This is a genomic window from Pseudolactococcus plantarum, from assembly GCF_002441715.1.
In the GTDB taxonomy this organism is placed as follows: domain Bacteria; phylum Bacillota; class Bacilli; order Lactobacillales; family Streptococcaceae; genus Pseudolactococcus; species Pseudolactococcus plantarum.
The window spans coordinates 1-57,671 of record NZ_JXJX01000008.1; the positions used below are offsets into that span (position 1 = coordinate 1).

The 57,671-nt window shown below is 37.6% G+C and carries 58 protein-coding genes, 1 tRNA gene and 1 pseudogene (1 of these 60 running past the window's edge); 15 read left to right on the forward strand and 45 right to left on the reverse strand.

The features are described 5' to 3' along the window. A partial coding sequence (locus RU87_RS06010) for a DDE-type integrase/transposase/recombinase (protein ID WP_143471382.1) occupies positions 1-419 on the forward strand: 419 nt, incomplete at its 5' end. Positions 420-474: 55 nt separating this feature from the next. Here RU87_RS06010 and RU87_RS06015 read toward each other — a convergent pair. The 15 genes and pseudogenes from RU87_RS06015 to RU87_RS06085 all read right to left on the reverse strand — a co-directional run. Continuing rightward, positions 475-2,778: pseudogene (locus RU87_RS06015) on the reverse strand (HsdR family type I site-specific deoxyribonuclease); the annotation flags it as partial. A gap of 133 nt (positions 2,779-2,911) precedes the next feature. Beyond that, on the reverse strand, positions 2,912-3,367 hold the full coding sequence (locus RU87_RS06020) for a hypothetical protein (RefSeq protein WP_068163160.1): 456 nt from the start codon (positions 3,365-3,367) through the stop codon (positions 2,912-2,914). 505 nt (positions 3,368-3,872) lie between these two features. Further along, positions 3,873-4,022: a 50S ribosomal protein L33 gene (gene rpmG, locus RU87_RS06025; protein WP_068163157.1), complete on the reverse strand. Its 150-nt coding sequence runs from the start codon at positions 4,020-4,022 to the stop codon at positions 3,873-3,875. 18 nt (positions 4,023-4,040) lie between these two features. Then, positions 4,041-4,208 (reverse strand): 50S ribosomal protein L32, encoded by a 168-nt coding sequence (gene rpmF, locus RU87_RS06030; RefSeq protein ID WP_068163154.1) that lies wholly within the window; start codon positions 4,206-4,208, stop codon positions 4,041-4,043. A gap of 143 nt (positions 4,209-4,351) precedes the next feature. Continuing rightward, positions 4,352-7,018 (reverse strand): valine--tRNA ligase, encoded by a 2,667-nt coding sequence (locus RU87_RS06035; protein WP_068163151.1) that lies wholly within the window; start codon positions 7,016-7,018, stop codon positions 4,352-4,354. Positions 7,019-7,087: 69 nt separating this feature from the next. Further along, positions 7,088-8,299: a YdcF family protein gene (locus tag RU87_RS06040; protein ID WP_068163148.1), complete on the reverse strand. Its 1,212-nt coding sequence runs from the start codon at positions 8,297-8,299 to the stop codon at positions 7,088-7,090. 354 nt (positions 8,300-8,653) lie between these two features. Then, entirely contained in the window at positions 8,654-8,953 is a 300-nt protein-coding gene (locus tag RU87_RS06045) for a YbaB/EbfC family nucleoid-associated protein (protein ID WP_068163145.1), read from the reverse strand. Between the two features lie 325 nt (positions 8,954-9,278). Next, a complete protein-coding gene (locus RU87_RS06050; protein ID WP_068163142.1) occupies positions 9,279-9,818 on the reverse strand; it encodes an Asp23/Gls24 family envelope stress response protein in 540 nt (179 codons plus the stop codon). Positions 9,819-9,907: 89 nt separating this feature from the next. After that, positions 9,908-10,099, reverse strand: a complete 192-nt coding sequence (locus RU87_RS06055; RefSeq protein ID WP_068163140.1) for a DUF2273 domain-containing protein — start codon at positions 10,097-10,099, stop codon at positions 9,908-9,910. A gap of 10 nt (positions 10,100-10,109) precedes the next feature. Then, positions 10,110-10,661, reverse strand: coding sequence for an alkaline shock response membrane anchor protein AmaP (gene amaP, locus RU87_RS06060; protein WP_068163137.1), 552 nt, complete (start codon positions 10,659-10,661; stop codon positions 10,110-10,112). Between the two features lie 799 nt (positions 10,662-11,460). After that, entirely contained in the window at positions 11,461-12,219 is a 759-nt protein-coding gene (locus RU87_RS06065; protein ID WP_068163134.1) for an SDR family NAD(P)-dependent oxidoreductase, read from the reverse strand. Beyond that, positions 12,216-12,509, reverse strand: coding sequence for a MaoC family dehydratase (locus RU87_RS06070; RefSeq protein ID WP_068163131.1), 294 nt, complete (start codon positions 12,507-12,509; stop codon positions 12,216-12,218). Before RU87_RS06070 ends, RU87_RS06065 begins: the two co-directional genes overlap by 4 nt. Continuing rightward, the gene (locus tag RU87_RS06075; RefSeq protein WP_068163128.1) at positions 12,502-12,858 is read right to left on the reverse strand and encodes a hypothetical protein; all 357 of its coding nucleotides are present in this window, start codon (positions 12,856-12,858) and stop codon (positions 12,502-12,504) included. Before RU87_RS06075 ends, RU87_RS06070 begins: the two co-directional genes overlap by 8 nt. After that, positions 12,855-14,006, reverse strand: a complete 1,152-nt coding sequence (locus RU87_RS06080; RefSeq protein ID WP_068163125.1) for a thiolase family protein — start codon at positions 14,004-14,006, stop codon at positions 12,855-12,857. The genes RU87_RS06075 and RU87_RS06080 overlap by 4 nt, the downstream gene beginning before the upstream one ends. After that, positions 13,996-15,270: an AMP-binding protein gene (locus tag RU87_RS06085; protein WP_068163121.1), complete on the reverse strand. Its 1,275-nt coding sequence runs from the start codon at positions 15,268-15,270 to the stop codon at positions 13,996-13,998. Before RU87_RS06085 ends, RU87_RS06080 begins: the two co-directional genes overlap by 11 nt. A gap of 116 nt (positions 15,271-15,386) precedes the next feature. On the opposite strand from RU87_RS06085, the gene RU87_RS06090 reads away from it, so the two are divergent. From RU87_RS06090 to mmuM, 3 genes are all read left to right on the forward strand, one after another. After that, positions 15,387-15,953, forward strand: a complete 567-nt coding sequence (locus RU87_RS06090) for a biotin transporter BioY (protein ID WP_068163119.1) — start codon at positions 15,387-15,389, stop codon at positions 15,951-15,953. Between the two features lie 222 nt (positions 15,954-16,175). Then, positions 16,176-17,564, forward strand: a complete 1,389-nt coding sequence (locus tag RU87_RS06095; RefSeq protein ID WP_068163117.1) for an amino acid permease — start codon at positions 16,176-16,178, stop codon at positions 17,562-17,564. Continuing rightward, positions 17,539-18,450 (forward strand): homocysteine S-methyltransferase, encoded by a 912-nt coding sequence (mmuM, locus tag RU87_RS06100; RefSeq protein WP_068163112.1) that lies wholly within the window; start codon positions 17,539-17,541, stop codon positions 18,448-18,450. The genes RU87_RS06095 and mmuM overlap by 26 nt, the downstream gene beginning before the upstream one ends. Positions 18,451-18,488: 38 nt before the next feature. Here the strand turns inward: mmuM and RU87_RS06105 are convergent, their stop codons facing one another. After that, the gene (locus tag RU87_RS06105) at positions 18,489-19,313 is read right to left on the reverse strand and encodes a LysR family transcriptional regulator (protein WP_068163107.1); all 825 of its coding nucleotides are present in this window, start codon (positions 19,311-19,313) and stop codon (positions 18,489-18,491) included. 117 nt (positions 19,314-19,430) lie between these two features. Here RU87_RS06105 and RU87_RS06110 point away from each other — a divergent pair, with 117 nt between their 5' ends. Then, entirely contained in the window at positions 19,431-20,435 is a 1,005-nt protein-coding gene (locus tag RU87_RS06110; RefSeq protein WP_068163104.1) for a YeiH family protein, read from the forward strand. Between the two features lie 149 nt (positions 20,436-20,584). Here the strand turns inward: RU87_RS06110 and RU87_RS06115 are convergent. The 5 genes from RU87_RS06115 to RU87_RS06135 form a co-directional block, all read right to left on the reverse strand. Then, a tRNA-Leu gene (locus RU87_RS06115) sits at positions 20,585-20,670 on the reverse strand. Positions 20,671-20,744: 74 nt separating this feature from the next. Further along, a complete protein-coding gene (locus RU87_RS06120) occupies positions 20,745-20,999 on the reverse strand; it encodes a DUF1912 family protein (protein WP_068163100.1) in 255 nt (84 codons plus the stop codon). Positions 21,000-21,028: 29 nt separating this feature from the next. Further along, entirely contained in the window at positions 21,029-21,547 is a 519-nt protein-coding gene (locus RU87_RS06125; protein WP_068163099.1) for a GNAT family N-acetyltransferase, read from the reverse strand. Then, positions 21,544-22,881 carry a 23S rRNA (uracil(1939)-C(5))-methyltransferase RlmD gene (rlmD, locus tag RU87_RS06130; protein ID WP_068163097.1) on the reverse strand — a complete coding sequence of 446 codons (1,338 nt, stop codon included), beginning with the start codon at positions 22,879-22,881 and terminating at the stop codon, positions 21,544-21,546. The genes RU87_RS06125 and rlmD overlap by 4 nt, the downstream gene beginning before the upstream one ends. 130 nt (positions 22,882-23,011) lie before the next feature. After that, a complete protein-coding gene (locus tag RU87_RS06135) occupies positions 23,012-24,907 on the reverse strand; it encodes a heavy metal translocating P-type ATPase (protein WP_068163095.1) in 1,896 nt (631 codons plus the stop codon). Between the two features lie 78 nt (positions 24,908-24,985). Here RU87_RS06135 and RU87_RS06140 point away from each other — a divergent pair, with 78 nt between their 5' ends. Together RU87_RS06140 and recX are read left to right on the forward strand one after the other, a co-directional pair. After that, positions 24,986-25,768: a MerR family DNA-binding transcriptional regulator gene (locus RU87_RS06140; protein ID WP_068163092.1), complete on the forward strand. Its 783-nt coding sequence runs from the start codon at positions 24,986-24,988 to the stop codon at positions 25,766-25,768. 70 nt (positions 25,769-25,838) lie between these two features. Beyond that, a complete protein-coding gene (gene recX, locus RU87_RS06145) occupies positions 25,839-26,633 on the forward strand; it encodes a recombination regulator RecX (protein WP_068163089.1) in 795 nt (264 codons plus the stop codon). Here recX and RU87_RS06150 read toward each other — a convergent pair. Next, positions 26,630-27,337: a pseudouridine synthase gene (locus RU87_RS06150; protein ID WP_068163086.1), complete on the reverse strand. Its 708-nt coding sequence runs from the start codon at positions 27,335-27,337 to the stop codon at positions 26,630-26,632. The two genes, recX and RU87_RS06150, sit on opposite strands and share 4 nt — an antisense overlap. Positions 27,338-27,421: 84 nt before the next feature. Here RU87_RS06150 and RU87_RS06155 point away from each other — a divergent pair, with 84 nt between their 5' ends. Beyond that, positions 27,422-27,733, forward strand: a complete 312-nt coding sequence (locus RU87_RS06155; RefSeq protein ID WP_068163083.1) for a DUF960 domain-containing protein — start codon at positions 27,422-27,424, stop codon at positions 27,731-27,733. Positions 27,734-27,835: 102 nt separating this feature from the next. On the opposite strand, the gene rpsR is transcribed toward RU87_RS06155, so the two are convergent. The 4 genes from rpsR to RU87_RS06175 all read right to left on the reverse strand — a co-directional run bounded on the left by rpsR (position 27,836) and on the right by RU87_RS06175 (position 30,109). Then, complete coding sequence (rpsR, locus tag RU87_RS06160; RefSeq protein ID WP_068163081.1) at positions 27,836-28,081, reverse strand: 30S ribosomal protein S18; 246 nt, start codon at positions 28,079-28,081, stop codon at positions 27,836-27,838. A 57-nt stretch (positions 28,082-28,138) separates the two neighbouring features. Then, complete coding sequence (locus RU87_RS06165; protein WP_068163078.1) at positions 28,139-28,645, reverse strand: single-stranded DNA-binding protein; 507 nt, start codon at positions 28,643-28,645, stop codon at positions 28,139-28,141. Between the two features lie 36 nt (positions 28,646-28,681). Next, positions 28,682-28,981: a 30S ribosomal protein S6 gene (gene rpsF, locus RU87_RS06170; protein ID WP_068163073.1), complete on the reverse strand. Its 300-nt coding sequence runs from the start codon at positions 28,979-28,981 to the stop codon at positions 28,682-28,684. Between the two features lie 228 nt (positions 28,982-29,209). Next, complete coding sequence (locus tag RU87_RS06175; RefSeq protein WP_068163070.1) at positions 29,210-30,109, reverse strand: LysR family transcriptional regulator; 900 nt, start codon at positions 30,107-30,109, stop codon at positions 29,210-29,212. A gap of 260 nt (positions 30,110-30,369) precedes the next feature. Between RU87_RS06175 and RU87_RS06180 the strand changes: the two genes are divergently transcribed. Together RU87_RS06180 and RU87_RS06185 are read left to right on the forward strand one after the other, a co-directional pair. Then, complete coding sequence (locus tag RU87_RS06180; RefSeq protein ID WP_197456624.1) at positions 30,370-30,678, forward strand: hypothetical protein; 309 nt, start codon at positions 30,370-30,372, stop codon at positions 30,676-30,678. A 46-nt stretch (positions 30,679-30,724) separates the two neighbouring features. After that, positions 30,725-31,921, forward strand: a complete 1,197-nt coding sequence (locus RU87_RS06185; RefSeq protein WP_068163067.1) for an MFS transporter — start codon at positions 30,725-30,727, stop codon at positions 31,919-31,921. A gap of 183 nt (positions 31,922-32,104) precedes the next feature. On the opposite strand, the gene RU87_RS06190 is transcribed toward RU87_RS06185, so the two are convergent. Further along, a complete protein-coding gene (locus tag RU87_RS06190) occupies positions 32,105-32,938 on the reverse strand; it encodes an undecaprenyl-diphosphate phosphatase (RefSeq protein ID WP_068163063.1) in 834 nt (277 codons plus the stop codon). A gap of 193 nt (positions 32,939-33,131) precedes the next feature. On the opposite strand from RU87_RS06190, the gene RU87_RS06195 reads away from it, so the two are divergent. Together RU87_RS06195 and RU87_RS06200 are read left to right on the forward strand one after the other, a co-directional pair. Beyond that, the gene (locus tag RU87_RS06195; RefSeq protein ID WP_068163061.1) at positions 33,132-34,727 is read left to right on the forward strand and encodes an ABC transporter permease subunit; all 1,596 of its coding nucleotides are present in this window, start codon (positions 33,132-33,134) and stop codon (positions 34,725-34,727) included. Further along, positions 34,724-35,464 (forward strand): amino acid ABC transporter ATP-binding protein, encoded by a 741-nt coding sequence (locus tag RU87_RS06200; protein ID WP_068163058.1) that lies wholly within the window; start codon positions 34,724-34,726, stop codon positions 35,462-35,464. The genes RU87_RS06195 and RU87_RS06200 overlap by 4 nt, the downstream gene beginning before the upstream one ends. Positions 35,465-35,483: 19 nt before the next feature. On the opposite strand, the gene RU87_RS06205 is transcribed toward RU87_RS06200, so the two are convergent. From RU87_RS06205 to RU87_RS06215, 3 genes are all read right to left on the reverse strand, one after another. Beyond that, positions 35,484-36,212 carry an epoxyqueuosine reductase QueH gene (locus RU87_RS06205; protein WP_068163054.1) on the reverse strand — a complete coding sequence of 243 codons (729 nt, stop codon included), beginning with the start codon at positions 36,210-36,212 and terminating at the stop codon, positions 35,484-35,486. 64 nt (positions 36,213-36,276) lie between these two features. Then, positions 36,277-37,917, reverse strand: coding sequence for a DNA polymerase III subunit gamma/tau (gene dnaX / locus RU87_RS06210; RefSeq protein ID WP_068163052.1), 1,641 nt, complete (start codon positions 37,915-37,917; stop codon positions 36,277-36,279). After that, complete coding sequence (locus RU87_RS06215) at positions 37,914-38,414, reverse strand: GAF domain-containing protein (RefSeq protein WP_068163050.1); 501 nt, start codon at positions 38,412-38,414, stop codon at positions 37,914-37,916. Before RU87_RS06215 ends, dnaX begins: the two co-directional genes overlap by 4 nt. Before the next feature lie 122 nt (positions 38,415-38,536). On the opposite strand from RU87_RS06215, the gene RU87_RS06220 reads away from it, so the two are divergent. Beyond that, the gene (locus RU87_RS06220; protein WP_068163046.1) at positions 38,537-38,806 is read left to right on the forward strand and encodes a chorismate mutase; all 270 of its coding nucleotides are present in this window, start codon (positions 38,537-38,539) and stop codon (positions 38,804-38,806) included. 16 nt (positions 38,807-38,822) lie between these two features. Continuing rightward, positions 38,823-40,025 carry a chloride channel protein gene (locus RU87_RS06225; protein ID WP_068163044.1) on the forward strand — a complete coding sequence of 401 codons (1,203 nt, stop codon included), beginning with the start codon at positions 38,823-38,825 and terminating at the stop codon, positions 40,023-40,025. A gap of 285 nt (positions 40,026-40,310) precedes the next feature. On the opposite strand, the gene RU87_RS06230 is transcribed toward RU87_RS06225, so the two are convergent. The 8 genes from RU87_RS06230 to RU87_RS06265 all read right to left on the reverse strand — a co-directional run bounded on the left by RU87_RS06230 (position 40,311) and on the right by RU87_RS06265 (position 50,031). After that, the gene (locus RU87_RS06230; RefSeq protein ID WP_096835827.1) at positions 40,311-41,255 is read right to left on the reverse strand and encodes a bacterial Ig-like domain-containing protein; all 945 of its coding nucleotides are present in this window, start codon (positions 41,253-41,255) and stop codon (positions 40,311-40,313) included. A 66-nt stretch (positions 41,256-41,321) separates the two neighbouring features. Next, the gene (locus tag RU87_RS06235) at positions 41,322-43,010 is read right to left on the reverse strand and encodes a lectin-like domain-containing protein (protein ID WP_068163041.1); all 1,689 of its coding nucleotides are present in this window, start codon (positions 43,008-43,010) and stop codon (positions 41,322-41,324) included. Between the two features lie 657 nt (positions 43,011-43,667). After that, entirely contained in the window at positions 43,668-45,779 is a 2,112-nt protein-coding gene (locus RU87_RS06240; protein WP_068163038.1) for a glutamine synthetase III family protein, read from the reverse strand. Positions 45,780-45,973: 194 nt separating this feature from the next. Beyond that, positions 45,974-47,314: a type I glutamate--ammonia ligase gene (glnA, locus tag RU87_RS06245; protein WP_068163037.1), complete on the reverse strand. Its 1,341-nt coding sequence runs from the start codon at positions 47,312-47,314 to the stop codon at positions 45,974-45,976. Between the two features lie 97 nt (positions 47,315-47,411). Beyond that, the gene (locus RU87_RS06250) at positions 47,412-47,774 is read right to left on the reverse strand and encodes a MerR family transcriptional regulator (RefSeq protein ID WP_068163034.1); all 363 of its coding nucleotides are present in this window, start codon (positions 47,772-47,774) and stop codon (positions 47,412-47,414) included. Between the two features lie 100 nt (positions 47,775-47,874). After that, entirely contained in the window at positions 47,875-48,894 is a 1,020-nt protein-coding gene (ruvB, locus tag RU87_RS06255; protein ID WP_068163030.1) for a Holliday junction branch migration DNA helicase RuvB, read from the reverse strand. Positions 48,895-49,065: 171 nt separating this feature from the next. Beyond that, entirely contained in the window at positions 49,066-49,659 is a 594-nt protein-coding gene (locus tag RU87_RS06260; RefSeq protein ID WP_068163028.1) for a hypothetical protein, read from the reverse strand. Between the two features lie 27 nt (positions 49,660-49,686). Next, positions 49,687-50,031: a PadR family transcriptional regulator gene (locus RU87_RS06265; protein WP_068163025.1), complete on the reverse strand. Its 345-nt coding sequence runs from the start codon at positions 50,029-50,031 to the stop codon at positions 49,687-49,689. Positions 50,032-50,239: 208 nt separating this feature from the next. Here RU87_RS06265 and RU87_RS06270 point away from each other — a divergent pair, with 208 nt between their 5' ends. Next, positions 50,240-50,971 carry a pseudouridine synthase gene (locus RU87_RS06270; RefSeq protein ID WP_068163023.1) on the forward strand — a complete coding sequence of 244 codons (732 nt, stop codon included), beginning with the start codon at positions 50,240-50,242 and terminating at the stop codon, positions 50,969-50,971. Between the two features lie 138 nt (positions 50,972-51,109). On the opposite strand, the gene ruvA is transcribed toward RU87_RS06270, so the two are convergent. From ruvA to argR, 7 genes are all read right to left on the reverse strand, one after another. Continuing rightward, positions 51,110-51,691, reverse strand: a complete 582-nt coding sequence (gene ruvA / locus RU87_RS06275; protein WP_068163020.1) for a Holliday junction branch migration protein RuvA — start codon at positions 51,689-51,691, stop codon at positions 51,110-51,112. 71 nt (positions 51,692-51,762) lie between these two features. Next, on the reverse strand, positions 51,763-53,703 hold the full coding sequence (gene mutL, locus RU87_RS06280; RefSeq protein WP_068163190.1) for a DNA mismatch repair endonuclease MutL: 1,941 nt from the start codon (positions 53,701-53,703) through the stop codon (positions 51,763-51,765). Between the two features lie 245 nt (positions 53,704-53,948). Beyond that, a complete protein-coding gene (locus RU87_RS09650; protein ID WP_156470818.1) occupies positions 53,949-54,104 on the reverse strand; it encodes a hypothetical protein in 156 nt (51 codons plus the stop codon). Positions 54,105-54,114: 10 nt separating this feature from the next. Further along, entirely contained in the window at positions 54,115-54,423 is a 309-nt protein-coding gene (locus RU87_RS06290) for a hypothetical protein (protein WP_068163016.1), read from the reverse strand. Between the two features lie 40 nt (positions 54,424-54,463). Further along, positions 54,464-56,983, reverse strand: coding sequence for a DNA mismatch repair protein MutS (gene mutS, locus RU87_RS06295; protein ID WP_068163187.1), 2,520 nt, complete (start codon positions 56,981-56,983; stop codon positions 54,464-54,466). 40 nt (positions 56,984-57,023) lie between these two features. Next, complete coding sequence (locus RU87_RS06300) at positions 57,024-57,404, reverse strand: YlbF family regulator (RefSeq protein WP_068163010.1); 381 nt, start codon at positions 57,402-57,404, stop codon at positions 57,024-57,026. Further along, positions 57,376-57,671: the 3' portion of an arginine repressor gene (gene argR / locus RU87_RS06305; RefSeq protein WP_068163008.1), read on the reverse strand. It continues 187 nt past the right edge of the window; 296 of the gene's 483 nt are visible here — the last part of the coding sequence; the start codon falls outside the window, past its right edge; it ends in the stop codon at positions 57,376-57,378. The genes RU87_RS06300 and argR overlap by 29 nt, the downstream gene beginning before the upstream one ends.

Below are 57,671 nucleotides of genomic sequence, written 5' to 3' on the forward strand. Positions count from 1 at the left end.
ATCTTTATCGTGCAATTGATGCGGACGGCTTAACCTTAGATATCTGGTTACGAAAGAAACGGGATACGCAAGCAGCCTATGCTTTCTTAAAACGACTCCATAAACAGTTTGGTGAGCCGAAAGCAATTGTGACCGATAAAGCACCTTCTCTTGGCTCCGCCTTTAGAAAGTTACAGAGTGTGGGTTTATATACTAAGACAGAGCACCGAACTGTGAAGTATCTTAACAATTTAATAGAACAAGACCATCGACCTATTAAACGACGGAATAAATTTTATCAAAGTCTCCGTACAGCCTCTTCCACGATTAAGGGCATGGAGACCATTCGAGGAATATATAAAAAGAACCGAAGAAATGGAACGCTCTTCGGCTTTTCGGTGTCTACTGAAATCAAGGTATTAATGGGAATACCAGCCTAAGATATTCTGAGTTCAGAGAGGGCTCGTTTGATTTTCAAACTTCGCAACAGAACCCAAATTCCTTTAGATCACTCTCACCACGAGGAATTTGGCTAAAATCATCGCCTGTAAGCTCCTTCAGTCTTGAGACAGCCTCTTCCAAATCTTTTATTTGCTGACTTTGTGGCTTAGCTAAAATATCATCATTTTCTAAGTCTTTGGGCAGTTGATTATCATTCTCCTCTTTTGCTTCCTGAAAAGTATCATTTCCTCCTCTTGTATAAATACGCAAGGCGTTTTCAACAAATTCTTGCATAGCATCTCCTTGTCGATAAAAACGCACTTTCCCATGAGGTTTACTGTTAAAATCAAGCGTTCGATTAGTTCGTGACATTGCCTGAATAAGCATGCCTTCCTTGAGCATTTTGTCCATGTAAATCATATTAATATATTTTGAATCAAAACCCGTTAATAGTTGATCTGAAACAATCACTAGATTGAGCCGATCCTCGTCTTTATCTTGATTGTAGGGTTTCTTTCGTGCCAATCGCTTCGTAATATCTAACATGTAAGCACGAGCTGGATCATTGGCCTCCAAAATACTAGGAACATTAAATTTCTCAGTATAATCTTTAATCGCTTTTTTCAATGCTTCATTTTGTTCTTTTGTTCCAGACTCATTAGATTCATCACGAGAAAAAGTCATGGCAATATTTAGATGAGGTGCATTTTCTTTAAAAATATTGTAATAATGTACGACTGCTTGCTTACCAGAAACAGCTAGCATTGCTTGGAATGTATTTTCTTGACGCCTTCCTGCAATTAACGCCCCACTAGATGTTTTCTTCCAGTTTGTCAGGATATCTTGTACAACCTCTTCACGATAAATATCGCTTTGATAGACTTCCTTTTCATAGGCTTTTTCAGAAAAATTATTTTCTGGATGTTCAACAACCCAATGTGGTCGGAAGTATGTTACATCAAAACCTAAAACATTTCCATCGCCAATTGCATCCTTAATAGTGTAGGTATGCAGTCGCTTACCGAAAATATCGTGTGTTGAGATATCACGAGATGTCTTGACATCATTTATTGCATCACTATAAAAATTCGGAGTCCCTGTGAAACCAAACCATGTTGTTTTTTTGAAAGCTGTCTTAATTAGTTGTACAGACTCACCGCTTGCACTTCGATGGGCTTCATCCATAATAATAACGTTCCAGTCATCATTTTTTAAGCCATTTTTCACAGCCTTAGTTAAACCCTGAACAGAAATGAGCAAGATTTGTGACCCACCTTTGTGTTTTAATTCTCGCTTCAATTCTCTGCCATTCACCTTCTTAATACGATTCTTAAAGTGAACATAAGCAAAATCCTTAAAATTCTCAAGTGTTTGATCAATCAAATCAACGCGATCTACGATAAACAGCACATTTCTAACTCTAGGAGATGAAGCCAATAGTTGAGCGACCTTGAACGACGTTACAGTTTTTCCAGATCCAGTTGTATGCCAAATATAACCGCCTTCTTTTTGAATCAGGCCACTGTTCTCCATTTCTTTCATGCGCTGTAGGATTTCTCGTGTCGCTTGAATTTGGTAGCTACGCATAACCATTAAATTATCATTTGACGCATCTGGAATCATATTAACTGTTACCAAACGATGTAAGGCAGGAATCCCCATTACTTGATGAACAAATTCAAAGGCATCTGTGATATCTTCATTCTTTTCATCACGCCAGCCAAACACAAAGGTTTTATTATAATTATCAAATGCATTTGGTCGTGCAAAATAATGAGCTGAATGTTGACTCATAATGAATTGCACTTGAACAAAAGCAAACAGACCTTTGTATAATCCGTCTCCTTCATACCCTTTAAGTTGTTCAAAAGCACTCCATTGGTTTTGTAGATGCTCGTCCTTCTCCTCAATATGCACAACTGGAATTCCGTTGATAAGTAAGGCCACATCGATAATCCGCTTCGTTGTCAAACCTTCTGGTAAATCATCAAATATTACTTGACTAACAATTTCATAACGAGAACGTCCCCCGGCCACATCATCTTCATAAAAAATTTCAATTTCCAGACTAGAACCATCATCACGAGTAATAGGAATTGATCCTACTCCACCTGCACCTACTAATAAAAGCTGCGCATCATAAGGCGTTCGGATACGTTGTAACTCTTGAAGAACCAACCCAAACTCAATATCGGATAATAGTGTTCCATTTAATTTATGGGCATTTATTTCATTCAAAATATCACGCCAGTGCTGTTCAAGCCTATTTATACTAATATTAGAAAAATCTTTACGATAGTTCCAGCCTTCAGATTCTAGCTTTTTAATTAATGCTTCTTCAAATTTTGCTTCTGCCAATTCAATACTTCCCTCCCAAAATTTATACGATTTTCTTAAATAATAATTATTCATATTTTTTAACAAATTAAACTTACACTGTGATAAAACGTAAGTATAAAAAGGATCCCAATTACAATAGTTTTTAAGTATTTTATTCTAGTTTATCGATTTCTATCAAATCTTCTCTTGATAGCGCTTTGATACCTCCAGTAGGAATGGCTAGATGTAAATTACCAGGTAGTTTATCAGAATTCATTAAATCGCAATCATTATCCGCACAAACGACTGTGTCTTTAGGATGCTCCTCTGCAAATCGTATAATAGCAGCCTGTTTTTTCCAAACTCCTTTTGGAGGTTTGCTAAACATTAATTTACCTTCTACCTTAAGAGGTAACTGTTTTTCAATTTGAGTAGTCTCATTCGATCTATCTGTACACCACCAAATACTCTGATTTTCCTTTTTTGAAAATAGCTTTACCCAGTCTACAATATACTTAGGAATTGCGAGATGCCCACGTCCCCACGTTTCAATTTCTACGGCGTCGGATCCTCTGTACAGATATGGTGCAATAGTATCATCTATATCCAATAATAAATATTTTGTCATGAGTATTTCCCTTCTTTTTTATAACTATAACATAAATTTGTATAAATATAATGGGTAGTTATCAAACTAATCAGATACTTTGGTATTTCTATCAAATTATTACAGATAAGTACAATATTATATAGCATAATAATAGTCCAAGAAGTATAATGAAAAATCAGTCCATTGACACATTGGACTGATTTTCTTTGCCTGTTTCGCTAACAATTGTGATTTTTATGAAAAAAATTCAAAGAAGCAGTAGTCTTAAAGGCTCAATCCCATATAATACTACTTCTGCCAGATAATGATAAACTACAGAAATATCATACATTTAAAGCTTAATTTACAACAAAAGACACTCAAAATGAGTGTCTTTTTCTTTTTACCCGATAATTATATTTTCAAGAAATGTAGTCAAAAATGTAGTCATCAGGTTGATTTTTAATGCGATATACTGAAATTCAAAAAATCAAGAATCGCTCTAAATCAAGGTTTTATACACCTACTGATGTGTATTGAACCCTTATTTTACTTCTTTAAAAATAACGTGTTTACGTAATTTTGGAGAGTATTTTTTAAGTTCAAGACGGTCAGGTGTGTTACGTTTGCTTTTTTGAGTCAGGTACAAACGTTCGCCAGATTCTTTGTGTTCAAGAGTAATATTTACGCGCATCTTAGTTTGTCCTTTCTATTATTTTGTAACTTTTTTGCCTTTGTAGTATCCTTTAAGAGATACACGGTGGCCACGGCTGTAATCACCAGTTGCTTCATCAAATGAAACTGTTGGTGCTGTCATTTTATAGTGTGTACGACGTTTGTTTTTCTTAGATTTCGATGTGTGACGTGCTGGAACTGCCATTGTCTTAAATCTCCTTTTATTGTTTATATATGTTGCCTTGATTTCTCAATACTTATCTATTCTAACAAAGTTCAATAGAGAAATCAAGCATTTTTGTCAAGTATTTTTACTTGACAAAAATGGATAGCAAACAAGGCATCTGATTAAGCTAGTGCTGCTAATTCTGTGATTCTTGCTTGTGTTGTGTCATATTTTGCTTGATAGTCAGCTTGCTTAGCTTTTTCTTTATCTACGACTTCAGCTTTCGCATTGGCGACAAACTTCTCATTAGAGAGTTTACGACCTACCATATCTAGCTCTTTTTGCCATTTGGCTAATTCTTTAGTCAAACGTGCAATTTCATCAGAGACATTAATCAATCCTGCTAGTGGCAAGTAAACCTCAACATCTGAAAGAACCGCTGTCATCGCTTGTGCTGGTGCTGTAAGCTCTGATGAAATTTCTAACGTTTCAGGATTAGTGAAACGTGTCAGATAATTTGTATTTTCGATCAAGAATTGCTCGATTTCTGGTGTTTTCGTCTTGATCAACATCGGGATAGCCTTACTTGGTGCTGTATTTACTTCTGCTCTAATATTACGAACTGATTTAATGATATCTTTCAATACCTCAACACCTGTCACTGCTTTATCATCTGTAAATTCTGTGCGAACTTGTGGATAAGCAGCCACGACAAGAGACCCGTCGATTAAGCCTAGATTTTCTGAGATTTCTTCTGTCACAAATGGCATGATAGGGTGTAAGAGACGAAGAATTTGGTCTAAGACATAGACTAATACACTACGTGTCACGTCTTTTTCTGCATCATCTTCACCGTAAAGGACTTCTTTTGTTAACTCCACATACCAGTTGGCAAAGTCTTCCCAAATAAAGTTATAAAGTGCACGACCTGCTTCACCAAATTCAAACTTATCGAAGTTTTTAGTCACATGATCAATCGTTTCATTCAACTTAGTTAAGATCCAGCGATCGGTTACATTACCAGCTGTTTTCGCTGCGACTTTGTCGATATTTGCATACGTCTCAGAGACTGTCAGTGTCTCTTTATTCATGATGATGTAGCGTGAGATATTCCAGATTTTGTTGATGAAATTCCAAGCTGCATCCATCTTCTCATACGAGAAGCGTACATCTTGACCAGGTGCAGAACCATTTGATAAGAACCAACGTAGTGCATCTGCGCCATATTTTTCGATAACATCCATCGGATCAATTCCGTTACCAAGAGACTTAGACATCTTACGACCTTCTTCATCTCGAATCAAGCCATGGATTAAGACATTTTCAAATGGACGTTCCTCTGTAAACTCTAAACTTTGGAAGATCATCCGACTCACCCAGAAGAAAATGATGTCATAACCTGTAACTAAGGTTGAAGTTGGGAAGTAGCGTTTGAAATCAGCTGCATCCTCATCCGGCCAACCCATGGTTGAAAATGGCCATAAAGCTGATGAGAACCACGTATCCAGTACATCAGCATCTTGCGTCCAGCCTTCACCTTCAGGTGCCGTTTCACCTACATACATCTCACCTTCAGCGTTATACCAAGCTGGAATTTGGTGTCCCCACCAAAGTTGGCGCGAAATCACCCAGTCATGTACATTTTCCATCCATTGTGTGAAGGTATCTCCAAAACGAGGTGGGAAAAATGCAACAGCGTTATCTGTCGCTTGATTGGCAATCGCATTTTTTGCAAGTTCGTCCATCTTAACAAACCACTGAGTCGATAGACGTGGTTCAACTACTGCACCAGAACGTTCAGAATGTCCAACGCTATGTACCATCTTCTCGATTTTAACGAGTTGCCCCATAGCGTCTAGTTTTTCGATGATCTGTTTACGTGCCTCAAAACGATCAAGACCTGCAAATTCAGAAGCAAGCTCATTCATCGTACCGTCATCATTCATGACATTAATCATCGGTAACTCATGACCTTGTGCATTGAGACGTTCGACAACATCAAAGTCATTAGGATCATGAGCTGGTGTAATCTTAACGACACCTGTCCCTTTTTCCATATCCGCATGCTCATCTGTTAATACTGGAATTTCACGGTTAACAAACGGTACGATAACTGTTTTACCGATGATATCTTGGTAGCGTTCGTCTTTTGCATTGACAATCACTGCCACATCACCTAATAGTGTTTCTGGACGAGTCGTTGCGATCTCTACACTGCCAGATCCGTCAGTAAGTGGATAAGTAATGTGGTAAAAAGCACCTTCGACATCTTTGTGAATCACCTCGATATCACTGAGCGCAGTGCGAGCAGCTGGATCCCAGTTAATGATAAACTCGCCACGATAGATGAAGCCTTTTTCATATAACTTAACGAAGACTTTTTTAACTGCCTTAGAGAGCCCATCATCTAAAGTGAAACGCTCACGAGAATAGTCAAGAGACAAGCCCATTTTAGCCCATTGATCTTTGATCGTTGCGGCGTATTCATCTTTCCACTCCCAGACTTTTTCTAAGAATTTTTCGCGTCCTAAATCATAACGCGAAATTCCCTGCTCGCGCAAGCGCTCTTCTACTTTGGCTTGTGTCGCTATCCCTGCATGGTCCATACCAGGTAACCAAAGTGTATCATAGCCCTGCATACGTTTTGCACGGATGATAATATCTTGTAAGGTCGTATCCCAAGCATGACCAAGATGTAGTTTTCCTGTCACATTTGGTGGTGGAATCACGATACTATAGGGTTGCGCCGTCGCATCCCCAGATGGCTTAAATACATCCGCAGCCAACCATTTCTCATAACGGCCATGTTCAACCTCAGTCGGATCAAATTTTGTTGAAAGTTCTGTCATTATCTATACTCCAATTCATTTTAAACGTATTTTATTTGTGCTTGGTGGGTAATTCAAAGATAAGCTGAGCTATCTTATGACGTAGTTTAGGTCGACGATAATAAACAAAATAGCTATGATAATCACCCCTAAACATGCGGCTATATGCCGTTTTTTATACATTAGTACCATGGCGATGTATTCTCGAATAAAGGCATTAGGTAAAAAATATCTAGCTGTTCGACTACCAATCCCATCACTATTTAAGCCAACTAATCTAGCAAAAACACCTGCTCTAAAGATATGATAATCGTTACTGACAAATGCACTTTGATACCTAACACCGTTACTTCTGCTATCTAATATTTTTTTAGAAAATTTGAGATTTTCAAGTGTTGTGCTACTCTGGTCTTCTAGCAATATATCCGAATCTGCTACGCCTTTTGACAAAGCATAATTGCGCATAGCAATAGACTCCGGTATCTTCTCATCACTACCTTGTCCACCACTCATAACCAGCATGGCACGCTTACCTGTCTTTAGAAATTGCTTATGATAAAAAGCTATCCCAGCATCTACCCGACCCGCAAGGAGTGGTGTCACACGTTCCCCATCTAGCAACCCTGCACCTAAAATGATCAAGTAATCTTTATCAAATTTTGGCTTAATCACATTAAATAAAATACTGCTGGTCAACATGGTGAGAAAGGTGAAGAAGAAATAAACTAATATGGCGATAAACATCGAATAGAGATAAGCGAGTACCTTATGATCTTGATTGATAAAGCGCTGCATCAAAATCAAACAAATACCAGCTATTCCCAACAATAGTGTCAGCATATTACCCAAAGTCCGACTCTCTTTTTTAAGGACGATACGTGCATTCCAAAAAAAGAAAATGATCAAGGCATAGCCGCCAAATATCAGAAACAATAGGCCTGTTAAAATGATAACGATAGAAAATATGAGAGGCATTAAAGTCTCTAAAGTAGCTGTTAATAGCCCAATATATGCCACTGTCATCACTAAACTCACATTACAGACGTATCCAGCCAATAAGCGACGCTTGTCCTTGCGAATAATCAGATAGGACAGCAGCCAACACCCTAGCAACACTGTAAAACTTGTGATAATTATTTCTCTAGGCTGATACTTAATGATCGAAATACCTGTGTCCAAAAGCAATGATAGGCCTAGCCATATGACTAAAACTTTTAGGTCAACAGGTTGCTTTTGCTTCACCCTGACGACTAAGTAAATGACTAAACTCAAGAGTAGTAGCAAATCTGGTATGATACTCATCGGATTACCTTTCCTTTAAAACAGCTGGTTGATGCACACTAAGTATACAAAAAAGCGCACTAATCATTCGATTAGGACGCTTGCACGTGGTACCACCTAAATTCTCAGAAACCTAGTTCTGAGCACTTCATTCGTTTATTTAATTGTGAAAAAAAGCAACACTTATCAGCTCGTTTATAGGACTCTCAGCACTCGCCTATTCTCTGTGAAACGATATATGACAAACCTCTTCTTGTTTGATTCTCATTTTAGCAAATTATCTCTTACCCGTCAACCTAACAAGGCATAACTACCCGTCAACTAGCTTATTTTTATCAAAAAATAAACCAATAGATGAGTAAGGTCTAAGTATGCTTAAAATGGTAACCCTTTTGTGAATTTACCAAGTTTTTGTTCAGTCGTTTTATCAATTTCTGCTAAAGCACTATTTACAGCTTGAGCGATCATATCTGAGAGTGTTTCAGGATCTTCAGGATCGATTAAATCAGTAGCAATATCAATATTTGTCAGCTTACGATCACCAGTAAAAGCTACTTTAACTAAGTCTTGTGCTGACACACCGTAAAATGTTGTCGCATCGATTTCAGCCTGAGTTCTCTTCATATTTTTTTGTAAATCTTGTGCTTGTTTCATCATTTTTTGCATATTCATCATAGTTGTGTACCTCTTTCTTTATATAACAGGCTTTATAACCTTCTTTTATTTTATATACTGACCACGCTTTATTGATATAGATCTGATCAAAAGCATGAGACATCTTAAAAATACTACGCTTTTAATTTTACCATTTTTATAAATACTTGTCAGCTGATATCATGATGTAGCTCCTTATCTTTAATAACCAGAGAACTATTTTAATAAAAAAGTCTCTCGCATAGTTTAACATACACGAGAGACTTTTTAATTCTTTATGATTGATACTACAAAACGGTTTATACATCGCTTAATAGCTTCTGTGAACACCGCAGAAATATATTAACTAATTAACTCTAGATTCATTTTCTTCGCTAATTTTTTTTGCTGTACTTTTAAAACTAGAAGATGCTTTAGAAGCTGATTCTGAAATTTTATCAGCTGCTACGTTTGTACCCTCTACAACACGATCTTGTAGGCTGATAGAGTCTTGTTCATACTGCTCTGCTGTTTTGATATCTACCACCGTAACGTTTACTTCAATGACATCTAAATGTGTCATTTCTTTTACGCTGGCTGAAATAGCATCTTTAATTTCATCATAAATTTTTGAAATATCTTTACCATATTCAGCTACAATGTCTAGATCAACAGCGACTTGCTCTTTACCAACTTCAACACCAACTCCGGCAGTTTGGTTATCGTTGTTAACGATTTTTTCTGCGATATTGGAGAAGAATCCTCCATCAACAGTCAATAAGCCATCGATGTCTTCAAGCGTATAGCCAATAATTTTTTGAATTACCTTATCTTTATAAGTTAATTCACCAGTAATTGCATTTTCTGTTTTATTAATTTGGTTCGAATTGATAGTTTTTGTTTCCATAGCATTCTCCCTCTTAGTTATAAAATTCAAAATAAATTACAAGCTTATTGTACAACATAGCATGGTAAAGTTCAAAAATATTGATTGATTTATTTTTTTCTAAAATAATTATCAAGCAGACCAGTATTTTTGATATAAAAACCGATAACTATACCCAAACCAGTTACTACTACTAATACCAACGTTTTCAGAAAGCCAATTGTGATTAATAAAATTGCCAAAATTAAAGCAATCAGTCCAAATATGATTGGATATTTGTAGTCATTTATTATTTTTCCCATAGTCCACCCCCTAAATTACTTTACTACTTTTTTCACCAACGACACTATTTACGTTAACATTAATATTTATATTTTCTTGTGGTGCATTAGTCATTTTTTTTAAATCATGTTCAATATTTGACTGTAGATCAGCAACCGCTTCTGTTAAGATCACATTAGTTGAAGACGTCCCTGATACTTCAACATCTATCTTATGTTTCATGACTTTAAGACTTACCTTTGAATCTTTTAAGATATTAGCATTTGAAATATTCGCGTTTACAATCCCTACAATCGCTTTATGACTAATGTTTAAAACTCCTTTATCCTTCTTGAGAATAATATTGTTAACTGTACTTGGATACAGTATAATAGCTAAAATTAAAGAAAGGTTCACTAGAATGATGATGATACTAATCACAGTGATTGATGATAATAATTGAAAGTCACTACTAATGATGTCTGTAAATTCTTGAAACGAATTAATTTGGTTATCTCTAATGAAATTGACCAGAATAAATACACTTGGTAATGCTGCTAATAAGAGATATATGCCGATAGTTGCTTTTTTCAGTCTTCCCATCCTACTTCTCCTTTTTTAAAAAAATTATATGTTTTCATATAGTATAAGCTTAAACTAGTATAATTACCAATGATTTGTCTAATCATTAGCTGAAAAGCGGTTAAATCTCCACGGTTAAAGGACTTATGCTAAGAGCATTTGTGATAACACAAAAAAGCAGAAACACTTAGTGTGCGTCTACTTTTTAACTAGGGTTCATCAAGCCGACCCTATCAATTAGCTGAGTGTTTCTATTTTTTATCTGGTCTAATCAAACTCATAGACAATAAAACAATCACAACGCCTACTTACATTTGATCAAGGTTTGCTTTTGTTTTTTTCACCTGTATTGGGTAATTAGTTAGCAGTTGTTTCTTTAATCAAAGTAATGTGTGTGGACTGGGAAAGTTATGCCAAATTACATGTCAAACACCTTAAAACAATTTATACTTTAAATCCCAAAGATGATTTTGTAAAAGACATATTAACTGATCTATTAACAGAAACACGCTTTTGTGAATGGTGGGAAATTCTAATATCGAGGGGAACCCTGAAGGACAAAAAGTCTTGAAATTTCCCAAATTAGATAATTTATTCTTTAATCATTTGACATTACAGACCACAGATTATCGAAATATATTTATCGTCACCTTGCTACCTACTGATAATCATAAAAAAGAAAAAATAAACATCTTCACTCATACTTTATAATTCCTATATCAAGATAATACTTAACACCTCCTCAAAAAAACTGATCATATTCAGTCTTTTTTGATTTAGCTATAAATATGCATGAGCTTTATTTTGTAATATGGTAATTCTAGCTCTTAATGCGTAAGGTATGATAAGTCGGCTCTTCCCAATACCCAAACTCATCTCCATTCACTGCGTAGACTTGGCCAGTGTTAGTTGTATTGATCAAGTGATTGATGACAAACTCAGCAATTTGCTTACTGGAGCCTATTTGCCATTCCTCAGGAAGTTTGCCGTCATATCGTTTTTTTACTTTTTCCATAGCAGGGACTGTCATATCTGTCAGTGCAGCAGGTGATAGACAGTTCACACGAATATCTCGTCTTTTTAGTTCTTGTGCCAAAGTTTTTGTTAGGGCGATTAATCCTGCCTTGGACGCAGCATAATTTGCTTGTCCCATATTACCCAACATAGCAGATCGTGAGGTCATCATCACAATCTGACCTCCATTTTTTATGTTGCCAGTCAGGAAATGTGTGACATTAAACACACCCGTAAGATTGGTTGCGATGACATCATCCCAATCTTTTGGAGACATCTTTACCCACCAGCTATCTAAAGCGATCCCAGCATTATTGACTAATATATCGATAGGGCCGACAGATAAAGCTACTTGTGCTACAGCTGCTCTATCAGTTACATCAAATACGACCCCTTCTATTTGTGCATCAGGATACCTAGTTCGAAGCGTCGCCACGCACAAGTCTAGCTGTTCTTGATTTCTACCATTTAGAATGACATGATACTGCGCTTGTGCCGCTAATGTTGCGATATCCCACCCTATCCCACGCGTTGCTCCGGTGATGAGGATTGTTTTGTTTGTCATGCGTTAAGTTCTCCTTTTGCAATCAGTACTAAATTTTTTGTCGTAATACTAAACCGTGTCGGCGATAGATCAAATACTAAAGTATCTCCTAAAAAAGTCGGGTGAACAAACGTAATAGAGATGCTTTTTAAAGGGCATTCAAAATACCCTTGGTACCTTTGCTCAACAAGCAAAGTCAATAAGTTGCCAGGCACCACAGGCTGTTCTTGGTGATGTAGCGGATTTTGATCCATCATGACTGTTAAAAACTGTGAGAGCATCTGCTCATCTATTGTGATTGTCTCACGCACACCAAGTTACCTCCGATAGTAGCATCAAGTTGACCCTAGCAATTTCTTGCGTGTCATCTAAAATTTTTAACACGAGTTCGACCACATATTTCTGTTTTGACGTTTCTTTTTCGCTGATGAAATAAAGCGCGATTGCCGACATGTTGCTGATGTTAGGCGTCAGCAACTCGATTTTTTCACTGAGTAACCAACTTGCACCATTTTTTTGCCCCTCATTCACGTTTGGTAGTGCCTGCCAAAGTTGGGTTAAACACGTGAGGTAGTGCGTTTCTCCATAATATTTTTGAGATCTCTTCATCATGTTTTCAACATAATCAGGCGCTAATTTACTAGCAACAATTAGCTTCATTTACCCCACCAGCGATTACCTATCAAGATACTACAGCCCATACCACCAGCAATACATAATGTCGCAATGCCTAGCGCGGGCTTTTTGAGTTGATTCAAACGATTTAAGAGACGTGCGATCAAAATCCCACCTGTCGCACCAAAAGGATGACCGTATGCTAATGCGCCACCATAACCATTTAACTGCTCAGTTGAGAGTTGAAACTGTTTTTGAAAAAGTAGTGCTTGCACGGCAAATGCTTCATTTAGTTCAACAGCATCGATATCATCTATTGTCAAGTCAAACTGCGCCAATAATTGCTCAGTTGACTTTATCGGACCCACCAGAAAGTCTTCTGGCGCTACACCTACTGTCGCTTGTCCCAAATAATACCCTTCAAACGCATATGGCAAGTCTAAATCACCTAAGATGATTGACGACACACCATCACTGATTGGACAACTATTACCTGCTGTACTAGTCCCAGATGCAGAAAATGCCGGGGTTAATTTTGCTAAAGCCGCTAATGAACTCTCGAATCGAACTGATTGATCTTGCGTGATTAGCTGATTTTGATCAAAAGGATATACCTCATCAGAGAGTTTTCCTGCCACGATGGCACTAACTGCTTTACTATGGCTGTTTAAGGCGTAAACATCTTGATCATGACGAGAGATATCGAGCTTTTTAGCAGTTAAATCGGCCACGACTCCCATATCCAAGTCTTTAAATCCATCGGGCGCCATCTTAAAGCGTTTGATCACTTGTTGACTGTCATGATCCAAGATTGTATGTGCTGTCGACGGACTTTCTAGCCCACCGCTACAAACAACACGCGCATCTTTTGAAAGAATTTGATTCGCAGCTATCACAACTGCTGAAAGACCAGATCCACATTGGCAATCTAGCGTTAACGCAGGCACTGAGTTTGAAAATCCTGCTTGAAGGGCAGCCCGCCTAGCTAAATTTCCACCTTGATTGGTCACATTTCCTAAAATAACTTGATCGACATCTGTTTGCTTCAGCTCATCAATCTGACTAAACTGCTGTTCGATCAACTGTTGATATAACACTTCTGGCAAGATATCACGATAATAGCCACCAAATTTACCGATAGGCAAACGGTGTGCTGCGATAATCCCTACTTTTGATTTTATGTTAAAACGCATCAAATTCTCCTTTTTCATAAGCTGTTGCGAGTTGTGTTCTAGATAGTTTCATCTCTTTCGTTAAGGGGATATGTTCAGTCCTTAAATAAATTTGAGGCCATTTATACTTAGGCAAAGCCTGTGCAAGATGTTTTTGAAGGACAGATTTATGGGATGGGTCAACCATCAGTAACGCGATAGCTTGACCATAAAGTGGATCTGCTACCCCGAACGCAACACACGCTTGACAATATGCTTTAGCAATATCCTCGATATCATGGGGCGATACTTTGTTACCAGCATGATCAATCATATCGGATTGTCTCCCCAATAAATAAAGTCGACCTGATTCATAAGCCACTAAATCATCTACTACCCACTGCTTAGGCTGACTAGACTTGGTTGAGCTGAGATACCCACCAAACAGATAAGGACTCTTAACAGTTAAGGTATGATGGTTATCTATGGCAATTTTTACTTCTGGAAACAAATGGCCAACTGATAAATCAGTTTTGCCATGTTTTAGCGACTGAAAGCTAATAAAACTGGTCTCAGAACTACCGTAAAACTCGATCAATTCAACAGTTTTAAGCTTTGGTCTAAGTTGCGCTAACATGTGTACACTTAATTGTCCACCACCAAAAATAACGCTTTTCAGATGAGGAGAAACTGTTAACATATCGATTTGTTTTAACAAGAAAGTCGGCACAGTAAATAATGTCGTAGGGACATCAACCATTTTCAAAATAGCTACATCATCTATTTTCATAAATGTTTTCCCAAGATATAAGGCAAGACACAGGGTATGCAGCCCCAAAGAAGTCGTCAAGGGACTTGATGTCATAATCATCTCGAGTTGCTCAAAATTAAAAAGCTGATGGATATGTTTAAAGCCGGTCTCCCACGATTTCCAATCTCTATAATAAACTTTAGCACCACCAGTCGTGCCTGACGTCAGACCGATAAAAAAAGGGGTACGCGTGATTTGTAGTGATTGCAACTCAATCTCCTGATCATTCCCACCTATCATCGGAAAATTGCCACTTAATTGAACAGCTAAAAAGCTAATCGTAAACGCTAAGGGATCCTCAGTCTCTATCCAGATGATTTCTGAAGTCGACTCAAACGCCTTAGCTTGCTCAGCAGCTAGTGTCATCAACTCTTGATAGCAATAACTTTTTGTGCCTATTTGAAGTGCAACACGAGACCCATAGTTCGTTAGCCTATCTATAAACCGATTATTTTTTATCATTTGCAACTCATTTTGCCACTTATCTTTCGTCATCAACTCTTTTTCAAAATAATAGTAAACCTTTTGTTGATTTACGGTTTACTATTAGCTATACTATATAGTATAATAAAAAAAACTTGCATTGTAAAACTAATTTATAGGAGATAATCATGACTTATCAATCGCAGAGAACTAAAATATTGGCTTACGTAGCCATGATGACAACGTTTATCATCATACTAGGATTATTCCCGGGTATTCCTATCGGCTTTATTCCGGTCCCAATCGTTTTACAGAATATGGGAATCATGATGGCTGGGGAGTTACTTGGACCTAGATACGGGTTTTTGTCTGTTACGACTTTCTTATTACTAGTCCTTGCAGGACTACCACTTCTAAGCGGAGGTCGTGGTGGTGCCAGTGTATTTGTCAGCCCTTCAGCAGGTTATATCATCTCTTGGCTCTTTGTACCATTAATCATCGGCTACTTACTTAAGTCCTTTCAAGCACATCAATCATGGTGGGTTGAATGTCTCATCGTGATCATAGGTGGCGTTATCTTTGTCGATATTTTAGGTGTTTTATGGTTGTCTTGGCAAACGGGTATGCCACTTGGCTTAGCCCTAAAATCAAGTCTCGTGTTTATCCCAGGAGATTTGATCAAGGTAATCTTATCGGTAACCATCATTAGACAAATCAGAATACGCAATGCCGTAGTACAACATCTCAACAACTAAGCACCAGCTTAAAGTCTATCTTATAAAAATAAGATAGACTTTTTAAATACTTGAGCATCCATTTTCAAACACCTGTTAGCCAGCAATACTGCTACCTAGTTTCTCACAGTTATATTGATTTTTTAAGTCTAGGCATAGTTTTTTTCTAAGACAAACCCCATACAAGAAGTGGTATACTAAATAAATGTTATAAAGGAATAAATTCACTAACAAAGGAGTCTTATGTCGGATAATCAAAACAATTTCATGAGAAAAATGAGTAGCAAACACTTAGTAACGCTGTCTTTAGGTGGTGTAATCGGGACGGGTATCTTTTTGAGCTCGGGTTACTTAATTCAGCAAGCTGGTGCCATAGGCACGATCATCGCTTATCTAGTCGGTGCCTTACTTGCCACTTTAGTGATGATGTGCTTAGGAGAACTATCTGTTTACCATCCTAATACCGCATCATTACATCTCTATGCCTCGAAATATATCCATCCCAGTATGGGATTTACTGTCGCTTGGCTTTATTGGCTAACATGGACTGTCGCACTAGGCTCACAGTTCATCACTATGGGCGTCTGTTTACAAAAATGGTTCCCACAAACACCAATCTGGCTTTGGTGCGCAATTTTTTCTATTTTAATTTTATTACTCAACGTCTTGGATATTAAAATATTTTCTGTCAGTGAATTTTGGATGTCTCTAGTTAAAATCGTAGCCCTTGGGATCTTTATTATTTTAGGTGCTACTGCGATCACCGGTATTCTACCAGCACATGCAACTAGCGCACCCTTATTTAAAAATTTAGTGTCTAATGGTATTTTTCCTAACGGATTTGGTGCAGTCTTTATCGTATTACTTTCAGCAAACTTTGCCTTTAGTGGGACTGAATTGATTGGTGTTGCTGCTGGAGAAACTAGCCATCCTGAAAAGAATATCCCTAAAGCAATCAAAAGTACCCTATTTTTATTAATCACACTTTTTATCGGAACAATTGTTGTGATTGGCGCACTCATTCCTGGGTCTTCTAAAGTTTTGACAGAAAGTCCATTTGTCAGTATTTTACAAAATATCGGGATTCCCTATGCCAGTGACATTATGAACTTCACCATTTTCATTGCGATTTTATCTGGTGCAAATTCTGGTCTATACGCCGCTAGCCGTATGCTTTGGTCACTCGCAGAAGACGGTACACTACCCAAAGTATTTTCTAGACTATCTAAAAATGGCTTGCCTATATATGGATTGCTATTGACTTTAGCAGGCGGTCTACTCTCTTTATTTTCAAGTATTTATGCTGAAAGTACGGTTTATTTAGCTTTAGTATCCATCTCTGGTTTCGCTGTCGTGGCAGTATGGCTATCTATCGGGATTAGTCAGTTGAGATTTAGGAAAGTTTTTCTAGCTACACATGATATCTCTGAATTATCTTATCGCACACCTGGCTATCCAGTTGTCCCTTGGTTGGTGATTATTTTCTGTATCATCTCAATCGTAGGTATCTATTTTGATCCTAACCAACGTATCGCGCTATACTTTGGTATTCCGTTTACAATCATCTCAGCACTTATCTATCAACTATTTTACAGCAGGAGAACGCATGACATTTCAAAACTGGCTGACTAAACAAGACGTTGTCATCATAGATGGCTCTATGTCTAGACTATTAGAAGCACAACACATTCAAACCAACCATAAATTATGGACGGCACTCGCATTGATTGAGGCACCAGAAGCTGTTTATCAAGTACATAAACGTTATTTTGATGCTGGCGCAAACATAGCAATTACTGATAGCTATCAAGCAACAGTCAAAAGCTTTGCGGGCCTTGGCTACTCTGAGGCAGACGCGATTAATTTGATCAAAAAAAGTGTGCAGTTAGCTCAACAAGCAAGAGAAGACTCAAAAACGCCACAAACCAAGTGGATTGCGGGGTCAATCGGTCCTTATGGTGCTTATCTATCAGATGGATCTGAGTATACTGGTAATTATCAAATAGACGATAAGACAATGTATGCCTTCCATGAAACGAGAATCAAAGCACTCGTAGAGGCCGGTGTTGATTTACTTGCGATCGAGACGATTCCTAGACTAGATGAACTACGTGTTATCTTATCAATCATCGCGCATTTTGATGTCCCTGCTTTAGCGAGTATCTCTTTAAAAGATACGACACATATGGCAAATGGTGATAGCCTTGATACGTTCCAAGATCTAGTTGAAGCAGATCCTAATGTTGTTGCTTATGGTATCAATTGTACAGCACCACAAGCCGTAGCGAAAACGATCGCTATCTTGGCAAAACAGGCTAAAAAACCACTCCTAGCTTATCCTAATTCAGGCGCTATCTTTGATCCTATTTCTAAAACGTGGTCAGAAGACATTAGTACAAAAGACATCTTTTCTATCGAGGCCAAGGACTGGCATGACAAAGGCGCTAAACTAATCGGTGGCTGTTGTTGCGCTACGGATGATGATATCGCTATCTTAGCCGAAACATTTCACAACTAATCTCAGCAGTTACGGTACAACTTTACTCCGTGTTAAGATTATTGATGGCTAGTGCTAGCAGCTGTTTTCTCTAACCATGCGATGACAGGCAGCAGCTCAACTCTAGGCTCTTGAACACGTGTGATGAGATAAAAATAGCGTTGATATTTGCTGGAAAGTTTTTGGTAGGGTAAGTCTTTTGCAGCTCTCTCAGAAATAATCGAGCAGCCATATCCTTTTTTGAGTAGGGCAACAATCATATCATTATTATGAATGGCTAATTGTTCTTGTTTGATATCATACTCTGCGATATAGCGTTGTGTATAATAAGAGACACCTGACGTCTCTTCTCTCACCAACCACGGCCCAATTTCTGGATCACCTACAAGAACAAGCTGATCTTTTACTAATGGGATACGGTGCATCTGTTTCATGGATAAGGGTTTTTCTATAAAACCAAAATCAATCTCATGGCGATTAAGTGCATCAACTACTGATAAAGAATTCATCATTTTAACTGTAATCGCTAGATGTGGAAAAGCTGCTTTAAGTGCTATGATTAAATCAGGTAGTAAATAAATCGCATAAGTATGAGACGTTCCGATGACACATTGTGTCATCGTTTTTTTGTCCTGCTGTAAGGCTAATTTGAGCTCTCGCCACTCATCCAACATATTTACCGACTGTTCATAGAGTAGATCTCCCTCTGGTGTTGTCTCAATCTCTTGGCGACCATTTCTAATAAATAGCATCACGCCTAGATCATCTTCTAATTGTTTGATTTGAGCAGAGACTGTCGACTGCGCGATAAACAGTAACTCCGCTGCTTTAGAAAAATGCTTTGTTTCGTAAACAACTTTAAAGGTTTCCAGATTTTTAAACATGATTTTCTCCCATCTGTTTTTTCGATTAAACCTATTATATCAATTGATTATAGTAATGGGTATTTTTTACTATAATAGAGTTAAGGAAAAAGAGATAAAGAAAAGAGAGGTTATCATATGCATCACATCATAAAAAGACATCAAGCGATATTACCAGGGCTAGGATTGTCGTTAATCGTTGCCATGATTGCTAAAGTTATTGCACTTGCTTTACCTGATTTAGGTGGCGCAACACTGGCTATTTTACTCGGTATCGTTTTAGGTAATACATTTTTTAAACAAGACTATTTAGCTAGTGGAACTAAGTTTTCAGAAAGTAAACTTCTTGAGTGTTCTGTTGTCTTATTAGGCTTTACTGTTACCTTCCAAACAATTAGTCGTTTAGGTATGAATGGTTTGATTTTTATTATCGCGATGATGGCAATCGTCATCATTGCTGTCATCTTTATTGGTAAGCGACTAGGGTTTTCTGAAAACATGGGCATCTTGATGGCGAGCGGTAATGCAGTGTGTGGGTCTTCAGCGATTGGCGCAGTAGCCCCAGCGATAGAAGCTGATGAAGATGAAAAAGGACAAATTATCACACTCGTTAACCTATTAGGGACAGTGATGATGCTCACACTCCCTATTATCGCGACATCACTATTTGGAAAAAGTTTACTGGCACACAGTGCGCTATTAGGTGGGACACTTCAGTCAGTCGGGCAAGTCGTTGCAGGAGCAAGTCTAATTAACCAACAAACCGTTCAATTTGCTATGCTATTTAAAATTACTCGGATCATATTTTTAGTCGTCGTTGTCTTTATTTTCCAAAAGAGACATCAAAAACATCAAAAAATAGCGACAACGACTAAACGTGCCTTTCCCATACCTTGGTATGTACTCGCATTTTTAATCATCTGTGTTGTCAATAGTTTGGTTGCCCTACCTAAACCCTTTAGTGATAGTGCGCATTTTATCAGTACCTGGTTTGAAACAATCGCACTTGCTGCGATCGGCTTACGACTTGATCTAAAAAAATTCATCAAAGAAGGGCCAAAATTCTTAATATATGGCTTATCTGTTGGCAGTGTCCAAACAATCGCGGCTATCGTGTTAATCGTCTTACTTAAAATCAGATAACCCAATACGTCTGGCTTCTGATAGACTGCAAGTCACTCAAGTAAGTACAGTTTATCAACAAAAAAAGAGTGCCACATCAATGTGCTACTCTTTTTAAGTATCTTTAATTTTCACTAACAAAAAAGCTAAGCTTGTTCGCTTAGCTAGTATGCGGAGAAAGGGACTTGAACCCTCACGACCAAAGTAGGTCACAGGATCCTTAATCCTGCGCGTCTGCCAATTCCGCCATCTCCGCGAAACAGTACCTTATTAGTATATCAAAGTACTGATCGTTCGTCAAGGATTTTTAGCAATCTATCACTTTGACTATTAATACTTAATCTGACCTAACAAATCATCTGGGAGGTCATGAAAGCCTTTGCCTGCTTTAAAGTTTTCAAATTTACCTAATAAAAATTGATACGCATCTAAGCGACTTTCGTAACGGATGACCGCGTCTTTTGCGCGTTCGTCTCCATCTTCTGTCACGACCTTTTGACTGGCAGTCATGGCTAATTCATTAATTGACACTTGTGTTTTTACCCAAGCCTCAAACTCTGCTATAAATTTTTGTTCATCCGTCATAAACTTCTACCCTCTTTACTTCATTTTTCTTATCCATTTTTTAGTTGTGAATCATCACGTGTTACTTTTTGAAATGCGATTCTTTCACTTTCATATATCACAATGCCACAAGCTTGAAACCCTAATGTAGTCAAAATATGCTGCATAATTTGATTATCTGGGTGTGTATCCACACGAAAATCCCCGTAATCTGCAAACATATCAAAAACAGCAGTAAAAAATTGTTGTCCTAATGCTTTGCCACGATATTTGTCTGAGATAGCCAGACGATGTACCGTCACATAGGCATCATTTTGCGTTAACCACTGTCCTTGTATCTGTTCATAGGCAGGTTCGACGCCAGTAATCACTGCACCATATCCGACAATTTCCCCATCTTGTTTCAAGACATAGCCGACACCATTTTTGATATCAGCTAAAATATCTGTTGACGCAGGATATGCGCTTGTTTGCCACTGATCAAGGCCTTGCTGTTTCAAAAATGCACGGGCATTTTCAATCACAGCTATAATCTCTGATAATTCGGCTTGTTTTGCTTTTTCAATCATTTTCGTACCAATTTAACCACCGCTTCTGTTCTTGCCGTATGCGGGAACATATCCACTGATTGGATATACTTAACAGCGTAAACTTCAGACAGTCTAACCAAATCACGCGCTAAAGTCGAGACGTTACAAGATACATAGACCATCTTTTCAGGTTTTGCTGCGACAATTGTCTCCAGTAACTTCGCATCTAATCCTGTTCGTGGTGGATCAACAATCAAAGCTGTCGGTTGATATCCATCAGCAAGCCACTTGGGAATGACAGTTTCTGCTGTCCCCACCTCATAGATCCCATCAGGCACATTCACTTTCGCATCTGCTATGGCTTCTGCAATGACATCCATACCGCGAATACTGCGAACTTTTCCTAAGAATGCACGACCAATCGTACCAGTACCAGAATACGCATCAATCAAATCATCCTCTAGAGTTGCACCCATCGCCTTAACAGCTTCTCGATACAAGATTTCTGTTTGTTCAGGATTGAGTTGATAAAACGCACGTGGACTAAGCTCAAAACTATAATCTAACACACCTTCTAAAATGGCTCGATCTCCCCAAAGTATCTCAGTTGTTTCGCCATAAATTTCTGATGTTTTTTTCGAATGAATATTGATTGCGACTGTTTTGATTTCTGGGAATTTTTCAGTCAAACTTTTGATTAAGTGCGTCAATTCAACTGATATTGATGAAATAAAAATCAATTGCACATCACCAGTTTTACGTGACCTGCGCACCATGACTGTACGAATACCATCAAACTGTCGTTCGTTGTAAATCGGGATACGATGCATGGTCAACAGCTCTGTAATCTCATTAATCACAGCCTGTGTCGTTTCATCTTGCACATAACACTGCTTGATTTCAACTAACCTGTGAGAGTTTTCTGCAAATAAGCCTGCTCTCACTTTCTCGCCCAATAGTCTTGTTTGAAACTGTAGTTTAGCACGATAGTGTTCTGGTTTTTTCATCCCTATCGTTTGACGGACTTCATAGCTTTCATACCCATCTGGTTTAAATTTTTGTAGTGCTTGTTTAAGCAAATCTTGCTTAAATTTTAGCTGTTGTGGATAAGCCAAATGCATAATTTGACAACCGCCACACTGTTTATAGATATCACAGACCGGTATCACACGATGTGGGGATTTTTTATTTATTTTAAGGACTTTTGCTGTTGCATAATTAGGTTCAACGTTAATAATTTCAGCATAAACCGATTCTCCCTTAAGGGCTCCGGGGACAAAAACTGTCATGCCTTTAAAATTACCAACACCTTCCCCATTAATGCCTATTTTTTTTATATTTAATGGAATTTTCTGCTTAATTTTGAGAGTCATGTACCTATTTTACCATTTTTTAGACAGTTTGACCTCACAACCACACAATAGGCAGGCGCTTATATTCCTATTTTTTACTTTAAAGCGTACGTGTCAGATATCCCTTTCAAAACAGCAGTTATCCCCACACTTAAATACTATTAGGTGAAGCCATCAGTAGTCTTAATGAGTTTAACAATACAATAACCGTACTTCCTTCATGTGCCATCACACCAGCTACCACTGATAACCGACCAGATAGACTAAGGGCAATCAGTAATAGGACAATCAGCAGTGAAAACCCAACATTTTGCACCACGACCCATTTCAAGCGTTTTGACGCTTGATGCGCTTTAACAATGTTAGTTAGGTTATTTTTCATCACCACAACATCTGCCGTTTCGATCGCAACATCTGTCCCATCGCCCATCGCAATCCCGATATCAGCTTTTGCAAGTCCAGGTGCATCATTGACACCATCACCAACCATGCCGACCATACCATATTTGGCTTTATTCTCCATGACAATGGCTGCTTTCTGATCTGGTAATACATCGGCTACCACTGTATCAATCCCAATCATTTGGCCTACTGCATCACCGGTTAATTTAGCATCTCCAGTTAACATAATTGAGTGAATATTTTCTTTTCGCAAGTAATCCATCACTAAAACAGACGCTTCCTGTGGGACATCCTGTACAGCGATTAAGCCAATAACTGTTTTATCCACAGCAATAAACATGACTGTTTTTCCTTGTTTTTCATAACTTTCCTGTGTGATGAGCCAGTTTGAGCCTACACGCTCAAAAACACTTGGTTTTGCGATTTGAATCAGCTTATCATCGTATACAGTTTGCAACCCTTGACCTATCAGCTGCGTGGCTGAGACAGCTATCCCAGTATCTGCTTGAGCAAATTTAGTTATGATAGCACTAGCAAGTGGATGATTACTTTGTTTTTCCATAGCTACAATAATAGGTAAAACATCGTCATACTGAGGATCAATGCGATAGGCAACCACTTCTGGTTGTCCTTTGGTTAAGGTACCGGTTTTATCAAAGGCTACCGCTTTTAGATTAGCAAAGTTTGACAAAAATGCCCCACCTTTAAAGAGTACGCCCTGACGTGCTAGATGAGACATACTTGCCAGTGTTGCAGGAATAGCAGAAACTGCTATCGCACAAGGTGATGCAGAAACGAGAAAAACTAAACTTCTTGATAGGGTTTCTGACCACGTCCAACCAAATATAATTGGCGACCCTACTAATAGCAGCAAAAAGATAGCAAGGACGATATTCACATAAATAGGTTCATATTTTTTGATACCTGCAGCAGCTGGTGATAAATTATCTTGCGCGGTAGCGACCATGTTGAGTATCTTAGCAAAAACACTCTCGTCACTACGTTTGGTGACTGACATGGTAAAGGTGCTATTGCCATTTATCGTCGCTGCGAAAACTCTATCCCCTACAGACTTTTCTTGGGGGATACTCTCGCCATTAATCGTTGCTTCATTAATGCTTGCAAGACCAGCTGTAATCACACCATCTGCTGGTACTTGATCACCGTTTTGTACTTGTACAAGATCATTAATCTCTAAGCGATCAACAGCCACGATGTCAACCTTACCGTCTGCGGTGATTCTGCGTGCTTGTGTTGGATTCATTTTTAACAGATTGGTAATTTCTCGATTACTTTTACCTTCAACATACCCTTCTAAAAAATGTGCACCAGAAAAAATAAAAATTAACAAAGCTGCTTCTTTTGTCTCTCCTTGAATCACTGCGCCTACTGCTGCTAAAGTCATCAACAGATGCGTATTCGTCATCAATTTCCGCTTGGTTTTTGATGTTTGGATCGTATCAACAATCCCTTCTATCATCACATGATAACCTGATAGCACCAAGGCAATCACGTCGATCATTTGAGAGGCTATATGAGGTACAGGTAACCCTAACCCAATAACAAACAGAGCAGTTCCTAACAAATAATGAAATTGATGTGTCAATACAAAGTGTTTTGTGTCATGATGATGTAACTGTGTCATGATTTACTCCTTTATTATATGCATGTTTTATGATATAGTACTATCATAAACTATACTGTAAAGGGAAGGTCAAGTCATATGAAAAAAAATAATGCGTTAACGATTGGACAACTCAGTAAATTATCCAACACACACATCAAAGCCATCAGATACTATGAAAAGATTGGGATTTTCCCACCGAGTTATATCGATCCTAGCAATAGCTATCGCTATTATTCAAACTCTCATATCATTTATTTACAACTGATCAAATTATGTATTACTTATGGTATTTCTTTAAAATCATTTAACCAGTATTGGGCTGATGCCGATAAAATTGATTTAGATGCAATCATTGATAAAGCAAAGGCACATATTTTAGAAAAGAAAAAGCAATTATTAGCAGATGAGCATTTCCTTGAGGGACTGACTTCTGAGCTTGAATTTTCACAAAATTTACATACAAAAATCAACTCAGAGACACTTGCAAACCCAACACACGAAGATTTTTTACTGCTACCTTTTGAAGGTGATATTTTTTCTTACCACTATTATGAAGCATTCTACAAAGCACTTGATATCATTGATGCGCATCAAACCACCTATTTTAATAAAGTGGGTTGTTTTTACGTGCAACAAGATGGGCGATTAAAACAATTTCTCGCCTTAAAAATACAAGCACACACGCCAAACACTGGCTGTCTAGAAATTTTACATATTAGTCATCAACCTGAGCTGATCAAACATATTCAGCCAGAACAAGTGGCCAATGAGCTAAACAAACTAGCTCACCAAGACTATCAGTGTCTTATCTTAGAAACGTATGAATCTCCTTATAACGTACGCAAGCCTCACTTAGCATTACGCCTACTTTTGACCTAAACTGGTCATATCGCGATCATAAACGCCTCAAAAAATAAGCAAAATTAGCTATTTTTACGTATAATAAAGTATGCCTAAAATCATAACCCTTGAAAAAAAGAAACGACTTTATAAAGTCGTTTTCGATAATGACCAAACCATTTATGTTACAGAAGATACGATTGTCCACTTTCTTTTATCAAAAGAGACGCATATTGAGGCGTCAGAGGTGGATAAAATCATTGCATTTTCTGATTTTTCTAGAGGAAAAAATCTAGCCCTCTACTATATTTCTTTTAAGCAACGTACAAAAAAAGAGGTCATAACCTACCTCATGGATCATGATATAACAAGTAGCCAAACATTTAAAATCATTGATAACTTAACAAACTCGGGGTTCATAGACGATACTGCCTATGCCACCTCTTTTATTCAGGAAAAGGTATTAGGAAAAACTTTCGGTCCCTATCAGATCGAACGTAAATTAATGGATAAAGGCATTGATAAAGCAATCATCCAAGACAAATTAGCTGAAAGTTATGATGTAGATACACAACTGGACACTGCTACATACTTAGCGGAAAAATTAGTCATGACAAAATATAGTCGACTCCCGCTCAAAGCACTAAAACTAAAAGTCACAACTCACTTAACTCAAAAAGGGTTCTCATATGATATTAGTAAACTCGCACTAACAAATCTTGAGCTAGAGTCTGACCCAGAAAATGAGCAAGAGCTACTTCAAAAAGAACTCGAAAAACTACTCAAAAAATACAGTCGAAAATATGATGGGTACGATCTTAAACAGCGTGTCACTAACGGACTTGCGCGAAAAGGATTTGATTTTGACATCATCAACCGTGAATTAAGAGAAATCGATTTTTAGTTAAAATAGATGGCTAACTGCTGAATCTCAGACCGCGTTAACCTCCGATATTCACCAGGGGCTAACGTCTCATCTAACTGGATAGGACCGATTTCTTTTCTGACCAACTGCGTCACCAAGACCCCGATGCTTAAAAACATCTTGCGAATTTGTCGATTTTTCCCTTCACTAATGGTCACGATAGCAGAATGTGGCGAGGTTAATATGAGTTGAGCTGGTGCTAGTTGCACATCGCCATCTATGACTAGACCAGATGCAAATTTATCCACAGCATCTGTAGATAAAGCCTCTTTAGTCTCAACTGCATACACTTTTTTGACATGCGCATCAGGCTTCAGTAAATTACGGCCTAATTTACCATTGTCAGTAATGAGTATCAGACCTTGTGAGAGAAAATCCAACCTACCAATCAGATACAACCCTTCACGATCAATATCCTGCGATAACGCATCAAATACCACTGGTAGCTGTTTATCTTGGTTAGCTGAGAGAGTTCGGATTGCTTTATTTAGCATCAAATACCGATGAGCTGGAAAAACGAGAAGCTGATCGTCTAATGCTACATCATTTAAGTTACTATCTACTTGATAATTCACCATAGTGACTACTTTACCATCGACTGTCACACAACCTTGTTTAACTATCTTTTTGACTTTGGAGCGCGCAACCTGCCCATATCTTATCAACACATCATCAATTCGCATTTTAAGTTCCTATTTCTTGTTTTTTTTTGACAATTAAAATATAATTTACTTATATCTGATTTCCAAAGAAAGCGAGGTGACCCTATGGCTTTTACAAATACACAATCACGCTATGCTAGTTTTGGTACCATCCAAACAATTCCGGGTGAAGTTATTGATTGTTTCTGGTATATGATCGATAACAATCTAAAAGGTGTTTTTGTTTTAGAATCTACGATTAATTTTGAATTACTCAATAACCATGGTGCACTTTCCGTGCGTTTTTCACAAGATGATGATCCTTACACCTCTGTTGTCATCGATTTCAACTATAAGTTTGATACGAGTTGGCCAAAACTATTTCATGCGGTCGATAATATGGGGCGCGAAACAATCATGACACCGATGGAGCTATAATCGGTCTCGTTCAAGACTAACAGCATCTGTTAGTCTTTTTTGATGTTCAAAATTTTTACTGATAAAAAAACAAATCCCGTAAGATTTGCTTTCATAGGTTTTTTATTCAGCTTCGTTTGCTACGAAAGGTAGTAAAGCCATGATACGTGCACGTTTGATTGCTGTTACAACTTTACGTTGGTTTTTAGCAGATGTACCAGTCACACGACGTGGTAAAATTTTACCACGTTCAGAGATGAAACGTTTCAAGAGTTCAGTATCTTTGTAGTCAACAGTTTCGATTTTATTTGCAGCGATAAAGTCAACTTTTTTGCGGCGTTTGAAGCCACCACGACGTTGTAATGCCATGTTTTTCTCCTTTATATTATTCCAGACAATTTCTAATTCAAAACTGTCTAACTGTGATTAAAATGGTAGATCATCATCACTCAGATTCATCGGTGTGCCACCAGAAAATGGATCACTATCGCGTCCAAAATCAGGAGTTTGTGATGAAGCTTGCGTTTGTGATGCTTGATTACCACCGAAGTTTGAAGTATTTGCTTGTGATGTTGGTGTATAGCCACCACCACTTTGGCCATTGTCTCGTGCCGCTCTACTTTCAAGCATTTGGAAATTATCTGCTACGACCTCAGTCACGTAAACACGTTGACCTTGGGCGTTTTCATAATTTCTCGTTTGGATACGTCCAGTAACACCTAATAGTGCACCTTTTTTAGCCCAATTCGCTAGATTTTCTGCAGCCTGACGCCAAATGACGATATTAATGAAGTCCGCTTCACGCTCACCATTTGCATTTTTAAACGTTCGATTTACCGCAAGGGTAAAAGTCGCTACTGCTTGGTTAGCTGGTGTGTAACGTAATTCAACGTCTTTGGTCAAACGACCTACTAAAACAACATTATTAATCATGTTTAGTCCTTCCTGATACCTAAAGCGAACTTATAATTAAGCTTCAACCTTAGTGATCATGTGACGTAAGATGTCATCGTTAATTTTCGATAAACGGTCAAATTCACTTGTTGCAGCTGAATCAGTATCAGCTTCAAGTGTAATAATACGATACAAACCTTCACGGAAATCGTTGATTTCATACGCAAGACGACGTTTTTCCCAATCTTTTGATTCAAAAATAGTTGCCCCATTTTCTGTTAAGATTGTGTCAAAACGCTCAACAAGCGCTGTTTTTGCATCTTCGTCGATGTTTGGACGAATAATGTAAAGAATTTCGTACTTTGTAGTAGCCATTGATGTATCTCCTCCTTTTGGTCTAATGACTCGAACTGTTTTCGAGTAAGTGAGGGTTTCTCACAAGTATTCATTATATCATAAACTTGACGACTTTGCTAGTTAATTTTTTATTTTCCTCAATTTTATGATCATTATTTTTTTTTTAAATGATCTGCTATTTCTATCCTATAGAATAACTTTGTTAGTCCCGGTTAGCGCTGGACTAACTGGGATTCAAAAAAACACTTATAACAATTCATCTTCTTTAGACAATCTATCTAGCATAGAGATTAAGCGCTGTAATTTATCATCTAATATCGCATTTTTTAGATAGGCATACTGCACATAAAATAGGACTTTATCTTCGGCTACTAAGGGAATTTTGACTAATCCTTCCATATCTTCAAATGGCAGAAAATCCGTCATTAGCGTGATCCCAACATTTGATTTGACGAGTTGGCCAATGGTATGAACATCAGCAAAATGAAGTAAGACATTTGCTTTCTTATTATATCGATTATTGAGTGTTTCAAATGCAGTAGTGTGCGCCAAGCCTCTTTCTAATAAAATAAAGGGATATGCTAGCGTCTCTGCAAATGATACTTCGGTTTTCTCAGATAACGGGTTATCTTTTGAGACAAAAATATAAAACTCACGTTTGTACAATAATTTTAACGTTAAATTAGGGTGGGATAATGGTGCCATACTCCCCATTAGGCTAAAATCTAGTTGACCAGATAATAGATGATTTAACAAATCTTTTGATCTTGCTGAAACTAAATTAAAGTGCGAGATGAGATTAGCTGTATCTGCTTCACTTAACAATTTTGAAAATATCCTTGCCCTGATTAATGGTGGGAAACCGATATGTATTTTCTTTTGCTTAGCGTGTTCAATCGCTCTCTCAGTAATCATAAATTCATCTAAGATATTGGTGATATGAGACTTTAATATCTCACCTTCTCTTGTAAATATAACAAATCTATGAGAAGGGTCTTTCTGAACTAAATCACAGGCATAATATTTTTCTAGTCGTTTGATTGCATAACTTATCGTAGGCTGACTGACATTAAATTGCGTCGCCACTTGTGTAAAAGACAACACTTTTCCTAATGCATCAAAATATTCAAAATCTCGTAAATTCATAACACGCTATCTCCTCTACATCAGTTTATCATAATATCCTTAATTTGTTATAAATAAATTTTATCACAACTATCGGAGTTGACTATAAGAATTGCAAAGGTATAAACTATTACCTGTAACAACGTTTAAGCAGATTAGGTAATCGGAGGATATAGATAGATGCAACGCTATAATGTTTTAAATAAAGGCTCAACACCTTAACGATTATAGTCAGTAAACGAACAAATATTAAGGAACTAATTATAGAAAGAGTGGAAAAAATGACAATTTGGACAAATGCAATCGTTGATAGAGTAGAAGCGGCTTACAGTGTACGTTTTGATAAAGAAGAAGCTTTAATTTTCTTAAACGATGCTTATCAAAACTTATTAATGCTTGAACTCAAAATGCAAAATGAAGATAACGAAAAGCTCAATAGCTTTATCGACTACTTTGTAGCAGTAAGAGATTCATTTATTACTGAATTAGTAGATCGCTACCCTTCAAATTATACAGATATCAAAACTAAAATTGATACGCTACGTAAATTGAATGAACAAGTTTTAAGCGTCCCACAAGAAGTTGCTTAAGCTATTCAACACATCACCCATATTTTAAAAAGGAGTTTATAGACTATTGGACAAGGAAAACGAGAAACTATTTAATGCTGGTTTCATTTCAATCACGATCATCAACTTTATTGTATATCTAGTTTATTATTTATTGATGGTTATCATCGCTGTTATTGCACAAAAACAACTTCACACCACTTTAGGACAAGCGGGATTAGCTTCCGGCATTTATATTATTGGTACTTTACTCGCCCGCTTATTTATTGGTAAGAAGTTGGAAGTTATTGGTAGAAAAGCAGTATTAAGATTTGGTGCTTTATTTTATTTAATCACAACTATTGCTTATCTTTATATACCAGTTATCCCTATGCTATATCTTGTTCGTCTCTTGAACGGTTTTGCTTATGGATCAATCTCAACTGCTACAAATGCTATCGTAACAGCCTATATCCCTAAATCTCGTTACGGAGAAGGGATTAACTATTACGGTCTTAGTACTAGTTTGGCTGCAGCAATCGGACCATTTATCGGTATGTTGCTCCTCAACTATACAAATTTCAAATTCATCGTATTCTTCTCTATCGCACTCGTATTGTTAACAACAATTGCTTGTTTTGTATTCCCAGTTAAAAACATTCTGTTAACAGAAGAAACTAAACAAGCTATCAATAAATGGACTTTTGATAGCTTCATCGAAAAGAAAGTTATCTTTATCGCTTTCTTAGCATTCTTGATGGGTCTTTCATATTCAAGTGTTCTTGCTTTCTTATCTTCATATGTTAAAATCATTCATTTAGTTGAAATAAGCTCATTGTTCTTTGTGGTTTACGCATTGATCATCACAGCGACACGTCCACTCTCAGGTAAAATTTTCGACTCACTCGGCGAAAAATTTGTTATGTATCCTAGTTACATCTTCTTAACATTAGGCTTAATCTTATTAAGCTTTACAACTAGCGGTTGGGAATTATTAGTATCTGGTGGTTTAATCGGTCTTGGATATGGAACATTTATGTCAAATGGACAAGCCGTATCGTTAAAACAAATTACGTCAAGCCATAGAATCGGTGTTGCTTTATCAACATACTTCATCGGGTTAGACCTTGGTTTAGGTGTTGGTCCTTTCATACTAGGGGAATTAAGAAGTTTCTTCTCATTCCAACAAGTATACTTAATTGCGGCAATCTTACCAATCGTTTGTCTCGTACTTTATAAAGTATCACTTCACAAAAATACAGCAAAACAACAACCCTTAACTTAATCAAACGTTAAGGGCTACATCAAAAAGCCAGATAAGCAAAACTGCTATCTGGCTTTTTAGTCGACTTAAACACGGTGTATGACTTTCACAAATCAGCAAATAAAAAAAGGCCAACTCATCAGAATTAACCTTTTTATTTTATCGTATCCCTAACAGATACCTCACTTAACGGACGTTTGTTTATCAACCAAAGACTGCTGCAATGCCTGCATAAATCAGTATAATCACACCAAGGACAATCCGATATTTACCAAAGAAGGTAAAATCATGTTTCTTGATATAATCCATCAAGAATTTGATGACCACGATAGAAACTAGAAAAGCTGTAATACAGGCTACCATTAAGATAGAGAATTGGTAGAAACTAAATCCTGATCCGTCACGTATAAACATAACGATTTTAAGGAAACTTGCACCAAACATGACTGGAATACCGAGAAAGAACGTAAATTCTGCAGCTACAAAACGCGAAGCGCCAAGGATAATGGCACCCAATATCGTGACACCAGAACGTGATGTCCCAGGGATTAATGACAATACTTGAATCAGACCGATATAAAAGGCAAACTTGTAGGGCATATAATCTAGATTAACTAACTTATCTGGACGTGTCTTTGCCCATTTCTCTACATATATAAAGGCTACGCCATAAATAATCAACATAAAGGCTACTGGGACAAATTTATGAAAATGCGCATCTAGCCATTTATCTAAAGGTAAGCCAACGATAATAGCAGGAACACAAGCAATGACCACTTTCAACCATAGTTGCCAAGTTAATTGAACTTCCCGTGCCGTTTTTGCTTTATCAAACGGGTTCAGTTTTTTGAAGTAAATCACGACAACGGCTAGAATCGCACCAAGTTGAATCACGACATTGAACATATTCATAAATTCAGTCGGCTGTTTTAATTTAATAAACTCATCGGCTAGAATCAAATGCCCTGTTGAACTAATGGGTAGCCATTCGGTAATCCCTTCGACAATACCCAAAATAATTGCTTTTATAAATTCCATAGTATCCACTTTCCTATTTCAATTTTTATAAACCACTGTACTCATTATAACAAATGGTGGACAGATTGTGTCAACAAGTTCTATCATTATTATTAGGGTCTGTTAGATAGAAATTACAAGGCGGTAGTTATTGAAAATTCAGTCTATTTTTAGTATAATAGTGAAGATAATCTATACACTTAGAAAGAGAATTATGAAAAAAATATTTTCGCTACTGTTTGCGACACTTCTCGTCCTCAGTCTAGCACCAACGACTATTGCAAAAGGAGCTAGCAAAGACAATGAGTTCCGTGTTGGTATGGAAGCAGGCTATCCACCTTTCAACTGGACACAAAAAACAAATGCTGACGGCGCTGTCAAAATAGATGGTACCAATCAATACGCTAATGGCTATGATGTGCAAATTTCTAAAAAAATTGCAGATAAGCTAGATAAAAAGTTAGTTATCGTCAAAACAAAGTGGGATGGCTTATTGCCTGCGCTTACCTCTGGGAAAATTGATGCCATCATTGCTGGTATGAGTCCGACTGCAGAACGTAAACAAGCGATTGATTTTTCACAAAATTACTATACTAGTCAACTTGTCGTCATGGTCAAAAAAGATAGCAAATATGCAAACGCAACTTCTATCAAAGACTTTTCAGGCGCTAAAATCACTGGACAACAAGGTGTGTTCCACTATGATTTAATCCCTCAAATGACTGGCGCAAAACAAGAGCCAGCTATGGGCGATTTCTCAGCAATGCGTGTAGCACTTGAATCTGGTACGATTGACGGGTATGTTGGTGAACGTCCTGAAGGGATCACAGCTATGGCTAAGAACCCTAAATTCAAGATGATTACTTTCTCTGACGGTAACGGCTTCAAAACTAATCCTGATGATACACAAACAGCTGTTGGTCTTAGAAAAGGCGATAAAAATCTTTCTGAAATCAATGGTATTTTATCAGAAATCAGTCAAGCTGAACAAACAAAACTGATGGACAATATGGTTGCCCTACAAACACAAACGTCTAAAAAAGTTGGGTTTTGGGGACAAGTATCAGATATTATCAAAAATAACGGTAGCGATTTCGTACAAGCTGCTGGCATGACTTTATTCATCTCAATTATTGGGACAATCATCGGGACATTTATCGGTCTCATGATCGGTGTCTTTAGAACATCTAAGAAATCTGCAAATGTTGTCTTATCAGTACTCCATACAATTGTGGGGTGGTTGATTAATATCTATGTTGAGGTATTTCGTGGGACGCCAATGATCGTACAAGCCATGGTCATCTACTACGGTTCAGCACAGTTTTTAGATCTCTCTTTAGATAAAACCATGGCAGCGTTATTGATCGTCTCGATCAACACTGGTGCTTATATGAGTGAGATTGTTCGTGGTGGTATCTTTGCTGTTGATAAAGGACAATTCGAAGCTGCTAGCGCTTTAGGTATGAGCCATGGTCAAACAATGCGTAAAATTGTATTGCCGCAAGTTATCCGTAACATCCTGCCTGCAACCGGAAATGAATTTGTCATCAACATCAAAGATACGTCTGTCTTAAACGTTATCTCAATCACAGAACTCTTCTTCCAAGGTAATACAGTTGCGCAACAAAATTATCAATACTTCCAAACCTTTACGATCATTGCCGCAATTTACTTTATCTTAACGTTTACGATTACACGTATCCTTAGATTAGTTGAAAAAAGATTAGATTCCGAGAATTACACGACAGGTAACACGCAAGCGCAATTACCTTTAGAAGAAAAATTTGTGGAAATAGGGGCTGAAAAATGAGCAACGTTATTCTTGAGATTAAAAATCTTAAAAAATCTTTCGGTCAGAATGAAGTCCTTAAAGACATTCACATGACCGTTGCCGCTGGTGAAGTCATTTCAATTATTGGTAGCTCAGGTAGTGGTAAATCAACACTACTACGCTCTATCAATTTGTTGGAGACACCAACATCTGGAGAAATCCTTTATAAAGGCGAAAATGTGCTTACCAAAGGGTATGACCTTAATACGTATCGCACACACCTAGGGATGGTGTTTCAATCCTTCAATTTATTCAATAACTTAAACGTCTTAGAAAATATCATCGTCGCACAAACAACCGTTTTAAAACGGAGTCGTGCTACTGCGATACAAACTGCACTTGATAACCTAAAAGCTGTTGGGATGGATCGTTTTGTTAATGCCAAACCAAGCCAATTATCTGGTGGGCAAAAACAACGTGTTGCGATTGCTAGAGCTTTATCGATGAATCCTGATGTCTTGTTATTTGATGAGCCAACAAGTGCACTTGACCCTGAGATGGTTGGCGAAGTGCTTAAAACGATGAAAGAATTAGCTGATAGCGGACTTACGATGGTCATCGTGACGCATGAGATGGATTTTGCCAGAGAAGTTTCAGATCGTGTCATCTTTATGGACCAAGGTGTCGTTGCTGAAAGTGGCACGCCTGATCAAATCTTTGTTCATCCTAAAGAAGAAAGAACTAAAACATTCTTAACACGTTTCCTAAAAAATTAGCTCAAAAAAAAAGACTATCCTAGCGATGGTCTTTTTTTGATAGATAAGCCTTGGCTGCTTGAGTCACTTCTTTTAAATCAACGCCTTGTTGTTTGGCAGCAAATACACAGCCACAATAACATTGACGATAGATATCATACTCCCCACACATCTCCACTGAGCGCTTATAGCCATTATTTTTTTTAAAGTCACTCGGTAAATAATGAACAGCATAAATCTTTTGCATATCTAAGCCTACTTCATTAATCACTTGACTATTTTTATGAGGTGAAACCGTTAAAGCACTACCAAAATAATCAAAATCGAGTGCCTTAGCTTTTTGAGCCACGATATCTAACCGCATTTGAAAACAGGCTGTGCAGCGTTTGCCTCCCTCAAATTCAGCAGCTAATCCTCTTTTGACCACCATCTGATTAAATTTCTCTGGCTCGTACTCCCCAGCTATAAAGCCAACGTTTGCACCTGTTCGCTTATTAAACTCATCAACAAATGCTTGTTGGACATGTTTACGCCGGTCATATTCACTTGCCGGGTGTATATTAGAATTAGCAAATAGAATCGTCACATCTGCATAGTGACATAGATACTCTAAACTATAAGTACTACAAGGGGCACAACAACTGTGTAATAAGATCGTTGGTCTTTGCGCTTGTGTCTGCCACTCTGCCATAACTTGCTGTAGTACTTTATCATAATTGACTTTTTGATCTGGCTTAAGCCTCTCTAAAATATCTTTTGCGTCTTTCACTATTATTCCTTCTACATTAGTCATAAGGCTAGCCACCAGTCACTAGTAGATATGATGAGCTAACCTAATCCTCAATGACCTCCACCACATCACCAAACAGGGCTTGTGCTTCATCAACAACCTGATGTGACGTTGCTACAGCTGTTACATCAGGTGACGTCACAGCTACTGCATCACTTTCTGAAGACTGTTTTTGATGTAAACTCGCATATTCTGAGCGAATCGCTAGCCAGTCCTCAGTCGTCAAGGCGATGATTTCAGGCGCAAACCCAACAATATTTGACATGAAATTACCAAATTGTACTTTTAGCTCTTCATTTTGAACGGCTTTTTGCGCAATAAACTCACTTTCAAACGTCACGACAACAAAGTCTTTTGAAGCTGCAACAGCAGAGGTACTTTGCAACATCGACTTACCAAATCCGCTTTCAAATGAGTTAATCACTTCTTCCCAAGCATTTTGTATGGTTTGTCTAGCTTCATTTGTCGCCTGCGACAATGCTTTAAAAACAAATTCCTTACTAAAATAAGCTGTCGTTGATTTAGACTGCGTTGGACGTTGGACAGGTTTTGGAGTCGCAACTGTTGCTGCCTGAAAGTCTCCAGTCTCCAACTTCTCGGTTAGTTTGGCAACTTTATCTTGCAATTCAGCTATGACTTGACCGTAATCTACTGATGCTGAAGCTTCACAGCATCGCATGGTCATCACATCAGCCGCAATTTTTTCTTGTGTCGTTTGTTTTAGTGTTTGTAAGGTATCAGTCGCAATGTCAATCCAGTTAAAAATCTGTCCTTTACTGGTTGGCAATGAGGCCGCATCAGCTAAAAGCATATCACGAAAATGCCGCATTAAATCCTCAGTAAAACGGATCATATTTTTGCCGTCATTAAAAATTAAATCGAGTTGTGCCAACGCCTCGCGCACATCACCTTGTGCTATCGCACTGACATAAGACGATAAAGCCTGTTTTGAAATAGCACCTGTCACTAATAACGCATCATCAGTGCTCAACCCTGCTTCACTAAAACTCAAGGCTTGATCTAGCGTTGACAGGGCATCTCGCATACCACCATCTGCAGCTGTTGCGATCAAATCAAGTGCTTCAGGTTCAAACTCTACCTGCTCTTTCGTCAAAATTTCTGCTAAATGATGACTAATATCAGTCACCGAAATCGCCCTAAAGGCAAAACGTTGCACACGAGAGAGGATGGTTGCTGGAATTTTTTGGATCTCTGTCGTTGCTAATACGAAAACAACATTTTCTGTCGGTTCCTCAAGTGTCTTTAACAAGGCATTAAATGCGCCAGTCGTCAGCATATGTACTTCATCTATAATATAGACTTTGTACTGCGCTCTAGATGGTGCATAGGTTGACTTATCTCGAATATCACGAATTTCATCGACACCATTATTAGATGCTGCATCGAGTTCGATCACATCTTCCAAGGAACCATTTGTCACACTTAGACAAATATCACAGGTATTACAAGGCTCACCATCTTGTTGATTGGGACAATTAATCGCCTTAGCAAAAATCTTGGCTGCAGAGGTTTTACCCGTTCCTCTCGGTCCTGAAAAGAGATAGGCATGTGAAATTTGATGTGTAGAAATCGCATTTTTTAAAGTTTTAGAGACGACTTCTTGACCAACCATATCATCAAAACGTTGACTTCTATACTTGCGATATAAGGCTTGATAGCTCATTTTTCATCCTTTGCTTCAATCGAAAATTGGTTGAAATACCAATTCGTTTTATCTATTAACACCTGACATGACTGTTCAAGAAAGGCACGGTCAATCTCATCATATCCATTGACTTTACTAGCATCTAAATCTAGTACACCTATCAACTTACCAGCTTTAACTAAAGGGATAACAATCTCAGAACGTGCTGCTGCATCACAAGCGATATAATTTTGGTGTTTTGATACATCATCGACAATAATCGTTTTCTTTTGACTGGCTGATTCACCACACACACCCTTACCTAACGCAATATTCACACAAGAAACGCCACCTTGAAAAGGACCCAAGACGAGTTTTTCACCATCAAATAAATAAAATCCTACAAATACTTGGTCTACTAGAACTTGTGATAATAGCGCACTGGTATTGGCAAGATTGGATAAAGCATTACCTGACTCACCAAGCAACGCATCAAGTTGTAAAAGGGCTAGTTCATATTTTTCTTGTCTTGACATCTGTTTCACCTGACTTTTTTGATATAATAGTTGATATAGATAACACACAACTATTAACTTTGGGGACACTTATCCATTAAAAGTTACTTGTCTATTATTATATCAAATTTTTGGAGATAAAAATGAATCTGGATGACATTCGTAATGACATTGATATGGTGGACAGCCAACTCATCGCACTTTTAGAACAACGCATGGACTTGGTCTCACAAGTCGCCACCTATAAAAAAATGACAGGTGTACGTGTACTTGATAACTCAAGAGAAATCGCTATTTTAGACAAAGTTGCCAATCGTGTCAAGGAACCTTTGTTTACAGAAACTATCGTGAATACGTTTAGAGATATTCTCAAAAACTCACGCGCTTATCAAGAACAAACTTTAAAAGACTAGATAAGGAAGTTACGCTATGTTTCAAGCCTATAAACCAATTTTGGTTTGGTCTGTATTAGCGATACTGATTGGCATCATTGTAGGCGGCCTTGATGCACTATTTGGTCGTGTATTATTAAGCTTGTCAAGTTTTCGAGGCGAACACTTTCTTTATCTGATCCCTTTTTTAGCGATTGCTGGTCTCATTACCGTTTATCTTTATCAACATGTCGCTAAAGAAGCCAGTAAAGGTATGGGCTTGATTTTTAATATCGCTCACCAATCAGATGAGGCCATCCCTGTCCGACTAATCCCGATTATTACAGTCTCTACCTGGTTAACTCACTTATTTGGTGGGTCTGCTGGACGCGAAGGTGTTGCTGTGCAACTTGGGGCAACAGTCGCTAATTACCTAGGCGACTTGGCTAAAATTAAAAATCGTCACCTCATGGTCATGGTTGGTATGGCAGCAGGTTTCTCAGGTTTATTTCAAACACCACTAGCCGCTACTTTTTTTGCTGTTGAGGTGATTATGGCAGGCACCATCTATTACGCAGCCATCCCACCTGCATTACTTGCAAGTCTCATCTCTGCCTACACAGCGCACTACCTAGGTCTTGAAAAATTCGCTGTGACGATAACTAAATTACCTACAGTTAATCTATATCTCATCTTAAAATTAGGCATTATCGGTGTACTCTTTGGCCTAACAGGATTTGGTTTTGCTTGGTTATTAAGTTATACAAAAGCTAAATTAACGGATTTAGCACCTAATCCCTATATCAAAATCGCCTTAGGCAGTATACTACTCTCTAGTTTATTGCTCCTTTTATTCCAAGGCCGTTATGCAGGACTAGGGACGAACTTGATCACGATGGCTTTTGATGGGAGACCTATTTTTCTCTGGGATTTTGGCCTTAAATTGTTATTAACACTCTTGACTTTAGCTATCGGATTTCAAGGTGGTGAGGTAACACCATTATTTGCGATTGGTGCCACGTTGGGAATTATCTTAGCCCATTTATTTGGCTTACCGCTAACATTTGTCGCCGCTTTAGGCTATGCAGCTGTTTTTGCTGCTGCAACTAACACTTTTTTTGCCCCCATCCTCATCGGATGTGAAGTTTTTGGCTTCTCGCTCATACCTTACTTATTCATCACAGTAACAGTGAGTTATTGTCTAAACTTTAATCGGTCTATTTATACTGGGCAAACGCGTCGATTGACTAAGAAAAAATAATGCTGTCAGTCTGATCGACACTTCAAAACAAAGACTTTCCAAAAAGGAGAGTCTTTTTTCATCCTTGATGCCCCCTAGCCTATCACTATAAACTATAATGCTTTGACATTTTTTAACTGACCAATAGATGTTATCCTTAAATCTTAGAGTCACTATTGTATAATTTATCATCGTGATAAGCATGACAACAAAAAGGAACCATCGCCTTAAAGTCCCAATTGATTAATCAGATCTTTAAAGCAATAGCTCCTAATAAAGTGTCGAAGAGATATAATGTTTTGTTTTCTACATCATAATTTTTACGTTTATGGTAATCGGATTGGAATCCACTTTTCCCTGCTCTCCGTTAAATGTATATTTTATATTATTATATACACCTGCCTTACTTGTATCAATGTTCAATCCATTAGAGGATATTCTTGAATCTTTCCATTCTACTGTATTACCTTTTTCATCTAAACAAGAAACAAATGGCAACTCTCTATCCCATTTTTCTCCCAACGATAAAGTAACATCTTTTAATGTTATTTTTGATTGATCGATATCAGCAATGCTTTCAGCAATCATTCCAGGATCACCAATGCTAGTTACATCGTTTAAAAACGGCATTCCCCAATTATAAGCGTGAGCAGCACCATCAAAATCTTGTTCAAAAACTAGCGGCTCATCTTTAATCGCATTCCAAACATTTCCTGCAAACCAGGAACAATTATTAATAGGTGTGTAGACACCGCTGACCTCATTAGTAGGTAATCCCATAGCATTGGCAACTATGTTACTTTGGATAATTAAATTTGGTATCACATTTTGTTCTAAATTCGATTGAGTTTCCTCTAAATTTTTAAGTGGAACTGTGAGTGAGATATTAAATTTTCTATCTGGTCTATCATTGGTGCCACCTCCTGTGCCGTTTTTTACAAATCCATATTTATCATGAAATCCATAGGACGTATAGTCACCATCTTTGTCACTGTTAAATATAATAATCCATGCATGGCCCAAAGTTCCACTCCCAAAATAAGATGTTAACTTTTTAAATACTGCCTCTGATCGATGTGCTTGATCTTCAATTGGAAACTGTGCCGCTGCATTATCAGCTATTTCTACAATTTCATCCAAATTTGTTCTGTCAGGTGTTCTATTAGTACGAATACTAATTTGTGGGTAACTAATAGCATGTTGTCCTGTAGGAGCTGATTTATCAGCATCTATTTCTCTAATAATTTTCATATAGCCTTCTTTTTGAATAATTGGATTATACTATGTTTTGATAATCATGTTTAATGACACTTTAGACTACTTTATTGGTAACACACTAACAGAACCAATATATCCTCCTTGGTAATTTTCCACATTAATTAAAGGAGTGAGTTCATCTTTTGAAACCGTAAATTCAGCCATTACTGAATAATATCCCTTCTGATATGGAGTACCAGTATTCAATGTTGTATTAATCAATTCCCTATAGTCGTCACTAGATGATTCTGCTTTTAAAGAAACTTTAACTCGATACGAAGATAAAGGTATTTTATCGTCTAGTGGTTTAAAGTAAACGGTAACTCTATAATCTTCCCCTTCTTTTAGCTCATCTTTTCCTGAGAAAATTTTATAAATACTTGCCTGCTTGTCAGAAAAGAATACTTCATTCGTCTCTAGAATCGAATTATCTGGGTCCACTGTCAGATTAATATCTTCCCCTGAGAACATTTTCCATCCATCCGTTTTCCCATCAGGCCATGGATTAAAAGGTATAACAGTTACTGTAATCGTTTTTTTAGCAACTTTACCAGAACTATTTTTTACTTGATAACTAACATGATAGGTGCCAGCTGTAGAAGAATCAACATCATTTTCTGAAACGTCTATTTTGTTAGTCAAATCACCATCTATCGGATCGTAAGCCTTCAAACTAATCCGACTATCAAAAGGATCAAATTTTTCACCTTGATTAATCGTGATATCGCTTGCTTCTAAAGTAAATTCCTCTAAAACCTTGACAGAAGCACTAGCAGTAGCTGTTCCATATTCCCCTTGATACGTATAGGTAACAGTATAATTCCCTGTTTTATTTGTATCCACATTATCCTTAGTAGAAAGATGTGGGTCATCTAGACCAATCGTTTCGCCATATTCATTAGTTGCTGAAACAAAATTATCTTTGGGACTCCAACGCTCACCTTTGTCAATTTGTATATCTTTAGTTTTTATTGAAGCAGATTGTGGTATTGTATCAAATGATAAAGCATTTATTTCAAATTGTCGTCCAGTTGAAGAAGTAAAGCCCCAATATACATTAGGGTCATCTAAGAATGTGTGACCCCCATCTCCACCACCATCTTTAGTAAAATAGACATCAGTACCATGTGAAAAAGTATCACCTGTCCCCATATCTTTATACGTATAAGATATCTTAAAATACTTGCTTGTCATTGGTTTTCCTGTAACAGTAATTTGTTTCCAATAATTATTAGACATCTCATAACTACTTGGTAATTCTGACTTACCATAGTGATAATTTGAATGCCCAGTATTGAAAGCAATATGTTGTCCATCTTTTTTCAATCCAGAATTTTCATGAGGATTATCTAAGCCATCACCATTATAATATGTGTCAAATTCTAGGGATAGATAATAACGTTCCCCTGTCGCATACATTCCGAGATATTGTCCAGATTTACCCAAAAAATTATTTTTACGAGATTGTAAGCTGAAAGTCATACCATCAGCGGCACTATTACCTTGATCCCCAAGATATATATACGCTTTGAAGACAAAGGGTTTTCGCACATCTATCTTATTTTTAGACCATATCGCCCCCGTTTGAGATGTTCCACTGCTCATCTGTAATACATCTCTAGTATCATTGTATGAGATACCATCACCTACTGCTGATTCAAATACATCGTCCAAATGTATTCCTCGTTCTGGAGGAGAAGGGATTGAATTAGTTTGAGTTGCATCTGTAGTTCCGCTGTTTGAAATCATGAAGATCCTCCTAAATTATGAATTACTCATATTACACTGGTCATTATATACCTCTGTTTGAAATTATGAAGGTCCCCCTAAACTATGAACTGCCCATATTACACTGGACATTATATACCTCTGTTTGAAATTATGAAGATCCTCCTAAATTATGACTTACTCGTATTACACTGGTCATTATATACCTCGCATTAATAACAGTCAAACAATAACTTAGAAAATTGCTGAAAAATTAGAAAATAATTACGAAAACCTTATGCATACCAAGGTGAAAATAAGTTCTATCGAATTTTTTGTAACGGTAAAACAATATCTCACTATACTTAAACGCAAAACAAAATGTACCAATTTTAAACTGGTACACTTTATCATATCTTTAATGTTAATAGTTACGAGAGATTATCAATAACAATGCGAAAGTTTTTAAATAAAAAAATACATGATTAAATAAAATCATGTATTTTCATGATACATTATACTTAGAAGTGCCAGTACATAATTTTCTAAATCATGTACTGGCACTTCTATTTTTTTGCACAAAAATTATAAAAAAGAGGCTCTTTTTCAAATCGCGTGGGAAACATCTCCACGTCTCTAAACAAATACATCAGTGCTTGTTTTTTAGTTAGCTAAATTTTGTTTATGAGTTTGATATGCTTAGACTTCAAACATCAAATCGCCATATGAAGGCATTGGCCATGCTTCTTTATCCACGATCAACTCAAGTTGGTCAACTGGAGCACGAAGTTCACCCATTGCTTTGAAGACAACATCATTATAGAAACGTGCTTGTACTTTACCTTCTTCTTGTTCGCTTGCTTGTGCTGTTACTTCTTTTAATGTCACAAGTGCCGCTTTAGCTGCTTTGAGCAATTCAGAAACTTCTGCTAAGCTATCAGCTTGTACACTCGCATCGCTGCCAGCTTCTTTGACAGCAATTACTGTATCTGCTAATGATTTTGTATATTTGATAACAGCAGGAATAATTTGTTTTGCTGCCATATCAATCATTGTCAACGCTTCAATATGAATAACTTTAGCGTAGTTTTCATACTTAACTTCTTCACGTGCTTTTAACTCAGTTGGAGATAATACGCCATATTTATCGAATAACGCAACAACTTCTTCTGATTCGAGTACTTCAGTAGCATCAACATATGATTTAAGGTTAGGAAGACCACGTTTTTCAGCTTCTTTAACCCATTCTTCAGCATAACCATCACCATTAAAGATAACACGGCTATGTGCTTTTGCATACTCAGCAATCAATGCATCAACTTCAGCATCGAAGTCGCTTGCTTTCGCTAGACGTTCTGATGCTTCATCAAATGCTTCTGCAACAATTGTATTCAACACAATATTTGGAGAGGCAATCGAATCACGTGATCCAACCATACGGAATTCAAATTTATTACCTGTGAAGGCAAATGGTGATGTCCGGTTACGGTCAGTAGCATCCTTAGAAATATCTTTCAAGGCTGTTGATCCTGTTGTCAATACACCACCTGCGATAGAAGTAGATGCTGACCCGTTTTCAATATATTGGTTAATAATATCTTCTAATTGTGATCCTAAGAAAATTGAGATAATTGCTGGTGGCGCTTCATTGGCACCTAAGCGGTGGTCGTTACCAGGATCTGCTGCAGATTCACGAAGTAATCCAGCATATTTATCTACTGCTTTAATGATTGATGCCAAAACAAGTAGAAATTGTTTATTTTCATGTGGTGTAGAGCCTGGTTCTAGTAAATTTTCACCTTTATCTGTTACAAGAGACCAGTTATTATGTTTACCTGATCCATTCACACCTGCGAAAGGTTTTTCATGAAGCAGACATTTCATATCATGTTGACACGCAACACGTTTAAGTGTTTGCATCACAACTTGGTTTTGATCGACAGCAACGTTAGCATTGGCATAGATTGGCGCAATTTCATGTTGTGCAGGCGCTACTTCATTATGCTGTGTCTTAGATGTCACACCAACTTTCCATAGCTCTTCATTGATGTTTTTCATGAAGCCAGCAACACGTTGACGAATTGTACCAAAATAATGGTCATCTAATTCTTGACCTTTTGGTGCTGGTGCACCAAATAATGTGCGACCAGCATAAATTAAATCTTTACGTTGTTGGAATTTTTTCTCATCAACCAAGAAATATTCTTGCTCAGCACCAACTGAAGGCGCAACTCTTTTAGCAGTTGTATTACCAAAAAGACGAAGTAATTTGATAGAAGAATCAGAAATTACTTGCATTGAGCGAAGTAGTGGTGCTTTTTGGTCTAGTGCTTCACCATTATATGAATAGAAAGCCGTTGGAATTAACAGAGTTGTTCCCCCAGCATCATGACGAACAAAAACTGATGATGTTGTATCCCAAACTGTATAACCACGAGCTTCGAAAGTTGCTCGCAAACCACCTGATGGGAATGAAGAGCCATCAGGTTCACCCTTAATTAACTCTTTTCCTGAAAAAGCAGTCATCACACTGCCGTCTGCTTTAGGCGCTGTGATAAATGAGTCTTGTTTTTCAGCTGTTACGCCAGTTAATGGTTGGAATAAATGCGCAAAGTGAGTTGCCCCTTTTTCAATGGCCCACTCGCGGATTTCATTTGCAATCACATCAGCTGTCGCAAGATCAAGATCTTTACCGTCTTCAATTGATTTTTTAAATTGCTTATAGACACTTTTAGGTAATCGTTGCTGCATCACTGCATCTGTAAACACGTCCTCAGCAAAGATTTCTGGAATATTGACTTTCACCATCATTAACTTCTCCTGTCATTTTCTATGTTATAACTTCTGACACTAATTATTATACAGTTTTTTTGAACCGATTGCAACAATAGTTGCAATTTTTAGAATTTTCTTTTTAATAAGTGTTTTTTTGTCGGTAAATGCTAGATGAAAAGGCACTAACTTTGATAAATCAAAGATAGTGCCTTTTCACATTTAAAATACGTTTAGTAAAGATCTAAGTAATTATCGACTTCCCATTGAGAAACGTATTGCGCATAAGCAGCCCATTCTACTTTTTTCGTTTCGACAAAATTCGTATAGATGTGTTGTCCTAGTGCTGCCTTAACAACATCATCTTCACGAAGTGCTTTGACAGCATTATGAAGTGTGGATGGTAAATCTGTAATCCCCATCGCTTTACGTTCATCACCAGTCATCATATAGATATTATTTTCAACAGGCTCTGGTGCCTCTAGATGTCTAGTAATACCATCAAGACCACACTCCAAAAGTACAGCAAGTGCTAAATAAGCATTCGCTGTCGGATCAACCGAACGCAACTCCAGCCGTGTACCCCTACCTCGTGAAGCAGGTATCCGAACAAGAGGTGATCTATTTCGTCCTGCCCAAGCAACATAAACAGGGGCTTCATAACCTGGAACTAATCGTTTATAGGAGTTAACAGTTGGGTTAGTAATGGCTGTAAAATTATAAGCATGTTCTAAAATCCCACCTAGAAACTGATAAGCTGTATCAGATAAAGACAATTTACCATTAGGATCATAGAAAACATTTTCACCTGATTGGTCAAATAAGGACATATTACAGTGCATACCGCTACCATTAATCCCAAATTGCGGTTTAGCCATGAACGTTGCGTGTAACCCATGTGCACGCGCAACAGTTTTCACTACCAATTTAAAAATTTGAATATTATCACAAGCTTCTAGGACGTTTGTATATTTAAAATCAATTTCATGCTGACCTACTGCCACTTCATGATGACTCGCTTCAACTTCAAAACCTAAATCCGTCAAGACATTCACAATCTCACGACGTGTATTATCAGCTGAATCTGTCGGTGCTAAATCAAAATAACCACCTTGGTCATTCACTTCAAGCGTTGGATTCCCTTTTTCATCAAGTTTAAATAAGAAAAATTCTGGTTCTGGTCCAAGATTAAAGGACTCAAATCCCATTTCTTCCATATGTTTCAGTGCCCGTTTTAAATTCCCTCTGGGATCTCCAGCAAATGGTGTTCCATCAGGATTATAAACATCGCAAATCAAGCCGGCAACTTTACCGTTTTCATCTCCCCAAGGAAAAATAATCCATGTATCTAAATCAGGATAAAGGTACATATCAGATTCATTAATACGAACAAACCCTTCAATAGATGACCCGTCAAACATCATTTTATTATTTAAAATTTTTGTGAGTTGTTCTTCAGTTGCAGGCACTTCAACATTTTTCAAAGTCCCAAGTATATCCGTAAACATGAGTCGTAAAAATGTGACATTTTTCTCTTTCACTTCAGTTAAGATATCCGTTATTGTAGTTGTCATCTCGCATCTCCTATTATAATTGTCAAAAACAGTATCATAGCGATAAGAAGCGCGCTATATCACCAACGTTTCTTATCGCTATTTTCTGCTTTTAAATTTATCGTAAAGTCGTTTTAGGCTGATTAAATCTCGACTGTTGCATGATTTCTTCTTCTAAAATCTTACGGACTTCAGCATCAGTGATTGACTTATTTTTCACTTCATCTAATGCTTCTTTACTTTTTTCATACAGTTTCTTAATCCCGGCAATATTCAATCCGTCATTAAGATAATCCTTAATTTCCAGTAGGACGTCCATATCATTCAGTGAATATTTTCGTCGATTACCATCATTTCTGGCAGGAAAAATAAGTCCTTGATCTTCATAATATCGGATTTGACGTGCTGATAAATCCGTCAACTCCATAACGGCACCCATAGGAAAGACGGCCATAGAGCGTCTTAGTTCGCGTTCTTTCACTAAAGTATACCTCCTTTACTGTTTTACCTTCTATATTCCTCATTATATAGTGGCGATTATGAAAAGTCAACGGTTAATGTTAGATAAAATAACATATTCCTTAATCATGAGGATACGCATAGCCAAAATGCTCATATGCCTGTCTTGTTGCACACCTACCTTGACGCGTTCTGATTAGAAACCCTGATTGAATCAAGTAAGGTTCATACATATCTTCTAGGGTTTCTCTCTCCTCAGAGATATTCACAGAAAGTGTGCCTAGACCGACAGGACCTCCTTGATACATCTCAATCATTGTCTTAAGAATTTTTTGATCAATGTAATCAAGACCAGACGCATCAACATCTAACATCAGTAGTGCCTTACGCGTTATTTCATCATTAATTATCCCAGTCCCTTTGATCTGTGCAAAATCTCGGACACGTTTTAAAAGTCTATTGGCAATACGCGGTGTCCCTCGACTCCGACGTGCAATCTCATGTGCCCCATCTCCTGTGATGTCGACATCGAAGATATCTGCAGTCCGTATAACAATTTCTGTTAGGTCTGATAACTCATAGTAGGCCATATGCGCATTAATCCCAAATCTAGCCCTTAATGGATTAGATAGCATACCCGCACGAGTCGTCGCACCAATTAAAGTAAATGGCGGTAATTCAAGGTGTACACTTCGACTTGCATCACTACCACCAATCATAATATCGATATAAAAGTCTTCCATAGCACTGTATAAAATTTCTTCAACAGACATTGGTAGACGATGAATTTCATCGATAAAAAGCACATCTCCTGCTTCAAGATCATTTAGAATAGCGACTAAATCTCCTGCCTTTTCAATCGCCGGTCCTGATGTTTGTTTAATATTAACACCCAGCTCATTAGCAATCACAAAAGCCATAGTCGTCTTACCAAGTCCCGGCGGACCAAACAACAGCACATGATCTAAAGATTCTTCACGCATCTTAGCAGCCTTGATATAAATATCTAGCTGCTCTTTAATTTTATCTTGTCCTATGTATTGCGCTAAGTATTGCGGTCGTAAAGTTCTCTCTGCCGATAAAGCCTCAGCATCAAGCTCATAATCTTGTAACTCTCCCGATGTTAGTTTGTCATTTCCCATATCTTTATTGTAACAAAAAAATGGCAAAGACGATATTTATAATTGAGATGCCTAAAGCATCACAACTATCGCGCTTTTACCATCATATAAATAGGATAACTTACAAGGTTTCATAGCCATCAATCATATTTTAAGCTGCCTGTCTCACTTACTATCCATTTATATCATATCTCAAAAAACTTTTATCATAATCAGTATGATAATGGTAAAAAGTACTTGAAAACCAGTAGTTACCATATTAACTAGACGCATCCGATAGTTCATCTGTTTCTCAGGATATAACTTAAATAGCCAAGTTGGTAAATATGCCCCTATTCCCCAACTCACAACATTTAATATTAGCAAAAGTACAAATAAGCCAATATTTTTTGGAGTGAATCCACCTCCTAACCAAGGAGATAAGAGCAATATGCCAAAGAAAATCACTAAATAACTTGGAAATAAAATTTGTCTCCTAATACGTGCACCTCTTTTTTTATCAGGTAAGTTTTCGATGAACTCGCGAGCAAGTACAGGTGCTGGCATACCAAAATACTCTTGCGCTGATAGGCCATTATCCTGGGCTTGCAAGATATCAGAACGTACATTTTCGATAATATCCATTACCAATTTCGTATCTTTTTCTGATAGGTGATAACTCTCAAATAGATGTGTCACAAACAACTCATCATAAATACGGTTGTCAGGTGTCATTTTCGCTAAACTTTCACGATTTTCAAGATGCTCAGCTTGTTTTGATTTTAAAAATTGTCTAAGTGTTGTCATTAAGTTGACCTTTCTAAAAATAAAGGACTAACATAAATCTGAGTTTCTACTCTCATTTATCAAGCTAGTCATTGCCATTGTCAATTTTGACCATTCGGCTATAAATTCATCTAACCTAAGCTTTCCTTTTTCAGTAATCGTCAAATATTTTCGCTTCGGCCCCTCAGAGGATTTGCGCATCTCTCCTTGAATATAGCCATCACGTTCTAACTTTTGCAAGATAGGATAGATTGTACCAGCAGCAATAGACAAAAAACCCATTTCTGATAATTTCTCTGTGATCTCATAACCATACGTCTCCCCACTTGATATGACGAGGAGCAAGGCACCATCTAAGGTACCTTTTAATAATTGTGTATTAATTGCTGCCATTCATATAGTTCTCCTTTCAATAGGTATGATATACATAGCCAATAAGTATCAAAAATAACTTATTTTACATCCAGACCCACCTCATCAAAATGCACCACTACTATATAATATATACTAGATACCCATTTATTATACCATCACTACTACACATTGTAAACTAGCAATCCGTGAAAGTTATAAACGACTTTTAATATAGTATAATAGGCATATGAGATTAGATAAATTTTTAGCTGACATGGGTATCGGCTCTCGTAGCCAGGTCAAAATACTGTTGAAAAAAGGCCGCATTACAGTAGATGGCCAGATAGAAAAAAATGGTCGCACGCAAATTAATGAACACAAGCAAACGGTCACTTTTGATGATCAAGTATTAAACTACCAAGCTTTCTACTATTATTTACTAAATAAACCAAAAGGTGTCGTATCAGCTACAAAGGATAACGTATTTAAAACGGTTGTCCAATTATTATCTGAAAAAGACTATCGAGCTGATATTTTCCCAGTCGGTCGTTTGGACAAAGATACCGAAGGGTTATTACTCCTAACCAATGATGGGGCATTAGGACATGATCTCACACAGCCCAGAAAACACGTTGAAAAAGCTTATCTTGCGATCATCGATGGTAACGTCACTGACATGACGATCAAACAGTTTGCAGCAGGCTTAACCTTTAAAAATGGGGAGACTGCACGACCTGGGGAATTATCTGTTAACCAAGTCAAAGAAGCCAATACGACCACCGGCTTTCAAAGTGAGATAGAGGTTATCATTCACGAAGGAAAGTTTCATCAAGTCAAACGTATGTTTGAAGCAGTAGATATGCGAGTCCTTGAATTGAAACGCATCCGAATGGGACACTTAAGGTTAGATCCCACACTAGCACTGGGTGAGTATCGCAAGATAACAGCAGAAGAATTGACTTTACTTAAACAATCATAATATAAAAAAACACTTTCACATTTTGGCGAAAGCGTTTTTCATTTTATCTGATTTATCTATGACGATAATAGACTAGATATCATCCCCCTATTTACTCAGATGACTGATGTGATCATAACAATCAAAAAAGATTAGGTATCATTTCATCATCAGCTTCAAAGCTGTTTTGATAAAGCCTTCAGTGGTATCTAGTGTACCGTCTAGTTGTTTTTCAACTTTCTTAAGTTCAGCCGGTTTATATCCTAACGCACGCAATGCTTCTAGAGCATCGCTCAAGGAAGTATTAGACTCAGGCTTAGCATTCGGTCTCTTTGTCGCAACCTGCTCAAACTTACCTTCAAGATCTAACACCATCTGGCTAGCTGTTTTTTTGCCAACACCAGGAAATTTTGTCAGATATTTAATATCACCACTATCTATGGCGGTAACAAGCCCAACATTATCATCGGCTGCGATGATGGCGAGTGCTGATTTTGGCCCTATCCCAGAAACTGAAATCAACTGTAGAAACAGTTGTTTTTCAGTCTCATCAGAAAATCCATACAGTGTATGGGCATCCTCACGTATCACTTGATGCGTGTATACTTGTATCGCAGCATTGACAAGTGTTGAAAATGCATAAGGGTTTGCAACATGAATCAGAAATCCTATACCTGAAACTTCTACTACAATATAGGTCGGCGTAATTTTGACTAGTGTGCCTTTTAGATATTCGTACATAACTTCCTTCTATTACTTATATGCTAGATCAAGCGACTTAAACAGCTGATATAACAAGACTAATTACACAGTTAAAACTGCGTATGCCACCCACCTTGATGTCCTTGCTGAATACGTCTGAACATCTTTTCAAGATCAACATTCGAAAATGACACAAGTGCTGGTCGACCATGCGGACAATTATAAGGATTCTCACAGTTAGCAAGTTGGCTGAGTAAATCTCGAGCACTGGCTGGATCGATAAACATATTTGCTTTAATCGAACTCTTACATGCGATCATAATCGCTAAATCTTCCCTGTACTTTTTAACAGACACTTCTTGATCATCTAAAAGCAGATCAATTAATTCATACGTCGCCTTTTCGATTTCATTATCATTCATCCAGATAGGATGCTCACGCAAGATAAGCTGATTTTCTCCATACGCATCTAAAAATACACCAGCTTCAGCAAGCAATGCTTTTTTCTCAAGCACCAACCCCACTTCATCTTGGGATAACTTAATCAAAATAGGTGTTAACAATTGTTGTTGATCATAATTAACTTGTCCTATTTTTTCTCGATAATACTCATATTTAACACGCTCCTGTGCGGCATGTTGATCCACAATATACAAACCATCTGGTGACTGACAAAGGAGATAAGTTCCATGCATTTGTGATAAGAATTCTAATTCAGGAAACGTTTTATGCGCTTCTTTGGGAGAATCAGTTTCAAAGAAGGCCGTCTCATTTACTGCAACAAACTGATTGTCTTTAGAGCTATCAGACGTATAGTTATCTTTAGTATCGGTCAACTCAGAGAGCGTCGTTGGTACTTTGTCAACTGTCGGCGCTGCTTCCACTGAGGACTTTTCTTGCACAAAAAAATCTTGCTTTTCCGCATCATAATACAACTGCTTACTACTTAATGGCAGACTCGTCTGGTGTGCGTTAACGACTGACTGAGCAGGGGATTTTGATTGATTCAAATTTTCTAAAGCATTGGGGATTAACGTCTCTGGTTGCAAGGCTTGCTTGATAGCTTTAGTAACCAGCAGCATCAAATCCTTTTCTTTGGAAATTCTAACTTCCTGTTTAGTCGGATGCACATTAACATCAGCCAAAAAGGGATCAATCTTAATGTCGATCACCGCAATAGGGAAACGTCCTACCATAAGTTTTGAGCCATAGCCATCGACAATAGCCCGGTTAATGAGGTAATTTTTGATATATCTACCATTTAGTAACACGGTAATATAATTACGGTTTGCACGCGTCAACTCCGGTAGACTGACATACCCCGTCACTTCAAAATCTAAATCAGCATTTGATATATGTAACATCTTCTTGGCTGTCGAAATCCCATAAACACCTGCGATAGCTTGACGTAAATCACCGCTTCCTGCAGTTTTCAGCATCTCACGCCCATCATTGATTAGGGTAAACGCGACCTCTGGATGTGCCAAACTCAGTCTGTTGATGACATCCGTAATATGACTTAATTCAGCCTGTAAACTCTTGATATATTTAAGACGGGCTGGGGTATTAAAAAACAGGTTTTCTACTTTGATTTGGGTACCAACACGTTTTGGTGCAGGATCATTTTGCAGAATTTGCCCACCTTTGGCTACCAATAAGGTACCACTTACGTCAGCATTATCAGCTACTGATGTGTTAATGGTCAATTCACTAACACTGGCAATAGAGGGCAGAGCCTCTCCTCTAAATCCCAAAGTCCTAATCCGAAATAAATCATCTACATCTTTAATTTTACTCGTTGCATGACGTTTCAAAGCTAGTGCCACTTCATCACGTGCAATGCCTTCACCATTATCGGTAATTTCAATTGATTTTAGGCCTGATTCTTCGATGGAAATCGTGACTTGTGTTGCTGCTGCATCAATCGCATTTTCTAATAATTCTTTAACGACACTGGCTGGTCTTTCAATCACTTCACCAGCAGCAATTTTATTAGCTAATGTTTCACTAAGTTCAATAATTGTCCTGTGTTTTTTTTCCTGTATACTCATGACTTTATTATACCATTTTTTTAAACTAGCTTTTGTTTCCACTCTTTATATCAGAAACTTTAATCATAATACCTCTATAAAAAAAGCACTCGTCACAATAAAAATGTAGCGGTGCTTTTTAAAGCTTATGATCGTCTGCGAATTTTCTTAACAGCATGCGATCCCTTTCGACTCGTATCAGTTAATCTTGTCCCAACAGCCAAATCAAATCCAAATAAAATCTTAATGACAAAACCGAAAACGATTTAAGTCATAACAGGGATAACACAGGTTGTCACAATCATTCTAGTAACCTCTTGTGTTAACGTATTTAACATACTGACGGCCTTCTCTTTTCCAGCAGTCTGTACTCGACCTGTCTTAGAGAAAAAATCTGTAATACCTGATTCGATTTTTTGCAAAAAGTTTTGATCAGTCTCTATTTTTTTGTTTAGTTTTAATATTAGCATCATCTGCTTTTACTTTTTGACTCGTTTCCTGAATCTCTGTCACAAATTTTTGATCCACTAAACCAGAAATCTGGAGTGATGCTGGTACAAGCGCAACAAAGCATAACCCAAAAATCGCGACTTTAATTGCTAATATTTTTAAAATGGACTGTCGTCTATACACATAAAATAGCCCTAAGCCAATTGCAATCGGTAGCAGGTAAGTAAAGGTCATCGTCCCAGCTATCGACAGTAAAAATTTCTCGATAATCAAAACGCCTAATACCACCATAAACTTGCCTGAAAGTTGATAACTTGTGCTGACTCACCACTTACATGGATAGGGAGTCTACTAATTTTTTGAGTTCATATAGTTGATTCATCGCATCCATGGGTGTCAGATTCATCACATCAATTTGTTTAATAGCAGTTACTAATTCATCAGAGTGATCAAATAAACCAAGTTGTTCAACTTCTTTTTTAGGCGCTTCAGGCACATGTTGAGCAGATGAATTTTCTAACTCCGATAAAATCAGCTTAGCTCGACTTAATAATGCTTGTGGCAATCCTGCAATCTTAGCAACATGAATCCCGTAAGATTTATCTGCCGGCCCTGGTTCTATCTTATGTAAGAAAGTCACTTCACCAGCATTTTCAAGTGTGGCAACATGCACATTTTTCACTTGAGATAACTGACGCTCAAGTACAGTCAACTCATGATAGTGTGTCGCAAATAAGGTTTTAGCGCCAACTTGTTCGTGGATATATTCTACAATAGACTGAGCTAAGGCAATCCCATCATAAGTTGCAGTCCCACGGCCCAATTCATCAAATAAAATCAAAGACTGCGGCGTGGCTCTTCTGATTGCATGATTAGCTTCCATCATTTCTACCATAAAGGTTGATTGACCACTAATCAAATCATCAGCAGCACCAATCCTTGTAAAAATGGCGTCAAAAATAGGCAAGTCAATTTGATCAGCAGGGAGATAACACCCTATCTGCGCCATGACGACACTCAAGGCTAGTTCACGCATATAGGTTGATTTCCCTGACATGTTTGGCCCTGTGATGAGTTGTATCATGGTATCTTGATCAAAGTCGATAGAGTTTGGGACGTATTGTTGCGCATCCATTACTTTTTCAACAACAGCATGACGGCCATTTTTAATGTGAATCTCTTGACTGTCTTTGTGGATAGTTGGTCTGATGTAGTGATTGTTTTCTGCTACGACTGCTAATGATTGGAGCACATCAATTTCTGCTATTATTTTGGCAAGTTTTTGAATACGTGAAATAAACGTTGCTGCTTGCTCTCTGACATCTAGAAATAAATTATATTCTAAACTAGCAGCGTTTTCACGGGCATCTAGCATCTGAGTTTCTATAGTAGAAAGCTCTTGTGTACCATAGCGTTCTGAATTCTTTAAGGTTGCCTTACGAAAGAAATGACTAGGGACTTGTGTCAGATTAGCATTCGTCACATGGAAATAGTAACCATCTTTCTTATTGTAATCTATTTTTAAATTATTAATCCCCGAATTCACACGCTCTTTTGCTTCCAGTTCAGTTATCCAACTCGTCCCATCACGCAAAATCACACGGTAATCATCTAGGGGCTCATTAAACCCATCTTTAATGATATTACCTTCTGTAATACTGGCAGAAGCACTGCTATCGATCGCACGCGTAATCAACTCAAGTAAGTCAGGCATATGATCTAATTGGTCGATCAAGGGTACCAAAATATCTGAGGACATCTGAATTAATACTGTGCTAATAGCAGGAACATTTGATAAAGTCTGTGCTAACTGTAATAAATCTTTTGGCGAGGCTTTACCAAAAGAAATTCGAGAAGCTAGCCGTTCGATATCGTAGACACCCTTAAGCGCTTCAGATAAATCAGAACGTTCAAAGAAATGATCTAAAAAGACTTGACTAACATCCTGACGGTTTTTGATTGCTTTTAGACTCACTAGAGGGCGATCTATCCACATCTTTAACATCCGTGTCCCCATAGCTGTTTTCGTCTCATCTAACAGCCAATAAAGACTACCATACTTCTTACCAGTTCTAGCATTATAAAGTAAGTCTAGACTTTTTTTACTCGATGCATCCATCAGTAAAAAATCTTTGATTTCATAATGCTGAGCCGCTTGTAAATGTGACAGGTGTCTCTTTTGTGTCCCAATCACATAATTCAAAAGCTTAGCTGCTGTCTTCGATTCCAAACTCGATAAGTCCGTACTGATTAACTCACTGGCTTCAACACCTATCAATTCAGATGATACCAAAACATTTAACTGTACTTCTAAAATCTGCTTTTGTGGATCAGCTTCCGATAACCCATAGCCAACGACTACCTCACGAGCTTTAAGTGATGCAATCTCATCTACGACTGTTTCAAAATCATCTAGGCTAGTGACAAAAAATTCACCCGTTGCCAAGTCTAGATAACTCAGTGCATATTGCGTGTCATCTCGATCTATCGCAACTAAAAAATTATTATCCTTACCTGTGTTTAGGGCATCGACAGCCGTCCCTGGTGTAATCACTTGGACAACATCACGCTTCACAACACCAACAGCTTGTTTAGGGTCTTCCATCTGTTCTGCAATCGCAACTTTATAGCCCAAATCAATCAAAATATCGATATATTGTTGGACGCTATGATGTGGTACACCTGCCATGGGAATCGGATTCTCTGAATTTTTATTTCTAGATGTTAAGGTTAATTCTAATATCTGAGCTGCCTTAACAGCATCATCATAAAATAATTCATAAAAATCACCCATTCTAAATAGCAAAAAAGCATCTGAATAAGCTTGTTTGATATCCAGATACTGTCTCATGCCTGGTGAAATTTTCTCAACAGGTTTTGATGATATTTTCTCAGTTCTCACGATGAAGTTCCTCGTTAATTTGTGTCTCTAAATTTTGTAAAAGATATTGTAATAGCTCAGTGACTGCTGTTAGTTTACGACGATAATCAATTAAGATAGGCTCATCATTTAGTTGTGCTTCAATCACTTTTGAGCGCTCAATCGTCTCTTGATAAGCTCTTTCTTTACCTATTTTTTTATATAAAATAGCATCTTTTGCTAGTGCTTTCATCTCCACTTCAAGCGTATAAAGTTCCGTACTATTTTTTAGCAGGCTTTCTGCAGTTTGAAAGTCAATGACTGTTGGATGTTTCGCCAATTCACTTAAAAAAAGGGTCAGAGTAGCTTCGTAATCAGACTGCTCACGATCTATTTGCGGTTCTAGCATCATTCATTTCTCTTTCAAATTTTTCCGCGCTTGCTTCATCTCGACAAGTGATAAGCAACGTGTCAGCTCCTGCGATGGTACCTAAAACTTCTTGTTTATTAGCACCATCGATTGCATTGGCTAATAAGTCAGCTTCGCCAAGACCTGTATGGACAATAATGATAAACGCAGCTCTACTCACACTTAAAATATATGCTGAAAAGACCTCTACCAAATCCATGTTGGCACTGATAAAGTTAGGATTATCTAACACCTCATCATATTCAAATA

Excerpts from the sequence above, each read along its gene's own strand:
- RU87_RS06020 (WP_068163160.1), bottom strand. The coding sequence starts at position 3,367 with ATGACAAAATATTTATTATTGGATATAGATGATACTATTGCACCATAT.
- rpmG (WP_068163157.1), bottom strand. The coding sequence starts at position 4,022 with ATGCGCGTAAATATTACTCTTGAACACAAAGAATCTGGCGAACGTTTG.
- rpmF (WP_068163154.1), bottom strand. The coding sequence starts at position 4,208 with ATGGCAGTTCCAGCACGTCACACATCGAAATCTAAGAAAAACAAACGT.
- RU87_RS06035 (WP_068163151.1), bottom strand. The coding sequence starts at position 7,018 with ATGACAGAACTTTCAACAAAATTTGATCCGACTGAGGTTGAACATGGC.
- RU87_RS06040 (WP_068163148.1), bottom strand. The coding sequence starts at position 8,299 with ATGAGTATCATACCAGATTTGCTACTACTCTTGAGTTTAGTCATTTAC.
- RU87_RS06045 (WP_068163145.1), bottom strand. The coding sequence starts at position 8,953 with ATGATGAATATGCAAAAAATGATGAAACAAGCACAAGATTTACAAAAA.
- RU87_RS06050 (WP_068163142.1), bottom strand. The coding sequence starts at position 9,818 with ATGGAAACAAAAACTATCAATTCGAACCAAATTAATAAAACAGAAAAT.
- RU87_RS06055 (WP_068163140.1), bottom strand. The coding sequence starts at position 10,099 with ATGGGAAAAATAATAAATGACTACAAATATCCAATCATATTTGGACTG.
- amaP (WP_068163137.1), bottom strand. The coding sequence starts at position 10,661 with ATGGGAAGACTGAAAAAAGCAACTATCGGCATATATCTCTTATTAGCA.
- RU87_RS06065 (WP_068163134.1), bottom strand. The coding sequence starts at position 12,219 with ATGACAAACAAAACAATCCTCATCACCGGAGCAACGCGTGGGATAGGG.
- RU87_RS06075 (WP_068163128.1), bottom strand. The coding sequence starts at position 12,858 with ATGAAGCTAATTGTTGCTAGTAAATTAGCGCCTGATTATGTTGAAAAC.
- RU87_RS06080 (WP_068163125.1), bottom strand. The coding sequence starts at position 14,006 with ATGCGTTTTAACATAAAATCAAAAGTAGGGATTATCGCAGCACACCGT.
- RU87_RS06085 (WP_068163121.1), bottom strand. The coding sequence starts at position 15,270 with ATGACGAAAGATAAGTGGCAAAATGAGTTGCAAATGATAAAAAATAAT.
- RU87_RS06090 (WP_068163119.1), top strand. The coding sequence starts at position 15,387 with ATGACTTATCAATCGCAGAGAACTAAAATATTGGCTTACGTAGCCATG.
- RU87_RS06095 (WP_068163117.1), top strand. The coding sequence starts at position 16,176 with ATGTCGGATAATCAAAACAATTTCATGAGAAAAATGAGTAGCAAACAC.
- mmuM (WP_068163112.1), top strand. The coding sequence starts at position 17,539 with ATGACATTTCAAAACTGGCTGACTAAACAAGACGTTGTCATCATAGAT.
- RU87_RS06105 (WP_068163107.1), bottom strand. The coding sequence starts at position 19,313 with ATGTTTAAAAATCTGGAAACCTTTAAAGTTGTTTACGAAACAAAGCAT.
- RU87_RS06110 (WP_068163104.1), top strand. The coding sequence starts at position 19,431 with ATGCATCACATCATAAAAAGACATCAAGCGATATTACCAGGGCTAGGA.
- RU87_RS06120 (WP_068163100.1), bottom strand. The coding sequence starts at position 20,999 with ATGACGGATGAACAAAAATTTATAGCAGAGTTTGAGGCTTGGGTAAAA.
- RU87_RS06125 (WP_068163099.1), bottom strand. The coding sequence starts at position 21,547 with ATGATTGAAAAAGCAAAACAAGCCGAATTATCAGAGATTATAGCTGTG.
- rlmD (WP_068163097.1), bottom strand. The coding sequence starts at position 22,881 with ATGACTCTCAAAATTAAGCAGAAAATTCCATTAAATATAAAAAAAATA.
- RU87_RS06135 (WP_068163095.1), bottom strand. The coding sequence starts at position 24,907 with ATGACACAGTTACATCATCATGACACAAAACACTTTGTATTGACACAT.
- RU87_RS06140 (WP_068163092.1), top strand. The coding sequence starts at position 24,986 with ATGAAAAAAAATAATGCGTTAACGATTGGACAACTCAGTAAATTATCC.
- recX (WP_068163089.1), top strand. The coding sequence starts at position 25,839 with ATGCCTAAAATCATAACCCTTGAAAAAAAGAAACGACTTTATAAAGTC.
- RU87_RS06150 (WP_068163086.1), bottom strand. The coding sequence starts at position 27,337 with ATGCGAATTGATGATGTGTTGATAAGATATGGGCAGGTTGCGCGCTCC.
- RU87_RS06155 (WP_068163083.1), top strand. The coding sequence starts at position 27,422 with ATGGCTTTTACAAATACACAATCACGCTATGCTAGTTTTGGTACCATC.
- rpsR (WP_068163081.1), bottom strand. The coding sequence starts at position 28,081 with ATGGCATTACAACGTCGTGGTGGCTTCAAACGCCGCAAAAAAGTTGAC.
- RU87_RS06165 (WP_068163078.1), bottom strand. The coding sequence starts at position 28,645 with ATGATTAATAATGTTGTTTTAGTAGGTCGTTTGACCAAAGACGTTGAA.
- rpsF (WP_068163073.1), bottom strand. The coding sequence starts at position 28,981 with ATGGCTACTACAAAGTACGAAATTCTTTACATTATTCGTCCAAACATC.
- RU87_RS06175 (WP_068163070.1), bottom strand. The coding sequence starts at position 30,109 with ATGAATTTACGAGATTTTGAATATTTTGATGCATTAGGAAAAGTGTTG.
- RU87_RS06180 (WP_197456624.1), top strand. The coding sequence starts at position 30,370 with ATGACAATTTGGACAAATGCAATCGTTGATAGAGTAGAAGCGGCTTAC.
- RU87_RS06190 (WP_068163063.1), bottom strand. The coding sequence starts at position 32,938 with ATGGAATTTATAAAAGCAATTATTTTGGGTATTGTCGAAGGGATTACC.
- RU87_RS06195 (WP_068163061.1), top strand. The coding sequence starts at position 33,132 with ATGAAAAAAATATTTTCGCTACTGTTTGCGACACTTCTCGTCCTCAGT.
- RU87_RS06200 (WP_068163058.1), top strand. The coding sequence starts at position 34,724 with ATGAGCAACGTTATTCTTGAGATTAAAAATCTTAAAAAATCTTTCGGT.
- dnaX (WP_068163052.1), bottom strand. The coding sequence starts at position 37,917 with ATGAGCTATCAAGCCTTATATCGCAAGTATAGAAGTCAACGTTTTGAT.
- RU87_RS06215 (WP_068163050.1), bottom strand. The coding sequence starts at position 38,414 with ATGTCAAGACAAGAAAAATATGAACTAGCCCTTTTACAACTTGATGCG.
- RU87_RS06220 (WP_068163046.1), top strand. The coding sequence starts at position 38,537 with ATGAATCTGGATGACATTCGTAATGACATTGATATGGTGGACAGCCAA.
- RU87_RS06225 (WP_068163044.1), top strand. The coding sequence starts at position 38,823 with ATGTTTCAAGCCTATAAACCAATTTTGGTTTGGTCTGTATTAGCGATA.
- RU87_RS06230 (WP_096835827.1), bottom strand. The coding sequence starts at position 41,255 with ATGAAAATTATTAGAGAAATAGATGCTGATAAATCAGCTCCTACAGGA.
- RU87_RS06235 (WP_068163041.1), bottom strand. The coding sequence starts at position 43,010 with ATGATTTCAAACAGCGGAACTACAGATGCAACTCAAACTAATTCAATC.
- RU87_RS06240 (WP_068163038.1), bottom strand. The coding sequence starts at position 45,779 with ATGATGGTGAAAGTCAATATTCCAGAAATCTTTGCTGAGGACGTGTTT.
- glnA (WP_068163037.1), bottom strand. The coding sequence starts at position 47,314 with ATGACAACTACAATAACGGATATCTTAACTGAAGTGAAAGAGAAAAAT.
- ruvB (WP_068163030.1), bottom strand. The coding sequence starts at position 48,894 with ATGGGAAATGACAAACTAACATCGGGAGAGTTACAAGATTATGAGCTT.
- RU87_RS06260 (WP_068163028.1), bottom strand. The coding sequence starts at position 49,659 with ATGACAACACTTAGACAATTTTTAAAATCAAAACAAGCTGAGCATCTT.
- RU87_RS06265 (WP_068163025.1), bottom strand. The coding sequence starts at position 50,031 with ATGGCAGCAATTAATACACAATTATTAAAAGGTACCTTAGATGGTGCC.
- RU87_RS06270 (WP_068163023.1), top strand. The coding sequence starts at position 50,240 with ATGAGATTAGATAAATTTTTAGCTGACATGGGTATCGGCTCTCGTAGC.
- ruvA (WP_068163020.1), bottom strand. The coding sequence starts at position 51,691 with ATGTACGAATATCTAAAAGGCACACTAGTCAAAATTACGCCGACCTAT.
- mutL (WP_068163190.1), bottom strand. The coding sequence starts at position 53,703 with ATGAGTATACAGGAAAAAAAACACAGGACAATTATTGAACTTAGTGAA.
- RU87_RS06290 (WP_068163016.1), bottom strand. The coding sequence starts at position 54,423 with ATGGTGGTATTAGGCGTTTTGATTATCGAGAAATTTTTACTGTCGATA.
- mutS (WP_068163187.1), bottom strand. The coding sequence starts at position 56,983 with ATGAGACAGTATCTGGATATCAAACAAGCTTATTCAGATGCTTTTTTG.
- RU87_RS06300 (WP_068163010.1), bottom strand. The coding sequence starts at position 57,404 with ATGATGCTAGAACCGCAAATAGATCGTGAGCAGTCTGATTACGAAGCT.